Annotated in this window: 49 protein-coding genes and 1 pseudogene; 36 read left to right on the top strand and 14 right to left on the bottom strand. The window is 74.5% G+C overall.

Annotated features, from left to right (window positions below):
• The 8 genes from ACYVJ4_RS02490 to ACYVJ4_RS02455 form a co-directional block, all read left to right on the top strand.
• On the top strand, window positions 1-323 hold a 323-nt coding region (locus tag ACYVJ4_RS02490; RefSeq protein WP_460458523.1), incomplete at its 5' end, for a response regulator transcription factor.
• Window positions 324-342: 19 nt separating this feature from the next.
• Window positions 343-627, top strand: a complete 285-nt coding sequence (locus ACYVJ4_RS02485) for a glutaredoxin family protein (RefSeq protein ID WP_460458522.1) — start codon at window positions 343-345, stop codon at window positions 625-627.
• 184 nt (window positions 628-811) lie between these two features.
• Window positions 812-1,516: a redox-sensing transcriptional repressor Rex gene (locus tag ACYVJ4_RS02480; RefSeq protein ID WP_460458521.1), complete on the top strand. Its 705-nt coding sequence runs from the start codon at window positions 812-814 to the stop codon at window positions 1,514-1,516.
• Window positions 1,513-2,847, top strand: coding sequence for a glutamyl-tRNA reductase (locus ACYVJ4_RS02475; RefSeq protein WP_460458520.1), 1,335 nt, complete (start codon window positions 1,513-1,515; stop codon window positions 2,845-2,847). The genes ACYVJ4_RS02480 and ACYVJ4_RS02475 overlap by 4 nt, the downstream gene beginning before the upstream one ends.
• The gene (gene hemC / locus ACYVJ4_RS02470) at window positions 2,844-3,866 is read left to right on the top strand and encodes a hydroxymethylbilane synthase (protein ID WP_460458519.1); all 1,023 of its coding nucleotides are present in this window, start codon (window positions 2,844-2,846) and stop codon (window positions 3,864-3,866) included. The genes ACYVJ4_RS02475 and hemC overlap by 4 nt, the downstream gene beginning before the upstream one ends.
• A complete protein-coding gene (locus ACYVJ4_RS02465; RefSeq protein ID WP_460458518.1) occupies window positions 3,863-5,479 on the top strand; it encodes a bifunctional uroporphyrinogen-III C-methyltransferase/uroporphyrinogen-III synthase in 1,617 nt (538 codons plus the stop codon). Before hemC ends, ACYVJ4_RS02465 begins: the two co-directional genes overlap by 4 nt.
• Window positions 5,480-5,487: 8 nt before the next feature.
• Window positions 5,488-6,468, top strand: a complete 981-nt coding sequence (gene hemB, locus ACYVJ4_RS02460) for a porphobilinogen synthase (protein ID WP_460458517.1) — start codon at window positions 5,488-5,490, stop codon at window positions 6,466-6,468.
• 102 nt (window positions 6,469-6,570) lie between these two features.
• Window positions 6,571-8,325 (top strand): hypothetical protein, encoded by a 1,755-nt coding sequence (locus ACYVJ4_RS02455; RefSeq protein ID WP_460458516.1) that lies wholly within the window; start codon window positions 6,571-6,573, stop codon window positions 8,323-8,325.
• Between the two features lie 86 nt (window positions 8,326-8,411).
• On the opposite strand, the gene ACYVJ4_RS02450 is transcribed toward ACYVJ4_RS02455, so the two are convergent.
• Window positions 8,412-8,978 carry a YceI family protein gene (locus ACYVJ4_RS02450; protein ID WP_460458515.1) on the bottom strand — a complete coding sequence of 189 codons (567 nt, stop codon included), beginning with the start codon at window positions 8,976-8,978 and terminating at the stop codon, window positions 8,412-8,414.
• 120 nt (window positions 8,979-9,098) lie between these two features.
• On the opposite strand from ACYVJ4_RS02450, the gene ACYVJ4_RS02445 reads away from it, so the two are divergent.
• From ACYVJ4_RS02445 to ACYVJ4_RS02405, 9 genes are read left to right on the top strand one after another with little or no spacing between them, the layout of a single operon-like run.
• On the top strand, window positions 9,099-9,569 hold the full coding sequence (locus ACYVJ4_RS02445; protein WP_460458514.1) for a MarR family winged helix-turn-helix transcriptional regulator: 471 nt from the start codon (window positions 9,099-9,101) through the stop codon (window positions 9,567-9,569).
• A 35-nt stretch (window positions 9,570-9,604) separates the two neighbouring features.
• A complete protein-coding gene (gene hemL, locus ACYVJ4_RS02440) occupies window positions 9,605-10,969 on the top strand; it encodes a glutamate-1-semialdehyde 2,1-aminomutase (RefSeq protein WP_460458513.1) in 1,365 nt (454 codons plus the stop codon).
• Entirely contained in the window at window positions 10,966-11,607 is a 642-nt protein-coding gene (locus ACYVJ4_RS02435; protein ID WP_460458512.1) for a histidine phosphatase family protein, read from the top strand. Before hemL ends, ACYVJ4_RS02435 begins: the two co-directional genes overlap by 4 nt.
• Window positions 11,607-12,206 carry a TlpA family protein disulfide reductase gene (locus ACYVJ4_RS02430; protein WP_460458511.1) on the top strand — a complete coding sequence of 200 codons (600 nt, stop codon included), beginning with the start codon at window positions 11,607-11,609 and terminating at the stop codon, window positions 12,204-12,206. Before ACYVJ4_RS02435 ends, ACYVJ4_RS02430 begins: the two co-directional genes overlap by 1 nt.
• A complete protein-coding gene (locus tag ACYVJ4_RS02425) occupies window positions 12,203-12,964 on the top strand; it encodes a cytochrome c biogenesis CcdA family protein (RefSeq protein WP_460458510.1) in 762 nt (253 codons plus the stop codon). The genes ACYVJ4_RS02430 and ACYVJ4_RS02425 overlap by 4 nt, the downstream gene beginning before the upstream one ends.
• Window positions 12,961-14,571 (top strand): cytochrome c biogenesis protein ResB, encoded by a 1,611-nt coding sequence (gene resB, locus ACYVJ4_RS02420; protein WP_460458509.1) that lies wholly within the window; start codon window positions 12,961-12,963, stop codon window positions 14,569-14,571. Before ACYVJ4_RS02425 ends, resB begins: the two co-directional genes overlap by 4 nt.
• Window positions 14,568-15,581 (top strand): c-type cytochrome biogenesis protein CcsB, encoded by a 1,014-nt coding sequence (ccsB, locus tag ACYVJ4_RS02415; RefSeq protein WP_460458508.1) that lies wholly within the window; start codon window positions 14,568-14,570, stop codon window positions 15,579-15,581. Before resB ends, ccsB begins: the two co-directional genes overlap by 4 nt.
• Complete coding sequence (locus tag ACYVJ4_RS02410; protein WP_460458507.1) at window positions 15,571-15,981, top strand: TraR/DksA family transcriptional regulator; 411 nt, start codon at window positions 15,571-15,573, stop codon at window positions 15,979-15,981. Before ccsB ends, ACYVJ4_RS02410 begins: the two co-directional genes overlap by 11 nt.
• Window positions 15,978-16,472: a GNAT family N-acetyltransferase gene (locus ACYVJ4_RS02405; RefSeq protein ID WP_460458506.1), complete on the top strand. Its 495-nt coding sequence runs from the start codon at window positions 15,978-15,980 to the stop codon at window positions 16,470-16,472. The genes ACYVJ4_RS02410 and ACYVJ4_RS02405 overlap by 4 nt, the downstream gene beginning before the upstream one ends.
• A gap of 150 nt (window positions 16,473-16,622) precedes the next feature.
• On the opposite strand, the gene ACYVJ4_RS02400 is transcribed toward ACYVJ4_RS02405, so the two are convergent.
• The gene (locus ACYVJ4_RS02400; RefSeq protein WP_460458505.1) at window positions 16,623-18,125 is read right to left on the bottom strand and encodes a DHA2 family efflux MFS transporter permease subunit; all 1,503 of its coding nucleotides are present in this window, start codon (window positions 18,123-18,125) and stop codon (window positions 16,623-16,625) included.
• A gap of 148 nt (window positions 18,126-18,273) precedes the next feature.
• Between ACYVJ4_RS02400 and ACYVJ4_RS02395 the strand changes: the two genes are divergently transcribed.
• The gene (locus ACYVJ4_RS02395; protein WP_460458504.1) at window positions 18,274-18,630 is read left to right on the top strand and encodes a hypothetical protein; all 357 of its coding nucleotides are present in this window, start codon (window positions 18,274-18,276) and stop codon (window positions 18,628-18,630) included.
• A 21-nt stretch (window positions 18,631-18,651) separates the two neighbouring features.
• Here the strand turns inward: ACYVJ4_RS02395 and ACYVJ4_RS02390 are convergent, their stop codons facing one another.
• The gene (locus tag ACYVJ4_RS02390) at window positions 18,652-20,532 is read right to left on the bottom strand and encodes a putative bifunctional diguanylate cyclase/phosphodiesterase (RefSeq protein WP_460458503.1); all 1,881 of its coding nucleotides are present in this window, start codon (window positions 20,530-20,532) and stop codon (window positions 18,652-18,654) included.
• A gap of 374 nt (window positions 20,533-20,906) precedes the next feature.
• Here ACYVJ4_RS02390 and ACYVJ4_RS02385 point away from each other — a divergent pair, with 374 nt between their 5' ends.
• Both ACYVJ4_RS02385 and ACYVJ4_RS02380 read left to right on the top strand, forming a co-directional pair.
• The gene (locus tag ACYVJ4_RS02385) at window positions 20,907-21,386 is read left to right on the top strand and encodes an Lrp/AsnC family transcriptional regulator (RefSeq protein ID WP_460458502.1); all 480 of its coding nucleotides are present in this window, start codon (window positions 20,907-20,909) and stop codon (window positions 21,384-21,386) included.
• A gap of 5 nt (window positions 21,387-21,391) precedes the next feature.
• Window positions 21,392-21,592, top strand: a pseudogene (locus ACYVJ4_RS02380) (DUF4229 domain-containing protein); the annotation flags it as partial.
• Between the two features lie 87 nt (window positions 21,593-21,679).
• Here the strand turns inward: ACYVJ4_RS02380 and ACYVJ4_RS02375 are convergent.
• The gene (locus tag ACYVJ4_RS02375; RefSeq protein ID WP_460458501.1) at window positions 21,680-22,552 is read right to left on the bottom strand and encodes a 1,4-dihydroxy-2-naphthoate polyprenyltransferase; all 873 of its coding nucleotides are present in this window, start codon (window positions 22,550-22,552) and stop codon (window positions 21,680-21,682) included.
• Between the two features lie 51 nt (window positions 22,553-22,603).
• On the opposite strand from ACYVJ4_RS02375, the gene ACYVJ4_RS02370 reads away from it, so the two are divergent.
• Window positions 22,604-23,500 (top strand): arylamine N-acetyltransferase family protein, encoded by an 897-nt coding sequence (locus tag ACYVJ4_RS02370; protein WP_460458500.1) that lies wholly within the window; start codon window positions 22,604-22,606, stop codon window positions 23,498-23,500.
• Here ACYVJ4_RS02370 and ACYVJ4_RS02365 read toward each other — a convergent pair.
• From ACYVJ4_RS02365 to ACYVJ4_RS02345, 5 genes are all read right to left on the bottom strand, one after another.
• On the bottom strand, window positions 23,478-23,807 hold the full coding sequence (locus tag ACYVJ4_RS02365) for a hypothetical protein (RefSeq protein WP_460458499.1): 330 nt from the start codon (window positions 23,805-23,807) through the stop codon (window positions 23,478-23,480). The genes ACYVJ4_RS02370 and ACYVJ4_RS02365 overlap by 23 nt on opposite strands.
• Before the next feature lie 85 nt (window positions 23,808-23,892).
• The gene (locus tag ACYVJ4_RS02360; RefSeq protein ID WP_460458498.1) at window positions 23,893-24,303 is read right to left on the bottom strand and encodes a DUF3052 domain-containing protein; all 411 of its coding nucleotides are present in this window, start codon (window positions 24,301-24,303) and stop codon (window positions 23,893-23,895) included.
• Window positions 24,300-25,484 carry an o-succinylbenzoate--CoA ligase gene (gene menE / locus ACYVJ4_RS02355; RefSeq protein ID WP_460458497.1) on the bottom strand — a complete coding sequence of 395 codons (1,185 nt, stop codon included), beginning with the start codon at window positions 25,482-25,484 and terminating at the stop codon, window positions 24,300-24,302. The genes ACYVJ4_RS02360 and menE overlap by 4 nt, the downstream gene beginning before the upstream one ends.
• Before the next feature lie 14 nt (window positions 25,485-25,498).
• Window positions 25,499-25,888 carry a cupin domain-containing protein gene (locus tag ACYVJ4_RS02350; protein WP_460458496.1) on the bottom strand — a complete coding sequence of 130 codons (390 nt, stop codon included), beginning with the start codon at window positions 25,886-25,888 and terminating at the stop codon, window positions 25,499-25,501.
• A 23-nt stretch (window positions 25,889-25,911) separates the two neighbouring features.
• Window positions 25,912-26,847 (bottom strand): 1,4-dihydroxy-2-naphthoyl-CoA synthase, encoded by a 936-nt coding sequence (locus ACYVJ4_RS02345; RefSeq protein WP_460458495.1) that lies wholly within the window; start codon window positions 26,845-26,847, stop codon window positions 25,912-25,914.
• Window positions 26,848-26,865: 18 nt separating this feature from the next.
• On the opposite strand from ACYVJ4_RS02345, the gene ACYVJ4_RS02340 reads away from it, so the two are divergent.
• The 4 genes from ACYVJ4_RS02340 (at window position 26,866) to menD (ending at window position 32,032) form a co-directional block, all read left to right on the top strand.
• Complete coding sequence (locus ACYVJ4_RS02340) at window positions 26,866-27,873, top strand: o-succinylbenzoate synthase (RefSeq protein ID WP_460458494.1); 1,008 nt, start codon at window positions 26,866-26,868, stop codon at window positions 27,871-27,873.
• Window positions 27,874-27,957: 84 nt separating this feature from the next.
• Window positions 27,958-29,103 (top strand): type III PLP-dependent enzyme, encoded by a 1,146-nt coding sequence (locus tag ACYVJ4_RS02335; protein WP_460458493.1) that lies wholly within the window; start codon window positions 27,958-27,960, stop codon window positions 29,101-29,103.
• Window positions 29,100-30,332, top strand: coding sequence for an MFS transporter (locus ACYVJ4_RS02330; RefSeq protein ID WP_460458492.1), 1,233 nt, complete (start codon window positions 29,100-29,102; stop codon window positions 30,330-30,332). The genes ACYVJ4_RS02335 and ACYVJ4_RS02330 overlap by 4 nt, the downstream gene beginning before the upstream one ends.
• Window positions 30,329-32,032: a 2-succinyl-5-enolpyruvyl-6-hydroxy-3-cyclohexene-1-carboxylic-acid synthase gene (menD, locus tag ACYVJ4_RS02325; protein WP_460458491.1), complete on the top strand. Its 1,704-nt coding sequence runs from the start codon at window positions 30,329-30,331 to the stop codon at window positions 32,030-32,032. Before ACYVJ4_RS02330 ends, menD begins: the two co-directional genes overlap by 4 nt.
• Here the strand turns inward: menD and ACYVJ4_RS02320 are convergent.
• Both ACYVJ4_RS02320 and ACYVJ4_RS02315 read right to left on the bottom strand, forming a co-directional pair.
• The gene (locus ACYVJ4_RS02320) at window positions 32,022-33,035 is read right to left on the bottom strand and encodes a zinc-dependent alcohol dehydrogenase family protein (protein WP_460458526.1); all 1,014 of its coding nucleotides are present in this window, start codon (window positions 33,033-33,035) and stop codon (window positions 32,022-32,024) included. The genes menD and ACYVJ4_RS02320 overlap by 11 nt on opposite strands.
• A 10-nt stretch (window positions 33,036-33,045) precedes the next feature.
• Window positions 33,046-34,596 (bottom strand): MFS transporter, encoded by a 1,551-nt coding sequence (locus tag ACYVJ4_RS02315; RefSeq protein ID WP_460458490.1) that lies wholly within the window; start codon window positions 34,594-34,596, stop codon window positions 33,046-33,048.
• Window positions 34,597-34,715: 119 nt separating this feature from the next.
• Here ACYVJ4_RS02315 and ACYVJ4_RS02310 point away from each other — a divergent pair, with 119 nt between their 5' ends.
• Both ACYVJ4_RS02310 and ACYVJ4_RS02305 read left to right on the top strand, forming a co-directional pair.
• A complete protein-coding gene (locus tag ACYVJ4_RS02310; RefSeq protein WP_460458489.1) occupies window positions 34,716-35,654 on the top strand; it encodes a LysR family transcriptional regulator in 939 nt (312 codons plus the stop codon).
• A gap of 56 nt (window positions 35,655-35,710) precedes the next feature.
• On the top strand, window positions 35,711-36,748 hold the full coding sequence (locus tag ACYVJ4_RS02305) for an SLAC1 family transporter (protein WP_460458488.1): 1,038 nt from the start codon (window positions 35,711-35,713) through the stop codon (window positions 36,746-36,748).
• On the opposite strand, the gene ACYVJ4_RS02300 is transcribed toward ACYVJ4_RS02305, so the two are convergent.
• From ACYVJ4_RS02300 to ACYVJ4_RS02290, 3 genes are read right to left on the bottom strand one after another with little or no spacing between them, the layout of a single operon-like run.
• Window positions 36,722-37,831: an oxidoreductase gene (locus tag ACYVJ4_RS02300; RefSeq protein ID WP_460458487.1), complete on the bottom strand. Its 1,110-nt coding sequence runs from the start codon at window positions 37,829-37,831 to the stop codon at window positions 36,722-36,724. The genes ACYVJ4_RS02305 and ACYVJ4_RS02300 overlap by 27 nt on opposite strands.
• A gap of 29 nt (window positions 37,832-37,860) precedes the next feature.
• Window positions 37,861-38,706 carry an acyl-CoA thioester hydrolase/BAAT C-terminal domain-containing protein gene (locus ACYVJ4_RS02295; RefSeq protein WP_460458486.1) on the bottom strand — a complete coding sequence of 282 codons (846 nt, stop codon included), beginning with the start codon at window positions 38,704-38,706 and terminating at the stop codon, window positions 37,861-37,863.
• Window positions 38,703-39,974 (bottom strand): isochorismate synthase, encoded by a 1,272-nt coding sequence (locus ACYVJ4_RS02290; RefSeq protein ID WP_460458525.1) that lies wholly within the window; start codon window positions 39,972-39,974, stop codon window positions 38,703-38,705. The genes ACYVJ4_RS02295 and ACYVJ4_RS02290 overlap by 4 nt, the downstream gene beginning before the upstream one ends.
• A gap of 51 nt (window positions 39,975-40,025) precedes the next feature.
• Between ACYVJ4_RS02290 and ACYVJ4_RS02285 the strand changes: the two genes are divergently transcribed.
• The 9 genes from ACYVJ4_RS02285 to ACYVJ4_RS02245 all read left to right on the top strand — a co-directional run.
• Window positions 40,026-40,721, top strand: a complete 696-nt coding sequence (locus ACYVJ4_RS02285) for a demethylmenaquinone methyltransferase (protein WP_460458485.1) — start codon at window positions 40,026-40,028, stop codon at window positions 40,719-40,721.
• Between the two features lie 79 nt (window positions 40,722-40,800).
• Entirely contained in the window at window positions 40,801-40,974 is a 174-nt protein-coding gene (locus ACYVJ4_RS02280) for a CsbD family protein (protein ID WP_460458524.1), read from the top strand.
• 244 nt (window positions 40,975-41,218) lie between these two features.
• Complete coding sequence (locus ACYVJ4_RS02275) at window positions 41,219-41,578, top strand: NADH-quinone oxidoreductase subunit A (RefSeq protein WP_460458484.1); 360 nt, start codon at window positions 41,219-41,221, stop codon at window positions 41,576-41,578.
• Window positions 41,579-41,585: 7 nt separating this feature from the next.
• Window positions 41,586-42,140 carry a NuoB/complex I 20 kDa subunit family protein gene (locus tag ACYVJ4_RS02270; protein WP_460458483.1) on the top strand — a complete coding sequence of 185 codons (555 nt, stop codon included), beginning with the start codon at window positions 41,586-41,588 and terminating at the stop codon, window positions 42,138-42,140.
• Window positions 42,137-42,898: an NADH-quinone oxidoreductase subunit C gene (locus ACYVJ4_RS02265; protein WP_460458482.1), complete on the top strand. Its 762-nt coding sequence runs from the start codon at window positions 42,137-42,139 to the stop codon at window positions 42,896-42,898. Before ACYVJ4_RS02270 ends, ACYVJ4_RS02265 begins: the two co-directional genes overlap by 4 nt.
• The gene (locus tag ACYVJ4_RS02260) at window positions 42,898-44,265 is read left to right on the top strand and encodes an NADH-quinone oxidoreductase subunit D (RefSeq protein ID WP_460458481.1); all 1,368 of its coding nucleotides are present in this window, start codon (window positions 42,898-42,900) and stop codon (window positions 44,263-44,265) included. Before ACYVJ4_RS02265 ends, ACYVJ4_RS02260 begins: the two co-directional genes overlap by 1 nt.
• Window positions 44,265-45,173 carry an NADH-quinone oxidoreductase subunit NuoE gene (gene nuoE, locus ACYVJ4_RS02255; protein WP_460458480.1) on the top strand — a complete coding sequence of 303 codons (909 nt, stop codon included), beginning with the start codon at window positions 44,265-44,267 and terminating at the stop codon, window positions 45,171-45,173. The genes ACYVJ4_RS02260 and nuoE overlap by 1 nt, the downstream gene beginning before the upstream one ends.
• Before the next feature lie 2 nt (window positions 45,174-45,175).
• Window positions 45,176-46,510 carry an NADH-quinone oxidoreductase subunit NuoF gene (gene nuoF, locus ACYVJ4_RS02250; RefSeq protein ID WP_460458479.1) on the top strand — a complete coding sequence of 445 codons (1,335 nt, stop codon included), beginning with the start codon at window positions 45,176-45,178 and terminating at the stop codon, window positions 46,508-46,510.
• Window positions 46,507-48,102, top strand: a 1,596-nt coding sequence (locus ACYVJ4_RS02245; RefSeq protein ID WP_460458478.1) for an NADH-quinone oxidoreductase subunit G, incomplete at its 3' end; no start/stop codon positions are given. The genes nuoF and ACYVJ4_RS02245, both read left to right, overlap by 4 nt.

The raw sequence follows: 48,102 nt of genomic DNA, 5'->3' as shown, positions 1-48,102 counted from the left end.
CGCGCACCACGGCCCAGCGGCTGGGGGCCGAGCCGCTGCTGCGCGAGCTGCGCCTGCTCGGGCCGGCCGGCGGCGGGCGGTCGCGGGCGACGTCCGGCGCGGGGACGTCGGACGGGCCGGGGGAGCAGCCGCTGACCGCGCGCGAGCGGGAGGTGCTGGCCCTGGTGTCGCTCGGCCGCAGCAACCGCGAGATCGGCCAGCAGCTGTTCATCAGCACCAAGACCGTGAGCGTGCACGTGTCGAACATCCTGGCCAAGCTCGGCGCGGGTGGGCGCACCGAGGCCGCGGCGCTGGCCCGGCGGCACGGGCTGATCGACGGCTGAGCCGCCTACGCTGGGGCTCGTGACGACGTCCGGCGCCCCGCGCATCACGCTGGTCGGCCGACCCGGCTGCCACCTGTGCGACGACGCCCGCGAGGTGGTGCGCCGGGTGGCCGACGACACCGGTGCCGGCTGGGTCGAGCGCTCGGTGGACGACGACCCGGACCTGCTGCGCCGCTACTCCGAGCTGGTGCCGGTGGTGCTGGTCGACGGCACCCAGCACGACTTCTACCGCGTGGACGAGCAGCGCCTGCGCGCCGCCCTCGACGGCCGTCGCGCGGGCCGCTGGAGCCGCCGCCGGGCGTGAGGTGGCTCACCCCGGGAGGCCTGGCCGTGCTCGCGACTTTGTGCGCACGTTCACAAGTGCCTATCGTGGGGGTCGACAGCCGGACGGGGCCCACCCCGGGTCCACGTCGGCGCAGGCCGTCTGCTAGCCGCCCCGTGGGACGTGCAGCGAGCGGGCCTGCCGCGAGCAAGGAGCAGGGCAGCACGTGAGCGACGAGCAGGTCACGCGCCGGGGCATCCCGGACGCCACGGTGGCACGGCTACCCGTGTACCTGCGTGCCCTGACGGCGCTCGCCGAGCACGACACCACGACCGTGTCGTCCGAGGAGCTCGCCACGGCGGCCGGCGTGAACTCCGCCAAGCTGCGCAAGGACCTCTCGCACCTCGGCTCGTACGGGGTGCGCGGTGTCGGCTACGACGTCGACTACCTGATCTACCAGATCTCGCGCGAGCTCGGCCTGACCCAGGACTGGCCCGTGGCCATCGTCGGCATCGGCAACCTGGGCCACGCGCTCGCGGGCTACGCGGGCTTCGCCACCCGGGGCTTCGAGGTCGTCGCGCTGTTCGACACCGACCCCCGGGTCGTGGGCGAGACGGTGTCCGGCCTGCCGGTGCACTCGCTGGACGACCTCGAGCAGATCAGCGCGCGCACGCCGATCTCGATCGGCGTCGTCGCCACCCCCGCGGGCCCCGCGCAGGAGGTCTGCGACCGCCTGGTGGCCGCGGGCGTGCGCAGCGTCCTGAACTTCGCGCCCTGCGTGCTGCAGGTGCCGGACGACGTCGACGTCCGCAAGGTCGACCTGTCGACCGAGCTGCAGATCCTGGCGTTCCACGAGCAGCGCAAGGCGCTCGCGCGCGCCGGCGACCCGCTCGCCGACGTCCTCGGGTCGGTCGCGGGAGGCGAGGCATGAGCCTGCTCGCCATCGGCCTGTCGCACCGCACCGCCCCGCTCGGCCTGCTCGAGCGCGTCGCGCTGTCGGCCGACGCCGCGCGCGACCTGGCCGCCCTGGCGCTCAAGGGTCAGCACGTCAGCGAGTCGCTCGTGCTCGCCACCTGCAACCGCGTCGAGGTCTACGCGGAGGTCGACGCGTTCCACGGCGGCCTCGCCGACCTGGGCGAATCCCTCTGCAGCGCAACGGGTGTGGGGCTCGACGAGCTCAAGGACCACCTGTACGTGCACTACGCCGACCGCGCCGTCACCCACCTGTTCTCGGTGGCCTGCGGGCTCGACTCGATGGCCGTCGGCGAGAGCCAGGTGCTCGGCCAGCTGCGCCAGGCCGTGCGCGGCGCGCAGGACGCCGGCGACACCGGCCGGGTGCTCGAACCCCTGATGCAGCAGGCGTTGCGGGTCGGCAAGCGGGCCCACGCCGAGACCGCCATCGACCGCGCGGGCGCCTCGCTCGTGAGTGCGGGGCTGCAGCGCGCCGAGCGGCTGCTCGGGCCGCTGCCGGGCCTGCGGGTGCTGGTCGTCGGCGCCGGCTCGATGAGCGCGCTGACCGCCACGACCCTGCAGCGCCAGGGTGCCGGGTCGATCACCGTGGCCAACCGGACGCCCGAGCACGCCGAGCGGCTCGCCGTGGCCGTCGATGCGCGCGCCGTGCCGCTGACCGCGCTGGGCGACGAGCTCGCGCAGGCCGACCTCGTGGTGTCGTGCACCGGTGCGGTCGGACACGTCGTCGACGTCGAGACCGCCTCTGCCGCAGCGGACCTGCGGACCGGTCGCCCCCAGCTGTACGTCGACCTCGCCCTGCCGCGCGACGTCGACCCCGCCGTCGCCGCCGTCCCGGGCGTCACCGTCGCCGACCTCGAGGTGCTCGGCCAGGACCTCTCCGCCGCCGCGCTGGACGAGGGCGTCGACCAGGTGCGCCAGCTGGTGGAGGCCGAGGTCGAGGAGTACCTCGCCGCCGTCCGGGTGCAGGCCGTCGCCCCGACGGTCGTGGCCCTGCGCGCCCGTGCCGCCGAGGTCGTCGAAGCCGAGCTGGCCCGCCTGGGCCACCGCCTGCCGGACGTCGACCCCGCCGTCCGCGACGAGCTGCAGCACACCGTGCACCGCGTCGTCGAGAAGCTGCTCCACGCCCCCACCGTGCGCGTCAAGGAGCTCGCCAGCCGCAGCGACGGCGGCTCGTACGCGGCCGCGCTGCGCGAGCTGTTCGACCTCGCACCGGACGACGTCACCGCCGTCTCGGAGGTGCCGCTCGAGAGCGACGTCTCGGCCCTGCTCACCGGGGAGGCGGGCCGATGAGCGCCGCCCCGCTGCGGCTCGGCACCCGGCGCAGCCGCCTCGCGCTGGCCCAGAGCGGCCAGGTCGCCGAGGCCGTGCGCGCCGCCACCGGCCGCGACGTCGAGCTGGTCGAGGTCACCACCGAGGGCGACGTGTCGCGCGAGCACCTGACCCAGATCGGCGGCACCGGCGTGTTCGCCGCGGCGCTGCGCCGGGCCGTGCTCGACGGCCACGTCGACCTCGCCGTCCACTCGCTCAAGGACCTGCCGACCGCGCCCGAGCCCGGCCTGGTCGTCGCGGCCGTGCCCGCCCGGTCCGACGCCCGCGACGTCCTGGTGGCGCGCGACGGCCTCACCCTCGGCGAGCTGCCGGCGGGCGCGGTGCTCGGCACCGGGTCGCCCCGCCGTGCCGCCCAGGTGCTCGCGCTCGGCCTCGGGCTCGAGGTCGTGCCGGTCCGCGGCAACGTCGACACCCGCATCGGCCTGGTCGCCGAGGGCACCGTCGACGGCGTGCTGCTGGCCCGCGCCGGCCTGCTGCGGCTCGGCCGCGCCGACGACGCCACCGAGGTGCTCGACCCGCTGCAGGTGCTGCCCGCGCCGGGCCAGGGCGCCCTGGCCGTCGAGTGCCGGGCCGACGACGCCGAGCTGGTCGCGGCGCTCGCCGCGCTGGACGACCCCGACACCCGCGCCGCCGTCACCGCCGAGCGCGCGCTGCTGGCGGCGCTCGAGGCCGGCTGCACCGCACCCGTCGGGGCGCTGGCCGAGGTGGTCGAGTCGCTCGACGTCTCCGGCTCGGTCGTGGTCGAGCTCTCGCTGCGCGCCGTCGTGGCCGCCCCCGACGGCTCCGACGCCCTGCGCCGCAGCGCTTCCGGACCGCTGGCCGACCCCGACGGGCTGGGCCGCGCGCTCGCCGCCGAGCTGCTCGAGGACGGCGCCGCCGACCTGGTCGCCGAGGCCGAGCGACCACCAGGACCAGCCGCACCACCCGCAGAGCCCGTAGACCTGTCCACCCACCGTCACCACCCGGAGCGTGCCTCGTGACCTCCACGACCACCCGCCGCACCGCCAAGCCCGTCGGCAGCGTCGCCTTCGTCGGCACCGGCCCCGGCGACCCCGGCCTGCTCACCCTGCGCGCGGTCGACCTCATCGCCGCGGCCGACGTCGTCGTCCTCGACCAGCTCCTGCGCGAGGAGGACGTCGCCCGTTGGGCCCGTCCGGACGTCGAGGTGCTCGACGCCGGCTTCGGCGAGGACGGCGCCCCGCTGACCCAGGCCGGCCGCGCCAAGATCGTCACCCGCGCCGCCCGCGGCGGTCGTCGCGTCGTGCGCCTGATGGACGGCGACCCCGCGACCTTCAACGGCCTGGCCGAGGAGGCCCTGGCCTGCCGCAAGGCGCAGGTGCCGTTCGAGGTCGTGCCGGGCGTCTCGGCCGTGTCGGCCGTGCCCGCGTACGCCGGCATCCCGTTGACCGCCAAGGGTTCTCGCGCCGTCCACGTCGTCACCCCGCACGACACCAAGGTCGACTGGGCGCGCTCGACCGGCGCCGACGTCACCGTCGTCGTGCTCGGCGGTCCCGACCACGTCGAGGCGTCGCTCGCCGAGCTGCTGGCCGCCGGTCGCGACGGGTCGACGCCGGTCGCCCTGACGACCCACGGCACCTCGACCGAGCAGCGCACGCTCACCGCGACGCTGGCCACGGCCGCCGCCACGCTGGCCGGGGCCGACCTCGGCAAGCCGCTGCTCGCCGTCGTGGGCGACGTCGTGGCCCTGCGCGACGAGCTGTCGTGGTTCGAGACCAAGCCGCTGTTCGGCTGGCGCGTCCTGGTGCCCCGCACCAAGGACCAGGCCGGCTCGACCACCGAGCGGCTGGCCGACTTCGGAGCCGTCAGCGAGGTCGTGCCGACCATCTCGGTCGAGCCGCCCCGCACGCCGCAGCAGATGGAGCGGGCGATCAAGGGCCTGGTGACCGGCCGCTACGAGTGGGTCGGGTTCACCAGCGTCAACGCCGTGCGCGCCGTCCGCGAGAAGTTCGAGGAGTTCGGGCTCGACGCCCGCGCCTTCTCGGGCCTGAAGGTCGCTGCCGTCGGCGGCGTCACCGCCAAGGCGTTGCAGGAGTGGGGGATCGAGCCCGACCTGGTGCCGAACGGCGAGCAGTCCGCCCACGGCCTGCTCGAGGACTGGCCGCCGTTCGACGAGGTGCTCGACCCGATCAACCGGGTCTTCCTGCCGCGCGCCGACATCGCCACCGACACCCTGGTGGCCGGGCTGCACGAGATCGGCTGGGAGGTCGACGACGTCACGGCGTACCGCACCGTGCGCGCCGCGCCGCCGGCCGCTCCCGTCCGCGAGGCCATCAAGTCGGGCCGCTTCGACGCCGTGGTCTTCACCTCGAGCTCGACCGTGCGCAACCTGGTCGGCATCGCCGGCAAGCCGCACGCGGCCACCGTCGTGGCCTGCATCGGGCCGGCGACCGCCAAGACCGCCGAGGAGCACGGCCTGCGGGTCGACGTCCTCGCGCCCGAGGCCTCCGCGGCCTCGCTGGTCGAGGCGCTCGCCGAGTACGGCACCGGGCTGCGGCTGGCCGCGCTCGAGGCCGGCGAGCCGGTCGTGCGCCCGAGCGAGCGCAAGGGCGCGGCGCGCCGCAAGGCGCGCTGAGACCGCCCGTGGGGTTCCCGGTCCAGCGGCCGCGCCGGCTGCGCCAGTCCCCGGCCGTGCGCCGGCTGGTCAGCGAGACGCGCCTGCACCCGGCCGACCTGGTGCTGCCGCTGTTCGTCCTCGAGGGCGCCGAGCAGCCCGTGCCGCTGCAGAGCATGCCGGGCGTCGTCCAGCACTCGCTGGCGACGCTGCGCGCGGCCGCCCGCGAGGCGGTCGAGCTGGGGCTGGGCGGCGTCATGCTGTTCGGCGTCCCCCAGCACCGCGACGCGATCGGCAGCGGCGCCGACGACCCGGACGGGATCCTGAACGTCGCGCTGCGCGCGGTGCGAGAGGAGGTCGGCGACGACCTGGTCGTCATGGCCGACCTGTGCCTCGACGAGTTCACCGACCACGGCCACTGCGGCGTGCTCGCCGCCGACGGCACGGTCGACAACGACGCCACGCTCGAGCGCTACGCCGACATGGCCCTGGCACAGGCCGGGGCCGGCGCCCACGTCGTCGGGCTCAGCGGGATGATGGACGGCCAGGTCGGGCACGTCCGCGCCGCCCTGGACGCCGCCGGGCGCACCGACGTCCTGCTGCTGGCGTACGCCGCCAAGTACGCGTCCGCGTTCTTCGGCCCGTTCCGCGAGGCCGTGGGCTCGACGCTCGTCGGCGACCGGACGACGTACCAGCAGGACGCCGCGAACGCCGTCGAGGCGCTGCGCGAGGTGCGGCTGGACCTCGACGAGGGCGCCGACCTGGTGATGGTCAAGCCCGCGCTGCCCTACCTGGACGTCGTGCGGGCCGTCGCCGAGATCAGCGACGTGCCGGTGGCGGCCTACCAGGTGAGCGGCGAGTACGCGATGGTCGAGGCCGCCGCGGCCGCCGGCATGGTCGACCGCGAGCGCGCGATCATGGAGTCGCTCGTCGCGATCCGCCGGGCCGGCGCGCAGGTCGTCCTGACCTACTGGGCGGCCGAGGTCGCCCCGCTGCTGCGCCGTTCCTGACGGTTTCGGCGGTTCCGCCCCGGGCGGCCCTCGGGGCCGTCTACGCTGCGCGTGAGCCGGTCATCGGCGACCGGCCACCACCATCTTCACGGGGGAACCACCATGTCTCGTCACACCTGGGTCGCGGCTGCGCTGGGGGCGGCTGTCGTCGCGACCCTGACGGCCGCGCCGGCGCAGGCCGCGCCGCCGCCGGCGCCCGTCGACTGCCCCACCGCGCTGCCGACGGCCGACGCGGTCGACGGCCTCACCGGCACCGGCTGGACCGTCGAGCGCGGCTCGACGCCTGACACCTTCACCGCGACGGTGCTCGGCCGGATCACCGACGGCATCGCGCCCGGCGTCGACATGATCATGGCCGACCTCGACTCGCCGGCGCTGCAGCGCGCCGGCGGCGTCTGGGCCGGCATGTCCGGCTCGCCGGTGTACACCGACGGCGGCCAGCTCATCGGCTCGGTCTCCTACGGCCTCAGCGCGTCCTCGCCCATAGCGGGCATCACGCCTGCCGAGTCGCTGCAGACCCTGCTCAGCGCCGACCCGGACGACGTCACGGCCCGCTCGCCGCGCCGCGTCGCCGTCGCGCCGAAGGTCGCCCAGCGCCTGGCCCGCACCGGAGAGGTCACGGCAACCGCTGCGGCGCAGGGCTTCTCGCGGCTGCGCACGCCGATCGTCGTCAACGGCGCCACCGGCCAGAGCGCCCAGAAGCTGGCCGACCGGCTGTCCAAGCGCGCCGGCGTGCCCGTCGTCCTGGCCGGCACGTCGGGCCCGTCGGCCCAGGCCGCACCCGCGCTGGCCGGCGGCGACAACTTCGCCGTCGCGGCCGCGTACGGCGACGCCACCCTCGGGGGCGTCGGCACCACGACGTTCACCTGCTCGGGCGAGGCCGTCGCGTTCGGGCACCCGTTCATGGACGCCGGGGTCACCACCTACAGCGCGCACTCGGCCGACGCCGTCTACGTGCAGCCCGACCCGGTCAACGGGCCGTTCAAGGTCGCGAACTTCGGCCCGGTCATCGGCACCGTCGACCGCGACCGCACCCTCGGCCTGAGGGCCGAGCTCGGCGCCGGCCCGGCGACCGTGCCGGTGGTCTCGCGGCTGACCCGGGTCGAGTCCGGGGTCACCCGCACCGGCACCACCCAGATCGCCGAGGCCGACCTGTCGGGCGACGCCGCCGCGTTCCACACGGTGTACAACGTCGACCGGGTCATGGGCTCGGCGGCCAGCAAGGGCACCGCCAAGGTGACGCTCACGGTCTCCGGCCGCGTGGCCTCGGGCAAGGTCTTCAGCGTCGCCGTCCGCAACACCTTCACGGCCCTGAGCTCGGTCGACGCCCTGGACTTCCAGGTCGCCGACTGGGTCTACTCGACCGTCGCCAGCATCACCGACCAGCCGTTCGAGCAGGTCTCGCTGACCGGCGTCCGGCTCGACGGAACGGTCAGCTCGGCTGCCACGACCTGGCGCTCGCCGGTCGTCGAGGTCAAGAAGGCCGGGAAGTGGGTGCGGCTCACCTCGGGCGGCCTGCGCAGCCAGGTCGGCGCGTGGGTCAGCACCCGCACGACGCTGTCGAAGTACCGCGACGCCGCGACCAAGACGTCGGTCGTCACCTCGCTGAAGGTGCCGGCGAGCGCCCGGTACAAGGACGTCGTGCTGGTGATGAGCGCCGGCGGGTTCATGGAGGACCAGAGCGAGCCCGGCTCGTTCGTCGGCCTGCTGCGGGCGCTGAGCGCCCAGCCGCGCAACGACACCGTCGAGGCGTCGCTGGTCGACGCCGAGTCCGGCGACGTGCTGGTGACCCGCAGCGTCACGACGTCGGCCGTGGTCGAGCCGTTCGTCAAGGCGTACGACGTCTACCTGCTCTGACCGCTCCACCCCGCACGGCCCAGCACGACGACGAGGCCGGCTCCCCCCGCGCGGGGGGAGCTGGCCTCGTGGCGTCAGCGGGAGCGTCAGGCGCTCTTGCCGGCCTCGATCTCGAGGGCGATCTTGACCTTGTCGCCGACCAGCACGCCGCCGGTCTCGAGGGCGACGTTCCACTCCAGGCCGAAGTCCTTGCGGCTGATCTCGGTCTCGGCGCTGAAGCCGGCGGTCGGGTTGCCGTCGGCCAGCGGGTTGCCCGCGGCGCCGCCGAACTCGAGCTCGAAGGTCACGGGGCGGGTGGTGCCGTGCAGCGTCAGGTCGCCGTCCAGCAGGAAGTCGTCGCCGTCGGCGCGGATGCCGGTCGAGGTGAACGACCAGGTCGGGTGGGTCTCGACGTCGAAGAAGTCGGCCGAGCGCAGGTGGTTGTCGCGGTTCTCGTCGCGGGTGTCGATGCTCGCGGCGTCGACCTCGGCGACGACCGAGGACTCCAGGACGTTCTCGGCGACCGTGATGGTGCCGGTGACCTTGGCGAAACGGCCCTTGACCTTGCTGACCATCATGTGGCGGACGACGAAGCCGACCTCGGAGTGCGAGGGGTCGATCGTCCAGGTGCCGGCGGTCAGGCCCGGAAGAGTGGTGACGGTGCTGGTGCTCATGACGCTCCCTGTGGTGGTGGGGTGAGGTCCGTGGGAACCTTGGTCCCGGTGGTTGGCTTCTCAACTACCGTAGACCAGGTTGGTTTATCTTTCAACTTTCGGTCCGATAGGATCATTCCCATGAGCGAGACCCGCTGGCTGGACGCCGACGAGCAGGTCGCCTGGCGCTCCTACCTGCGGGCCGTGCGCCTGCTGGACGAGGAGCTGCGGCGCGGCCTGGAGCAGCACGGCCTGAGCCACCCCGAGTACGAGATCCTGGTGCGCCTGAGCGAGCGCCCCGACCGCACGATGCGGATGTCGGAGCTGGCCGCCGGCGTCGTCAGCTCGCGCAGCCGGCTGACCCACACCGTCGCCCGGCTCGAGCGCGACGGCCTGGTGCAGCGCCGGTCCTGCACGCGAGACGGCCGCGGCGTCGAGTGCCTGCTCACCGACGAGGGCTTCCGCACGCTGGAGGCCGCGGCGCACACCCACGTCGAGCAGGTGCGCAGCCACCTGCTCGACGTCATGAGCCGCGAGGAGTTCCTGGCCCTGGGCGCGGCACTGGCCCGGGTGGCCGACGGGCTCGACCCGCGCGGCCTGGTCGCGGTCTAGAGCCGCCCGGCGGCCGCTCAGCCGCGCTTGCGACAATGCTGCGCGTGACCGCCGCCCCGCCCTACCCCGACGACGTCCCGGCCAGCGCCGCCCTGCTCGAGCGGGCCCGGCGGGTCACGCCCGGCGGCGTCAACTCGCCGGTGCGGGCGTTCCGCGCCGTGGGTGGGACGCCACGCTTCACCGCCCGCGCGCAGGGGCCGTACCTGTACGACGCGGACGGCCGCGAGTACGTGGACCTGCTCTGCTCGTGGGGCCCGATGATCCTCGGGCACGCCCACCCGGCGGTGCTCGACGCGGTCCGCGAGGCCGCGGCGCACGGCTTCAGCTTCGGCACGCCCAGCGAGAACGAGGTGCTGCTCGCCGAGGAGATCGTGGCGCGGGTCGAGCCGGTCGAGCAGGTGCGGCTGGTGAGCAGCGGCACCGAGGCCACGATGAGCGCGATCCGGCTGGCCCGCGGCGCCACCGGCCGGGCCAAGGTCGTGAAGTTCGCCGGCTGCTACCACGGCCACGTCGACGCGCTGCTGGCCTCGGCCGGCAGCGGGCTGGCGACGTTCGCGCTGCCCGACAGCCCCGGGGTGACCGGGGCGTCCGCGGCCGACACGGTCGTCGTCCCGTACAACGACGTCCCCGCGCTCGAGGCGGTGTTCGCCGAGCACGGCGACGAGATCGCCTGCGTCATCACCGAGGCCTCGCCCGGCAACATGGGGGTCGTCCCCCCGCTGCCCGGCTTCACCGCCGCGCTGCGCCGGCTGACGAGCGCCCACGGCGCGCTGCTGGTGAGCGACGAGGTGATGACCGGCTTCCGCTGCTCGCGCGCGGGGTGGCTCGGGCTCGAGGGCGTCCCGGACGGCGGCGCGCCCGACCTGCTGACCTTCGGCAAGGTCATGGGCGGCGGCTTCCCGGCGGCGGCGTTCGGCGGGCGGGCCGACCTGATGGCGCTGCTCGCGCCGGAGGGGCCGGTCTACCAGGCCGGCACGCTCTCGGGGAACCCGGTCGCGACCGCCGCCGGGCTGACGACCCTGCAGCACTGCACGGACGACGTCTACGACCGGCTCGACGTCGTGGCCTCGGCGCTGTCGGCCGGTGCCTCGGCCGCGCTCGACGCCGAGGGCGTGCCCCACGTCGTGCAGCACGCGGGCAGCATGTTCAGCGTGTTCTTCACCGACGAGGCGGTGCGCGACTACGACGGCGCCCGCAGCCAGGACCTCGGCGCCTTCACGGCCTTCTTCCACGCCATGCTGCGCCAGGGCGTGCACCTGCCGCCCAGCGCGTTCGAGGCGTGGTTCGTCTCGGCCGCGCACGACGACGCGGCGGTCGAGCGGGTGCTCGCCGCGCTGCCCGAGGCCGCGCGGGCCGCCGCGCAGGCCGCGACGCCCACCACCGAGGGAGCGACCCCGTGAGCCAGCGCACCGTCGTCCACCTGCTGCGCCACGGCGAGGTGCACAACCCCGAGGGCGTGCTCTACGGCCGGCTGCCCGGCTACCACCTGTCGGACCGCGGGCGCCGCATGGCCGACCTCGTGGCCGCGCACCTCGCCGACCACGACGTCACCACCGTCATCTCCTCGCCGCTGGAGCGGGCGCAGGAGACCGCGGCGCCGATCGCAGCTGCGCACGGGCTCGTCGTGCCGCTCGACGTCCGGCTGATCGAGGCGGGCAACCACTTCGAGGGCATGACCTTCGGCGTCGGCGACGGCTCGCTCAAGCACCCGGGCCACTGGCCCAAGCTGGTCAACCCGTTCCGCCCGTCGTGGGGCGAGCCGTACGAGCAGATCGCGGCCCGGATGATCGCGGTCGTCGACCGCGCGCGCGGCGAGGCCCGCGGCCACGAGGCCGTGTTGGTGTCGCACCAGTCGCCGGTGTGGATCGCGCGGCTCGCGCTCGAAGGACGGCGGCTGTGGCACGACCCGCGCAAGCGGCAGTGCAGCCTGGCCTCGCTCACGTCCCTGACCTACGACGACGACCGGCTGGTCTCGATCGACTTCAGCGAGCCCGCGGCGAGCCTGCTGCCCGGCGCGAGCCAGGTCGCGGGGGCCTGATGCGTCGCGGTCGGCTCGCGCGCGGGGTGGCGGCGGTGGCGCTCGCGCTCGCCGTCCCCGCGCTGGCCGGCTGCTCGGGCGACGGCAACTCGGTGGCGTCGCAGGCCCAGGCGGGCGACGGCAAGGGCTACGTCGCGGGCGACGGCACGGTCGAGCAGATCGCGGCTGCCGACCGCCGCACGACCATCTCGGTGAAGGGCACCACCCTCGAGGGCGAGCCGCTCGACACCTCGTCCGCCCGGGGCAAGGTCGTGGTGCTCAACACCTGGGGCTCGTGGTGCCCGCCCTGCAACGCCGAAGCCCCTGGGCTGCAACGCACCTGGGCCGGCTTCGAGGGCCAGGACGTGCAGTTCGTGGGCATCGACGTCCGCGAGGGCAAGGACGCCGGGCTCGCGTTCCAGCGCAAGCTGGACATCACCTACCCGTCGCTGGAGTGGGACGGCGGCGGCGTGCTGCTGCAGCTGCAGGGCAAGGCGTCGGCCACGCCGACGACGCTGGTGCTCGACCGCCAGGGCCGGCTCGCCGGGCGGATCTCGGGCGAGGCGAAGGGCTCGACGCTGCGCGACATGGTGCAGGACGTGCTGGACGAGTCGTCGTGAGCGGGCTGGCCTCGGGCTCCTTCGCGGACGTCGTCGGGTCTGGCTCGATGCCGGCCGCGCTGCTGGTCGCGGCGGTCGCCGGGTTCGTGTCGTTCGCCTCGCCCTGCGTGCTGCCGCTGGTGCCGGGGTACCTCGGCTACGTCACCGGGCTCGGCGGGGTCGAGCTGGAGCGCCGGCGCCGCAGCCGGATGGCGGCCGGTGCCGCGCTCTTCGTCCTCGGCTTCACCGTGGTGTTCGTCGTCATGACGGCCACCTTCAGCGCCGTCACCCGCGCCGTGCTGGGCCACCAGGACGTGCTGCTGCGCGTGCTCGGCGTGGCGGTGGTCGCGCTGGGCCTGCTCTTCGTCGGGGCGCTGCCGGGCGGCGGCCGCATGGTGAAGCCGTCCTGGCGGCCGGCCGCGGGCCTGGCGGGTGCACCACTGCTCGGCGCGATCTTCGCGGTGGGCTGGAGCCCGTGCATGGGACCGACGCTGGCGGCCGTGCTGGCGCTCGCCACCGGTGAGGGTGGCGGGGCCTCGCGCGGCGTCGTGCTCGCCGTCGCGTACAGCCTCGGGCTGGGCGTGCCCTTCGTCGTGGCGGCGCTCGCCTACGCGCGGGCCGCACGCGGGCTGGCCGCGCTGCGCCGGCACCAGCGCGGGCTGCAGCTGGCCGGCGGCGTGCTGCTCGTGGTGATCGGCGTGCTGATGGTGTCGGGCGTGTGGGTCGACCTGCTGACCCGCGTGGGCACCCTCGTCGCCGGGTTCCAGGTGGCGGTGTGACGACCACCCGCGACCCCGGCCGCGTCGCGCCGCCGGTCAACCAGCCGCGGCTCGGGCTCGTCGGCACCCTGCGGTTCGTGTGGCGCCAGCTCACCAGCATGCGCACCGCGCTGTTCCTGCTGCTGCTGCTCGCCGTGGCGGCGGTGCCCGGCTCGGTGCTGCCGCAGCGGGGGGTCGACGCCAGCAAGGTCACCGGCTACCTGCAGGCCCACCCGACGTCCGGTCCGTGGATCGACCGGCTGGGCGGCTTCGACGTGTACTCGTCGGTCTGGTTCTCGTCGATCTACCTGCTGCTCTTCGTCTCGCTGGTGGGGTGCGTGCTGCCGCGCAGCCGCCAGCACGTGCGGGCGCTGCGGGCGCGGCCGCCGCGGGCGCCGTCGCGGCTCGACCGGCTGCCGGCCCACCGCACGGCGACGGTCGACCGCTCGCCGTCCGAGGCTCTGGACGAGCTGGCGAAGGCGTTGCGGCGCAAGCGATTCCGGGTCGACGTCGCCGACGACGTCATCAGCGCCGAGCGCGGCTACGTCCGCGAGACCGGCAACCTGGTGTTCCACCTCGCGCTGGTGGTCCTGCTGGTGGCCGTGGCGCTGGGGCACCTGCTGGGCTGGCGCGGCGACGTCGTCGTGCCGGTGGGTCAGACGTTCAGCAACACCGTGTCGACCTACGACACCATCGACCCCGGCCCGTGGGTCGACACCGAGAACCTCCCGCCGTTCTCGGTGCGGGTCGACCAGCTCGACGTCAGCTTCGAGCGCGGCGAGGAGCAGCGAGGCGCGCCGCGCGACTTCAGCGCGAAGGTCACCTCGCGCGACGAGCCGGCCGACGCCGCCGTGGCCGGCCGGATCCGCGTCAACCACCCGCTCGGCGTCGACGGCGCCAAGGTCTACCTGCTCGGCAACGGCTACGCCCCGGTGATCACGGTGCGCGACAGCACCGGCGCCGTCGTCTACTCCGACCCGACCCCGTTCCTGCCGCAGAACGGCAACTACACCTCGACCGGCGTGGTGAAGGTGCCCGGCGCGCAGCCGCAGCAGCTCGGCCTGATCGGGCAGTTCCTTCCGACCGCGTCGGAGGTCGGCGGCATGCCGACGTCGGTGTTCCCCGACGCTCTCAACCCGGTGCTGGTCATGACGGCCCTCGAGGGCGACCTCGGGCTCGGGACCGGTGCGCCGCAGTCGGTCTACACGCTCAACACCGACGGGCTGAAGAGCCTGCGAACCTCGGACGGCGACATCTTCCGCACCGTGCTGCGGCCGGGCGACACCGTGAAGCTGCCCGGCGGACGCGGGTCGGTGACGTTCGACCGGGTCGAGCGGTTCGCCGGGCTCTCGATCCGGCACGACCCGGGCAAGGGCTGGGCGCTCGGCGCCGCGGTGGCCGCGATGATCGGGCTGGCGCTGTCGTTGTTCGTGCCGCGGCGCCGGCTGTTCGTGCGGGTGCGACCGGCCGAGGACGACGAGCGCGACGCGGCCGGCTCCGGCGACGGCCCGCCCCGTACATTGGTCGAGGTCGGCGCGATCGCCCGCGGCGAGGACACCGGCCTGGACGACGAGATCGACCGCGCCCTGGCGGCGCTCGGCGTCCCGCAGACGAGGAGGGACGCGTGAGCGTCGACGAGACCCTGGCCACGCAGGCCAACCTGCTGCTGTACGGCTCGATGGCGGCCTACGCCGCGGCGTTCCTGGCCTACACGAGCGACCTCGCGGGCGGTGCCGCGCGGGCCGAGCGGCAGCGCGAGCTGACCGCCGCTGACCAGCGCGAGCTCGCCGCCGTGGGGGGCGGGTCGACGTCCGGCGTCGCGACCGCCGCCGGCCGACCCGCCGAGCCGGCCATCCCCTCCCCGCTCGCCGCCGAGCCGCGCAAGGCCGCCGCGATCGGGACCTCGCTGACGGTCCTGGCGCTGCTGCTGCACGCCGGGTCGGTCGCGATGCGCGGGGCCGCGGTGCAGCGGCCGCCGTGGAGCAACATGTTCGAGTTCTCGGTCGCCGGCGCGGCCGTCGTCACGGCGGTCTACCTGGTGACGCTGCGCTGGCGCGACCTGCGCTACCTCGGCGCGTTCGTCGTGGGTCCGGTGCTGCTCACGCTCGGTCTGGCCGTCACGGTGCTGTACACGCGCGCCGCGCAGGTGGTGCCGTCGCTCAAGAGCTACTGGCTGGCGATCCACGTGAGCGTGGCGTTCATCGCCAGCGCCCTGCTGACGCTGGCGTTCTCGCTCACCGTGCTCTACCTCGCCCAGGACCGCCGCGCCCAGCGCCGGGCCGCCGGGCTGCCGGTGGGCCGCTCGTTCATGGACGCCCTGCCCGGCGCGCGCGAGCTCGACCTCGCGTCCTACCGGCTGCACGCGGTGGCCTTCCCGCTGTGGACGTTCACGCTGGTGGCCGGGTCGATCTGGGCCGAGAGCGCCTGGGGCCGCTACTGGGGCTGGGACCCCAAGGAGGTCTGGACCTTCGTGATCTGGGTGGTCTACGCGGGCTACCTGCACGCGCGGGCGACCCGCGGCTGGCAGGGGCGCAAGTCCGCCACGATCGCGATCGTCGGGTTCGGCTGCCTGCTGTTCAACTTCCTCGTCGTCAACATCTTCTTCGTCGGCTGGCACAGCTACGCCGGTGTCGGCTGAGCCGCCGTCCGGGCCGCCGCACGAGCCGCCGTCCGGGCTCGTCGCCGTCCTGACCGCCGAGCGCGACCGGGCGCGCGAGCAGGTGGCCACGCTCGAGCGCGACGTGGACCGGGTGGTCGAGGCGTCCGAGGACTCCAACGCGGACGACGAGCACGACCCCGAGGGCGCGACCATCGCCTTCGAGCGGGCCCAGCTGATGACCGTGCTGGACGCCGCCCGCGAGCGGCTGCGGGACGTCGAGGCCGCGCTGGTGCGGCTCGCCGACGGGGACTACGGGCGGTGCGAGGTCTGCGGCGAGCCGATCGACCCCGAGCGGCTGGTGGCGCGTCCGACGGCGCGGCGCTGCATCCGGTGCGCCGGGGGCGGCATCGGCTCGGGCTCCGGCAGACTGGGCCGATGAGCGTGCAGGTGCGGGTCGCCCGGCCCGAGGAGCTCGACGCCGTCGGCGAGCTGACCGCCCGCGCCTACCTCGACGACGGGCTGGTGCCCGAGGGCACCGACTACCAGCTGACGCTGCGCCGCGCGTCCGACCGCGCGCTGCACAGCGAGCTGCTCGTGGCCGTGGACGACGCGACGTCCGCGCTGCTCGGCACGGTGTCGTTCGTGCGGGCCGGCTCGGCGTACGCGGAGGTCTCGCGCGAGGGCGAGACCGAGTTCCGGATGCTCGCCGTCGACCGCTCGGCCCGCGGGCGCGGCGTCGGGCGGCTGCTGGTGCGGGCGTGCGTCGAGCGGTCGCGGGCGGCGGGTGCGTCGCGCGTGGTCATCTGCACCAGCACCGAGATGGCGCCGGCGCACGCGCTGTACGAGTCGGAGGGCTTCGTGCGTGCACCCGACCGCGACTGGCGCCCCGCACCGCACGTCCTGCTGCTCGGCTACGCCCTCACCCTCTGACCCACCCGCCCGCCCGCCAGGGCACCTTCGTGAGAAATGGCCCTCCGGGAGCGCGATCCAGGGCGAAGTCCCAAGAAGGTGCCTTGACGGGCCGGGACGCAGAGCGGGGCCGCACCGGACGGTGCGACCCCGCTCTGGAGCTGCTGCGGATCAGTGCATCATCACCGGCGGCGCGGCGTCGGTCTCGTCGTCGAGCAGGTGCGAGATCTCGCGCTTGCGCGGCAGGAACGCGGCGGGGATCAGCGTGAGCGTCACCAGGAACGCCGCCACCCAGAAGGTGTGCCCGAACGCGCTCGCCGCGGCCACCGGCGCCTGGGCCGGGCTGGTCGGGATGTTGTCCTTCAGCGCGTTGGTCAGCACCACCGAGAAGATCGCGACGCCGACCGAGCTGGCGATCTGCTGGCTGATGTTGAGCAGCGTCGAGCCTCGCGCCACCTCGTGGTGCGTCAGTGTCTTCAGCGCCGAGGTCATGATCGGCATCATCGTGCCGCCCATGCCGAGACCCATCACGAACAGCACCGGGATGATGAAGCCCCAGTGCGAGGAGTCGGCCTGGACCTGGGTCAGCGCGAACATGCCGCCGATGATGAGCGCCAGGCCGAACGGCACGATCCGGCCGACCGGCAGCCGGTCGGTGAGCGCACCGGCGATCGGCATGGTCAGCATCGCCCCGACGCCCTGGGGCGCCACGAGCCACCCGGCGTTCAGCGGTGTCTCGCCCTGCACCTGCTGCAGGAACTGGGGCACCAGCAGCAGGCCGCCGAAGAAGGCCGCCGCGAAGATGAACATCGTGATGATCGAGACCGTCAGGTTGCGGTTGTGGAAGAGCCGCAGGTCGAGCAGCGGGTGCTTCGGCTTGAAGCTGTAGAGCACGAACGCCACCATCAGCGCCAGGCCCAGCAGGCCCGGCAGCAGCACCTTGGCGTGACCGATGCCGCCCTCGCCGGGGATCGACGAGACGCCGTACAGGAAGAGGGCGAGGCCGGGGCTCATCATCAGCATGCCGACGAAGTCGAAGGACTCGGACGGCTGCGGCTTGTCGGCCGCGAGCGCGAACTGGGCGTAGACCAGGGCGATCACGCCGATGGGCGCGTTGATCAGGAAGATCCAGTGCCAGCTGAAGTGGTCGATCAGCCAGCCGCCGAGGATGGGGCCGAAGATCGGGCCGAGCAGCATCGGCACGCCGAGGATCGCCATGAGGCGGCCCATGCGGGCCGGCCCGGCGGCACGGGTCATGATCGTCATGCCGAGCGGCATGAGCATGCCGCCGCCGAGGCCCTGCAGCACGCGGAACCCGATCAGCATCTCGATCGAGCTGGCCGTGGCGCAGAGCACCGAGCCGATGGTGAACAGCAGGATCGCCAGCATGTACAGGCGCTTGGTGCCGAACCGGTCGGCGGCCCAGCCGGACAGCGGGATCACCGTGGCGAGCGCCAGGGTGTAGCCGGTGACGGTCCACGCGACGTCCGAGTACGCGAGCGGCTGGCCGCCGTCGGCGAACACGGTCTGGAACGTGCGGAGCGCGACGTTGACGACGGTGATGTCGAGGATCGACATGATCGCGCCGAGGACGACGACGCCGGCCACCTTCAGGACGGCGGCGTCGATCTTCTCGGGGTACTCGGTGGGCGGGGCGGTGGCGGGCGACGTCACAGGTACCTCTTGGCGGTAGGTCGTGTCAGGAGTGCGACGACATCTCTGCCGAGGCGTTCCTACGCTAACGCAGCCCGGTGACAGGGGGCGCGGGTGTTTTCCGTCGGAAGCACCCGACGCTCAGCCGGGTGCTGGCACACTCCCGCGCGTGATCAGGGACGAGCTCGGACGATGGTTCACGTACGGCGAGCGGCACCGGCGGCTGGCGGCCCGCCTCGTGCTCGCGGGCGGCCTGACGGCGGTGGTGCTCGTGGTCGGCACCGCGCTGGTCTGGCTGACCGAGCACGGCCAGCCGGGCAGCGACGTCCACGGCGCCGGCGACGCGGCCTTCTTCACGGCCACGCAGCTGCTGACCGTGTCGTCGTCCTTCTCGAACCCGGTGACCGGGGGCGGCAAGGTCGTCGACGTGGGGCTGGAGATCTGGGCGCTGTTCGTCATCACCGCCGTGGCCGGCAGCTTCGCGACGTTCTTCGGCGCGGGCGACCCGCCGCCGGCCTCCGAGTAGCCGAGCAGCCGAGCGCAGGTCTCAGACGGCGCTGGGCTGGCGGCGCACGGCGGACACGAAGTCCGCCGCGCCGGCGGGCCGGCCGAGGTGCCAGCCCTGCCCGGCCTGGACGCCGAGCTCGGAGAGCGCGCCGAGCTGGGCCGGGGTCTCGATGCCCTCGGCGATGCACTCCATGCCGAACGAGCGGGCGAGCTGCACGACGGTGCGGGCGATGGTGTCGTCGAGGTCGAGCTGGGCCACGAACTCGCGGTCGATCTTCAGCACCTGCAGCGGCAGCCGGGCCAGGTAGGCGAGCGAGGAGAAGCCGGTGCCGAAGTCGTCGACGGCCACGGTGATGCCGCGCTCGCGCAGGCGCTGCAGGGCCTCGCGGGTGCGCTCGACGTCGTCGACGACGTCCCGCTCGGTGATCTCGAGGGTGAGGGCGCCCGGCTGCAGGCCGGCGTCGGCGACGAGGGTCGCGAGCCGGTCGGGCAGACCGGGGGTGAGCAGGTCGGCCGCGCTGATGTTGACGGCGACGCTGCCGACCTCGGTCAGGCCGTCGCGGTGCCAGGACGCGAGCGCGCGCAGCGACTGGCGGGCGACGACCGTGGCCAGCTCGGGCCCGAGGCCGAGCTCCTCGGCCAGCGGCACGAAGCGCAGCGGCGAGACGGGCAGGCCGTCGAGCTCCCAGCGGGCGAGGGCCTCGGCGGCGACGACGCGGCCGGTGCGCAGGTCGACGACGGGCTGGAAGACGGCGATGACGGCGTCCGGGTGCAGCTCCTTCTCGAGCATGCCGCCGCGGCGGATGGCCTCGCGCAGCTGCTGCTCGACGGCGAGGTTGGCGGCGACGTCCTCGCTCATGGTGGTGTCGTACGAGACCGAGCGGCCGCGGCCACCGCGCTTGGCGGCGTACATCGCGGCGTCGGCCGAGCGCAGCAGGTCGCCGCGCGTCTCGATGCCGTTGCCCGAGATGGCCACGCCGACCGACAGGCCGATCCGGTAGGGCGAGCCGTTGAGCTCGACCGGCTGCTCGAAGAGCTGGACGAGGCGGCGACCGGCGGCCTCGGCCTCCGGCAGGCTGGACGGCGAGCAGATGACCGCGAACTCGTCACCGCCGAGGCGGACGGCGCGCTGGCCCGGGCCGAGGGCGCCGACCAGCCGCTCGGCGACCTCGCGCAGCAGCCGGTCGCCGGCCAGGTGACCCAGCGTCTCGTTGACGTTCTTGAAGCGGTCGAGGTCGAGCAGCAGCAGGCCGACCTCGTCGTCCGCGTCACCGGTGCGCGAGTGCAGCGCCACGTCGATGAACAGGTCGAGCGAGGTGCGGTTGGGCATGCCGGTGAGCGGGTCGTGCGTCGTGGCGTGGTGCAGCTCGCGCTCGGCGGTCTCGGCGGCGCGCTGGCGGCGCTGGGCGGTGTCGTGCGCGACGCGGTAGGCCTCACCCGCGCGCGCCACGATCAGCCCGATGCTGAACAGCAGCGCGGCCCGCAGCCCCCAGCTCTGCAGCGTGACGTTCGGCGTGGCCGTGCCGACGAAGTACTGGGAGAACATGCCCCCGGCCAGCAGCGTCGACACCGCGACGGAGTGGCGCGTCAGCAGCAGGGGGTAGACGGCCGCGATCGCGTACCACCACTGCAGCGTGTGCGGCACGAGGTGGACGTCGACCAGGGGCAGCGCGAAGGCGACCGCGGTGAGGAAGGTGGCGCGGACCGCCAGGGCGCGCGTGCCGCGCCAGCCCAGCAGGCCGGCGACGCCGAGCCCCGCGGTGACGAGCACCAGGGCGACGACCACCAGGCCCCCGCCGACGAAGAAGGCCGAGACCAGGCCGACGGCGGCGAGCAGCAGCGGCACCGCCGGCTCGAGCGCCTCTGCCGAGCCGCGTCGTGCCGAGAGGTCCACGGCACGGTCGCGCGGGTCAGGGCTCACGACCTCACCATCGGCTGGTGGCAGCGTGATCTTGAACGGTCGCGGCCGGTGGTCCCGGCGCGGTGCCCGCGCCGGGACGGCAGCATCAGCGCGACAGCTTGCGCAGCAGGCGGGCGAGGCTGGCGCGGCTGTCGGAGCCCTGGGGGCGCGGCGCGAGCCGGGTGATCTCGTCGATGTAGGCGCGGGCGTACTCGGGGGTGACCATGATTCCTTCTTGTTCTGAGGCCGTAGCCTTGGTTGTGATGGTGTCAGTAGCGCCTGACCCGTTAATCATAACAGTTCGGCACCAGTTTCTATTTCGATTCCATGGTCAGCAGACTTGAGATCTGGCAGTGTGGTGCTCGTCACGTCGGAGGGACCTGAAGGAGGACGTCGTGGACGCCGTCGACCGCCAGCTCGTCGAGGCCCTGCGCGAGAACGGGCGGGCCAGCTGGGCCGAGCTCGGCCGGCTGGTCGGGATGTCCGGCCCGAGCGTGCAGGACCGTGTGCGCCGCCTCGAGGAGCGCGGCGTCATCCGCGGGTACCGCGCCGACGTCTCGGCGCCCGCGGTCGGCCTGGGGGTCAGCGCGCTCGTCGACCTCTACCAGGGCGACGAGGTCGACTCGGAGGACGTCGCCGAGCAGCTGCGCGCCGTCCCCGAGGTCGAGGACTGCTGGTACGTGGCCGGCGACGAGAACTTCGTGGTCAAGGTGCGGGCGGGCGACGTGACGGGCCTGGAGGCCGTCGTCTCCAAGCTGCGGCGGGTGCGCGGCATCGCGCGCACGCGCACGACCGTCGTCCTGTCGACGTACTGGGAGGCGCGCGGGCTGCCGCTGCCCGCGGACGAGGGCGACGCGGCACCGCCCGTAGGCTGAGCCGCGTGACCGTCCTGCGCTACACCCTGCTGCGCCTGCTGCTGCTGGTCGGCGTGCTGCTCGCCCTCTACCTGCTGGGCGGCGTGGTCAGCCCGCTGCGTGACCCGGTCGTGCTGGTGATGGTGACCGTCGTGGTGTCGGTGATGCTGTCGTACTTCGTGCTGCGAGGACCGCGCGAGGCGATGACGGCGCGGCTGGCCGAGCGCGTGCAGGGCCGGTTGCCGAACGAGGGCCCGACCGGCGACCAGGACGCCGACGCCGAGGACGCCGAGATCGCGGCGTCCGGCTCGCCGTCAGCCCAGCGCGAGGCCCAGGCCGAGCAGGACGCCGAAGACGAGCTCCGCGCGCCCGGTGTCGCGCAGCACGGGGATCAGGGCCAGGCCGGTGGCGCCGGACCCGACGGCCCGCCACGCGGCGCGTAGCAGCGCCGCCGCGACAAGGGCCAGCAGCGCCCAGGGGTGCGCGGGCGCCACCGCGACCACCAGCAGGAACGGCAGCAAGACCAGCGCGCGGTAGAGCGTGCGGGTGCGACGGTCGCCGAGACGCACCGCGAGCGTGCGCTTGCCCGCCACGGTGTCGGTCGGCACGTCGCGCAGGTTGTTCGCGACGAGGATCGCGCAAGCGAGGCAGCCGATCGCGACCGCCGCGGCCAGCGCCGACCACGACGCGCGACCGGCCTGGGTCCAGGTGGTGCCCAGCACCGCGACCAGCCCGAAGAAGACGAAGACGAACACCTCGCCGAGCCCGAGGTAGCCGTAGGGGTTCGAGCCGCCGGTGTAGTACCAGGCGGCCAGAACGGCGAGCGCGCCCACCGCGAGGAACCACCACTGCTGCGAGAGCAGCACCAGCACCAGGCCGGCCACCGCGGCGACGCCGAAGGCCGCGAAGGCGGCGCGCTTGACCGCGGCGGGGGCGGCGGCGCGCGAGCCGGTGAGCCGGAACGGTCCGACCCGGTCGTCGTCCGTGCCCCGCACGCCGTCGGAGTAGTCGTTGGCGTAGTTGACGGCCACCTGGAGCGCGAGCGAGACCACGAGCGCGAGCAGCGCGCGGCCGAGGTGGAAGGCGTCGAGCGCCGCAGCGGCGCCGGTGCCAGCCGCCACCGGGGCGACGGCGGCGGGCAGCGTGCGCGGGCGCGCGCCCTCGACCCATTGCGCGGTGGTGGCCATGGGGAGGATCTTCTCGTGCCGCGGACGGCAGCCGGTGGCTAGGGTGCCGCCGTGGCCCTGGGAGAGCTCGCGACGGCGTACCTGCGGCGCCTGGCGATGCCCGGGACGTCGACCGAGCCCGACCTGCACCTGCTGCGCCGGCTGCACGTCGCCCACGTCGAGCGCGTCGCCTACGAGTCGCTCGACCTGTACCGCGGGCGGCCACCCTCGATCGAGCTCGCCGGTTCGGCCGCTCGCGTGGCAGGTGGCCGCGGCGGCTACTGCTTCACGCTGGGCGGCGCCATGGCCTGGCTGCTGCGCGAGCTCGGGTACGACGTCCGGCTGCACCCGGCGCGCGTGCAGGCCACGGAGGCCGCGGACGTGCCGCGTCCCGGCGTCCCCGAGGTGCCGGGCGACACCCCCGACCAGCCCAACCACCTGTGGCTCACCGTGCACGGGCTCGACGCCGTGCCGTGGCTGGTCGACGTGGGGCTCGGCGACGCTCTGCACGAGCCGGTCCCGTTGCGGGAGAGCACGTTCTGGCAGGGGCCGTTCCGCTACGCGCTGCGCCGGTCGTCGTCCGAGCTCGGACCGGGGTGGTGGCTCCAGCACGCCCCGGATATGTCGTTCGGCGGCGCGCACCTGGCCGACCCCGAGGTCGACGTCGAGCACTTCGCGGGCGCGCACGAACGGCTCGGGTCGTCGCCGGCGTCCGGGTTCGTGCGGCTCGTCTCGGCGCACCGGAGGCTGCCCGACCGGGTCGAGTCGCTGCGCGGGCGCACGCTCCGGGTGGTCGACGGCGCGGGCTCGCACCAGCGCGTGGTCGACTCGCCGCTCGAGTGGTGGGGCCTGCTCGGCGACGTCTTCGGGCTGCGCCTGGCGGACGTCGACGCGGCCGAGCGCGAGCAGCTGTGGGCGCGGGTCAGCGCCGACCACGAGGAGTGGGTCAGGCAGGGACCTCCGTCATGAGGACGTCGAGGTTGTGGAAGGTGGGCGGCCCGTCGCAGAGCTCGGCCATCTTCGCCGCGAACTCGCCGGTCTGCGGGTCCTCGGAGTTCTGCATCGCCAGCTCGTAGGAGCCGAACTCGACGATCGTCATGTAGTGGTTCGGACGGTCGCGGTCGGCGACGACCGTGATCCGTTGCGGCGCCTCGGGTCCGGGCGGCCCGGTGTGCTCCTCGCGGAACCGCTCGCTCATCTCGCGGATCTCGTCGGGACGGCTGCTGTCGTACTCGATGATCTGGACGAACCCGGCCACGGTGACCTCCTCGCTCACCCCTGCGCCTCGACGATGCTCCGACCGGCGGGCGGGTTCAAGAGACGAACCGGACGGTTCGGCGGGCGGTCGCCGTGGCCGTCGGTCAGCGGTCGGCGAGCCGGACGACGAAGCAGAGCCCTGACCACGCCGCGTCCACCGCGCACACCTTCACGTCGACGCGGCCGTGCGCCAGGCCGAACTCGCGCACCGAGTTGTCGTCGAGGTCCGTCGGCACGCCGCTGGACCGCTTGGGCCAGGCGACCCAGAGGCGGCCGGCGGTCGTCGTCCGGGCGTGCAGCGCCGGCCAGCGGGTGTCGAGCCGCCGGCGGTCGGGGGCGAAGGCCAGCACCACGTCGTAGGGGTCGCGGCCGGCACGGAAGTGCAGCGTGACGTCGTCCGGCAGGAGGCCGAGGTCGAACCTCGGCGGAGCGCCGTCGAGCAGGACGCGCGAGCCGGCCTTGATGCCGAGCTTGGTGGCGAGCGGGGTGCCGCTGTACCCGGTCGGGCTGCTCATGGTCGTCTCGCGCCCAGCCGCTCGGCGGCGAGGCGGGTGGCGGCCGCGCGGTCGGGCTTGCCGAGCGCCTTCTGCGGCAGGACGTCGACCGGCAGCACGTCGCGTGGGGCGGCGGCCGCGCCCAGACGGCTGGAAACGCTGTGCCGCAACGACTCCAGCGGCGGCGGCTCACCCACCACGAGCGCCACGACACGGTGGCCCCACTCGTCGTCCGGCACGCCCACCACGAGGCTCTCGGCCACGCCGGGCAGCTCGGCGAGCACCTGCTCCACCGCCTGCGGCGACACCTTGACGCCGCCCGTGACCAGCACGTCGTCGGCCCGGCCGTGGACGACGAGCCGTCCGTGCCGCACCTCGCCGACGTCGTCCGTGGTGAACCATCTCGTGGGGCCGTCGGTCTCGAAGGCGGTGCTGGTGGCGGAGCGGTAGCCCCGAGCCACGACCGGACCACCGAGCCGGACCCGGTCGCCGACCTCGACCTGCACTCCGTCGAGCGGGATCCCGTCGTAGACGCAGCCGCCGCAGGTCTCGCTCATGCCGTAGGTGGTGACGACACGGACGCCGGCGGCGTCGGCGCGGTCGAGCAGGCTGGGCGTGGCCGCTGCCCCGCCGAGAAGCACGGCGTCGAGCCGGGTGAGCGCCTCGAGCGCAGGGCCGCCGTCCTGCAGGACGCGCACGAGCTGGGTCGGGACGAGCGCGGTGTACGCGCGGTCGGACGACTCGGCAAGCTCCGTTGCGGCAGCGGCGAAGGCGCTCAGGTCGAAGCCGTCGCGCAGGTCGAGCCGCAGCGGTTCGGTGCCGGCCACCACGGACCGCACCAGCACCTGAACGCCGGCGACGTGGTGCGGTGCCAACGCGAGGAGCCAGCGACCCGCGCCGCCCAGCCGCTCGTGGGTTGCGGTGGCCGACGCGACGAGCGCCGAGGCCTGCAGCAGAGCGCCTTTGGGCCTCCCGGTCGACCCGGACGTGGCGACCACGACCGCGGTCGGGTCGACGTCGTCGTCCTCGTGAGGGAGGAGCGGCGTGCCGGCGCCGAGCGCCTCGAGCGTGGCCGTCGCCGTGCCGTCGTGGGCGACCGGCAGCACCGCGTCGCCGGTGCCGTCGAGCGCGGACCGCAGCAGCGCGAGCGCCTCGGCCGTGGGCGTCGCCGCCAGGTCGACGGCGGTCAGCAGGCGGGGCACGCCGTCAGCCTAGGTCAGCCGGCCGGCCCGTCGACGTTCACCGTGGGGACGCCGCTGCCGCAGCGGACGACGACCGCCTGGCTGGTCTCGTCGCCCGGGTTGAGCTCGCGGTGAACCGCGAACGCCGGCACGTGCAGGAAGTCACCCGGACCGGCCTCGACCGCTTCGCCGCCGCCCGGCCCGGACTCCAGCCGCATCCGCCCGCGCACCACGTAGAGCGTCGTCTCGTGGTCGCCGTGGCGGTGCCAACCCGACGTGGTGCCGGGCTCGGTGTCGACCGTGCCGCTCCACATCCCGGCGACGTCCAGCCCGACCCGGCGGGTCATGCCCGGCGTGGGGTCGGCGTCCGCCAGCTCGTCGGAGCGCACGAGGGACACAGGCAAGGCGCTGCGGTCGTCGGTCACGCCGCCAGCCTGCCGCCAGGACCTCAGAAGTACCAGGGGAAGGGCGACCAGTCGGGGTCGCGCTTCTCGAGGAACGCGTCGCGCCCCTCCACCGCCTCGTCCGTCATGTAGGCGAGCCGAGTCGCCTCGCCGGCGAAGACCTGCTGGCCGACCATGCCGTCGTCCGTGAGGTTGAAGGCGAACTTCAGCATGCGCTGCGCGGTCGGGCTCTTGGCGTTGATCTCCCGTCCCCACTGCAGCGCAACGGTTTCGAGCTCGGCGTGGTCGACGACCTCGTTCACGGCACCCATGCGCTGCATCGTCTCGGCGTCGTAGGTGCGACCGAGGAAGAAGATCTCTCGCGCGGCCTTCTGCCCGACCATCTTGGCCAGGTAGGCCGAGCCGTAGCCGCCGTCGAACGACCCGACGTCGGCGTCGGTCTGCTTGAAGCGGGCGTGCTCGCGGCTCGCGATCGTCAGGTCGCACACCACGTGCAGGCTGTGCCCGCCGCCGGCCGCCCACCCCGGGACGACGGCAACGACGACCTTGGGCATGGTGCGGATCAGCCGCTGCACCTCCAGGACGTGCAGCCGCCCGCCGGCCGCCTTCACCCGGGCCGCGTCGACGGTGTCGGCGGTCTCGCCGTCCGCGTACTGGTAGCCGCTGCGGCCGCGGATCCGCTGGTCCCCCCCGCTGCAGAACGCCCACCCGCCGTCGCGCGGGCTCGGGCCGTTGCCGGTGAGCAGCACGCACCCGACGTCCGGCGTCATGCGGGCGTGGTCGAGCGCGCGGTACAGCTCGTCGACCGTGTGCGGGCGGAAGGCGTTGCGCACCTCGGGCCGGTCGAAGGCGATGCGCACCGTGCCGACGTCGCGACCGTCCTCGACCGCGCGGTGGTAGGTGATGTCGGTGAAGTCGAAGCCGTCGACCTCGCGCCAGGACGACGGGTCGAAGATCTCGCTGACGGGCTGGCTGCTCACCTGCGCGAGGATACGGGGGTGCCCCCGACCGACCTGCCCAGCCTCGACGAGCTGCGCGCCGCCGCCCGCGTCGTGTCCCTGCCGATGCGGGTGCCGTTCCGCGGGGTCACGACCCGCGAAGCCCTGCTGCTGCAGGGACCGCACGGCTGGGGCGAGTTCTCACCGTTCCTCGAGTACGCGGACGACGAAGCCGCGCGCTGGCTGCGGTCGGCCGTCGCGTGCGGCTGGCAGGCCCTGCCCGACCCCGTGCGCGACGCCGTGCCCGTCAACGCGACCGTCCCGGCCGTCGCGGCCGGCGAGGTGGCCGCGGTGCTCCAGCGGTTCGACGGCTGCACCACGGCCAAGGTCAAGGTCGCCGAGGCCGGCCAGTCGCTCGACGACGACCTGGCCCGGGTGGCCGAGGTCCGCGCGGTCATGGGACCAGGCGCCGCGATCCGCGTCGACGCCAACGGCGCCTGGTCCGTCGACGACGCCGTGCGCGCCCTCACCGCGCTGAGCCGCCACGGCCTCGAGTACGCCGAGCAGCCGTGCGCCACCCTGCTCGAGCTCGCGTCGGTGCGGCAGGCCCTCGCGCAGTCCGGCGTCGACGTCGCGATCGCGGCCGACGAGAGCATCCGCAAGGCCGACGACCCGCTGCGGGTGGCCGCCACCGGCAGCGCCGACGTCGTTGTGCTGAAGGTCGCCCCGCTCGGCGGCGTGCGGGCCGCCCTCGACGTCGCCGAGGTCTGCGGGTTGCCGGTCGTCGTGTCGTCGGCGCTCGACACCTCGGTCGGCATCGCCGCCGGCGTCGCCCTCGCCGCCGCGCTGCCGCAGCTGCCGTACGCCTGCGGCCTCGGGACCGTCGGCCTCCTCGCCCAGGACGTCGCCACCGACCCCCTGCGCCCGACCGGCGGCCGCATCACCACCGGGCGGGCCAGCTCCGTCGTCCCCGACCGGCTGGACGACGTCGCCGCGCCGCCCGACCGCGAGCGCTGGTGGCTCGACCGCCTCGCCCGCTGCCACGAGGTGCTGGCGACCGGACGCTGAGCGGCGGGTATCACGCGCCGTCCGCGGCGCTCTTCTCCGGCGAGGACGCCGCGCCGCGGCGCGCCCGCCCGCCGGAGGTCCCCCATGAGCACCGCGACCGTCGCCACCCGCCGTCCCGCCGCCTGGTCGGACGTCGCCGACCGCACGCCGGTGCTGCGCCTCGACACCAAGGTCGTCGCGGCCTCGTACGCCCGGCTCGCGGCGGTGCTGCCCGGCGTCCGGCTGCACTACGCCGTCAAGGCCAACCCGGCGCGCGAGGTGCTCAGCACGCTGGCCGGGCTCGGCTGCCGCTGGGACGTCGCCAGCCCCGGGGAGATCGACGCCGTCCTGCGCGCCGGTGGCAGCACCGAGCAGATGTCGTACGGCAACACGGTCAAGCTCGCGGGCGACATCGCGTACGCGCACGCCGTGGGGGTCACGCGCTTCACGTTCGACGCCCCGGGCGAGCTGGCCAAGCTGACCGAGCACGCACCGGGCAGCACGGTGATGGTGCGGCTGACGACGTCCGGCGCGGGCGCGGACTGGGCGCTGCGCGGCAAGTTCGGCTGCCCTGCCCACGAGGCCGAGGCGCTGCTCGAGCAGGCGGTGCGGGCCGGGCACCGGGTCGGGGTCGCCTTTCACGTCGGCAGCCAGCAGCGCGACCCGCACGCGTGGGACGAGCCGCTGGCCACCACCGCCCGGCTGCGCGCCGGGGTGCGAGCGCTCGGCACCGACCTGGCGGTCGTGGACCTCGGCGGCGGCCTCCCGGCCGACCTGCTGGAGCCGACCCCGAGCGCCACCCGGTACGGGCGCGCCATCACCGCCGCGCTCGCCCGTCACCTCGGCCCGGGGCGGCCGGAGGTGATGGCCGAGCCGGGGCGCTCGCTGGTCGCGGACGCCGGCACCCTCGACACCGAGGTCGTCCTGGTGAGCGACCGCGCGGGCACCCGCTGGGTGTACCTGGACGCCGGGGTGTTCACCGGGCTGGTCGAGACCGTCGGCGAGGCGATCCGGTACCGCGTCGAGGTGCTGCGCGACGGGCGGCCGCTCGGTGGCCCGACCCTGCCCGTCGTCCTGGCCGGTCCGACCTGCGACAGCCTCGACGTCCTGTACGCCGAGCACCGGTACGCCCTGCCCGCCGACCTGCGTCCCGGCGACCGGCTGCGGCTGCACGCCACCGGCGCCTACACGGCGTCGTACTCGACGGTGGGGTTCAACGGGTTCGCGCCGCTGCGCCAGGAGTTCCGATGACGTCCCCGACCTTCCGGGCCGCCCTCGGGTCGTCGAGCCTGCGCGGCCTGCTCGTCGCGCACAGCGCGGGCACCGCCGCCCAGCTCGCGCTGACCCTCGCCGTCGGCGTCGAGGTGCTGCACCGGACGACGTCCGGGATCTGGGTCTCGGCCGCGCTGGCCCTGGGGTTCGCGCCCTACGCGGTGCTCTCCGGGCTGGCGGGCGCGCTCGCCGACCGCTGGTCGGCGCCGGCCGTGATCGGCGGCTCGGTGCTGCTGCGCTGCGTGTCCTGCACCGCGGTCACCGTCGCGCTGGTCGCCGGCTGGTCGACACCGGTGCTGGTGGTGCTGGCGGGCGTCACCGCGGTGTGCGCGACGCCCTCGTACCCGGCGCTCGCCGCCGCGACGCCCCAGTGCGTCACCCCGCCGCAGCTGCCCGCCGCCAACGCGCTGGTCACGGCGGCCGAGAACGTCGTGTGGGTCGCCGGTCCGGGCCTGCTCGGGCTGCTGCTGCTCGTCGGCCGGTCGACCGCGCTCGTCACCGCGGTGTCGAGCGCCGCCTTCGGCATGGCGGCCGTGGCGGCGCTGCGGGTGCGGCTGCAGCGGCGGCACCGCGCGCCGTCGTCCTGGTGGGGAGCACTGGGGCAAGGGCTGCGCGCCGTGTACGCCGACCGCGCCGTGCGCGTGCCCATGTCGGTCGCGGTCGTCGACAACTTCCTCTACGGGTTCCTGCTGGTGTCGGTGCTGCTCACCGCGGCGGCCTCGCCGGGCCTGGTGAACGGGGCGCTCACGGTCGGCGCGCTCGCCGCTCTCACCGTCGTGAACCGGTGCGCCGGCGCGCAGCGGTCGCGGGTCGTGCTGGTGCTGGTGATGACGGGGCTGTGCGCGAGCGTCGCGGCCTTCGCGCTGGTGGGGTCGGCCGCACCGGCCGTCGCGCTGCTGGCGGTCGCCGGCGCGGGGACGATGGTGGCCGAGGTCGTCGCGGTGACGATGCTGCAGCGGGCCGCGTCGCCCGACGTCCTGGCGCGCGTGTTCGGCGTCTTCGACCAGGTCAACGTCGGCGCCATCGCCCTGGGGTCGTTGGTGGCCGGGCAGCTGTCGGCCGCGGTCGGGTCGGGACCGGCGGCGCTCGCGGTCGGGGGTGCGTGCCTGCTGACGACCTGGCTGGCGCTCGGCGCGGGACCGGTGGGCACCCAGCTCGCCCGTCGCGTGCGTGGCCTGGGTGGAGGTGCGGCAGGATCGGCGGTGTGAACCCGTCCACCGCCTGCGCCACCGTGCTCGTCGACGAGCTGGTGCGTCACGGCGTGCGCGAGGCGGTGCTGTGCCCGGGCTCGCGGTCGGCGCCGCTGGCCTTCGCGCTGCACGCGGCGGACGGCGCCGGCCGGCTGCGGCTGCACGTGCGCACCGACGAGCGGGCCGCAGCGTTCCTGGCACTGGGGCTGGCGAAGGCCGCGGGTGTGCCGGTCCCCGTCGTGACGACGTCCGGGACGGCGGTCGCGAACCTGCACCCCGCGGTGCTGGAGGCCTCCCACGCGGGCGTCCCGCTGCTGCTGCTCACCGCCGACCGCCCGCCCGAGCTGCGCGGCACGGGCGCCAACCAGACCACGCGGCAGGTGGGGATCTTCGGCACCGCGACCCGCTGGGACCACGACCTCGGCACGCCCGACCACCGCCCCGGGCAGGTGGCGTCGTGGCGCTCCACCGCCTCGCGCGCGGTGCTCGCGGCCGTCGGCCGGGGTGGCCCCGCAGGGCCGGTGCACCTCGACCTGCCCTTCCGCGAACCACTCGTTCCCACCGACGACGGCGACCTCGACGAGCCGCTCGACGGCCGCCCGGGGGGCGCGCCGTGGACGTCCGCACCCGTCACCGGCGTTGCGGCAGAAGCGATCCAGGACGACGGGCGGCGTACGCTGGTGGTGGTCGGCGACCTGCCGACCGGCCCGGTCGACCACGGTGACGCCGCCGCCGATCTCGCGGCACGCCACGGGTGGCCGCTCGTGGCCGAGCCGTCGTCCGGTGGTGCGCGGTCCCGGTCGCTGCCGCACGCGTCTTTGCTGCTCGGCTGCGAGAGCTGGCTCGACGCGCACCGGCCCGAGCGCGTCGTCCTCGTCGGCCGGGTGACGCTGCAGCGCGGCGTCGCGCGCCTGCTGGCCCACCCCGGCACGGACGTCGACCTCGTGGCACCCGCCGGTCCGTGGCCCGACCCCGGCGCCCGGGTGCGGTCGGTGCTCCCCCTCGAGGCGCTGGACGCCGGCCGGGCGGGTGCCGTGCGCGCGGCGGCGCCGACGTCGTGGGCGAGCGCGTGGCACGACGCGGCGCAGTCGCTGGTCGAACCGGTGGGCGCGGCGGTCGGCGCGAGCTGGCCCTCAGGACCGGCTGCAGCGCAACGGATCTGGGGCTCGCTGCCCGCAGGCGCTCAGGTGTTCGTGGGCTCGTCGAACCCGGTGCGCGACCTCGACGTCGCGACGGCCGGGCGCGGCCCTCGCGTCCTGGCGAACCGCGGCCTGGCCGGCATCGACGGCTGCCTGTCGACGGCGAGCGGGCTGGCCCTGGCGACGTCCGCGCCGACGTACGCGCTGGTCGGCGACCTGACGTTCCTGCACGACCTCGGCGGGCTCGTCGTCGGGCCGCACGAGCCGCGCCCCGACCTCACGGTCGTGGTGGTCAACGACGACGGCGGGGGCATCTTCTCGACCCTCGAGCCGGGCGGGGACGAGCACGCCGGCGCCTTCGAGCGCGTCTTCGGCACGCCGCACGGCGCGGACCTGGGGTCGCTGGTGCGCGGGGTCGCCGCGCGCCACGTGCTCGCCGAGACCCCGGAGGCCCTCGACGCGGCCGTGTGCGTTGCGCCGCAAGGGATCACGGTCGTCGAGGTGCCGGTCGACCGCACCGGCACCCGGGCCCTCCACACCTCCCTGCGAGATCTGGCGACCGCCACCCTCACGTCCTGACCCCCGGGGCGGCGGGCGCGGGCTCGGCCGTGACGACGACCTTGCCGGCAGCGTTGCGGGATGCCACGGCGTCGTGTGCCGACGCGACGTCCGCCAGGCCGTACTCGGCGTCGTCGACGAGCGGCGTGACCTGCCCGCGGTCGACCAGCTCGGCCACCCGACGCAGGATCTCGCCGTGGTGCGCCTTGCCCTCGCCGGTCAGCAGCGGCAGCAGGGTGAAGACGCCGGAGTACGACGCCCCGCGGAAGCTCAACGGTGCCAGGCTGTGGGTGCCCCAGCCGAGCACGCTCACCACGCGGCCCGTGTGACGGCGCACCGCCAGGAAGGAGTCGTCGAGCGTCTTCCCGCCGACGGTGTCGAGCACGACGTCGAAACCGACGCCGCCCGTGGCGCTCGCGACGTACTCCTCGACCGAGGACGTCGTGCGGTCGACCGGCTCGGCACCCAGCGCCCGGATCGTGTCCAGGCTGCGCGGCGATCCGGTGGCGTGGACTGTCGCACCAGCGGCGAGAGCCAGCTGGACGGCGACGTGGCCCACCCCGCCCGCGCCGCCGTGCACCAGGACCGCGTCGCCCGGGCCGACCTGGCCCCGGTCGACGAGCGCCTCCCACGCGGTGACGGCCACCAAAGGCAGCGCAGCGGCTTGCCGCAGAGCCAACCGCCGGGGTGCCCTCGCCAGCAGGTCGGCGTCCGCGACCGCGTACTCGGCGAGCGACCCCGGGATGCCGCCGACGCCGCCGGCCATGCCGTACACCGCGTCGCCGACCGAGAGCTCGCGGACTCCGGGACCGGTCTCGACGACGGTGCCGGCCAGGTCGATCCCGAGCACGGCGGGGACGGACACCTGCGCGTGCGCAGCGGCGCCGGCTGCGATCTTGAGGTCGAGCGGGTTGACACCGCTGGCGACCACGCGCACCAGCACCTCGCCCGGCCCGGGCGTCGGCCGGGGCAGGTCGCGAGACACCAGGTCGGCACCCAGCTGCTCGAGGACCATCGCGCGCATGGTGGCCATGTCAGCGCACCCCTGCCGTCAGCCGCGGCGCAGCCTCGACCGCAGTCTCGACCGGTGAGCCCTGGCGGTGGCGACGGCGCGGCAGGCCGACCGCGGCCACGACGGCGGTGGCCACCATGACCCACGCCAGGACGCCGAGGACGCTGCTGGTCGCCGCTGCGAAGTCGGCGCGGACGAAGCCCGGGACGGCGCCGGCGGCACGGTGCCCGTCCAGCTGGGCGATGCTGTCCGCCAGGCGGTGCGCGGCACCGGACGGGACGCCCTGCTCCTCCAGGGAGCTCGCCAGGCCGCTGCGCAGGCGGTCCAGCAGGATCGCGGCCGTGATCGCCAGGCCCACGCCGGAGCCGAAGTTGCGCACGGTCTGCGTCATGCCCGTCGCCTGCCCGTAGGCCGCCGGGTCGGAGTGCACGAGCGCGTCGGTGTTCGCCTGCCCGATCACCAGCCCCAGGCCCGCTCCGACGAGCACGATGAACGCGACCTGCGGGCCGACGGCCAGGGTGGTCACGTGGGCCGCCCAGCCGTGCAGGCCGACCGCCGCGAGCACCGAGCCCAGCACCACGGGCCGACGGACCCCGCCACGGTCGAGCATCCGTCCACCGACCTGGGCCGCCACCACGAACCCGGCGAAGAAGTACAGCAGCAGCAGGCTGGCCTGGGCGGGGGTGCGTCCCAGGGCGATCTGGCCGTACTCGCTCGTCACGAGGAAGAGGGGGATGAAGACGACCATGGCGCCGAACAGGACGACGTTGTCGACGGCGAAGGCCCGGTCGCGGTAGGCGCGCAGGTCGACTAGGGGCTCGGCTGCCCGCAGCTCGACCGCGGCGAACGCGGCGAGCAGCGCAGCGCCGACGGCGAGCGCGGTGGCCGTCAGCGGGCTGCCCCAGCCCCACGTGCCGCTCTGCTGCAGGCCGACCACGACGGTCGCCACGCCGGGGACGAGCAGGAGCAGGCCGCGGACGTCGAGCGGGGCCGGCCGCCGTTCGTCCCGGATCTCGGCCCGGGCCACCAGGACCAGGGCGACGACCGCCACGGGGACGTTGATCCAGAAGATCGACCGCCAGGTCCAGGCGGTGAGGAAGCCGCCGACCGACGGCCCGACCGCCGTGAGAGCGCCGGCGATGCCGAAGAACATGGCCAGGGTGCGGCCACGGTGGGTGGCGTCCGAGGCGCCGACGACGACCGCGAGCGCGGCCGGGTACATCAGTGCGCCGCCCGCGCCCTGGAGGGCGCGGAAGGTGACGAGCCACGCCTCGGCCCCGGCGCCTGTGGGGGCGAGCCCGCAGAGCGCGGACGCCACGGCGAAGGTGACGACGCCGAGCGTGACGGTCCGGCGGGCGCCGAGGGTGTCGGCCAGCTTGCCGCCGAAGGCGAACAGCGCGGCCATCGCGACCAGGTAGGCGTTGACGGCCCAGTGGAGCCCGGCGCTCGTCAGGCCGAGGTCGGCCTGGATGCGCGGGGCGGCGACCGACACGATGGTCTGGTCGATGAATGTCATGGCGACGGCGAAGACCATCGCGGTGAGGGCGACGGTGCGGCGTCCGGTGGTGGTCATGGGGTGCTCCTCCTGTGGTGGAACGGTCACCACGACGGTCGCGCCGCACGAGCGGCAGCAGTAGGCGGGTCGCGCCTGGGCACCTACAACCGGGGCTTGTGGAGGGCTAGCATCCGGGCATGCCGCTGAGCGGGCACGTGCCCGACCTGTCCGCGATCGAGGTGCTGCTCGCGGTGGCGCGCACGGGCAGCCTCAACGCCGCCGCGGCCGAGGTCGGGGTGAGCCAGCAGGCCGTCTCGGCGCGCGTGCGGTCGATCGAGGCGCAGACCGGGGTGGTGCTGGTCCGCCGGGGACCCCGCGGGTCGCAGCTCACGGACGACGGCGTGGTCGTGGTCGAGTGGGCCACCCGCCTGCTCAACGTGGCCACGCAGTTCGACGCCGGTCTCGCCGCGCTGCGCGAGGACCACCGCAGCCGGCTGCGCGTCAGCGCCAGCCTCACCGTCGCCGAGCAGCTGCTCCCGGGCTGGCTGGTCTCCTTCCACCGCTCCGGTCCGCCGGGTCGTCGGCCCGAGCTGGAGCTCACCGCGGTCAACAGCGAGACGGTGGTCGCCCACGTGGAGGACGGCCGGGCAGACCTCGGCTTCGTCGAGGGACCGCGGGTCCCGGCGGGGCTGAGCAGCCGCGTCGTCGCGCACGACGAGCTGGTCCTGGTCGTGGCACCCACGCACCCGTGGGCCCGCCGGCGCCAGCCGCTGCCCGCCGCCGAGCTGGCCACCTGCTCGCTGGTCACGCGCGAGCACGGGTCGGGCACGCGCGACGCCCTGGACGCCGCCCTGCGGCGGGCCGTCGGCCCCGACCACGAGCCGGCCGAGCCGGCGCTGTCCCTGTCGACGGCCACGGCCATCCGGTCGGCGGTGGCCGCGGGCGCCGCTCCCGCCGTCCTGAGCTCGCTGGCCGTCCGCGACGACACGAGCCGGGGCCTGCTGGTGCGGGTGCCGGTCGAGGACCTCGACATGCGCCGCGACCTCAGGGCGGTCTGGCTCGGCGGGCGCCAGCCACCGGCTGGCGCGGCGCGCGACCTGATCGGGCACATCGCCGGGTACCAGTCGGCCTTGTAGCCCACCAAGCGCGAGGTCGGTACCGCCGTCGCTCCCGCCCCAGCACGGTGGTCCTCATGACCACCCTCCTCGAGCGCCCCCACCGCCACCCCCGCGCTGCGCACCCCGTCGTCCGGCGCGCCACCCCCAACCTGTTCGCGATCAGCTTCGGGCTGGCCGGCCTGGCCCAGGCGTGGGCCGACGGCACGGAGGTCGCGGGCGCCCCTGCCGTCGTCGCCGACGTGCTCTGGCTGGTCACCGGCGCGGTCTGGCTGACCACCCTCGTCGTGTACGGGCGCTCGCTGCTGCGCACCGGCCGCTGGCGGACCGAGCTCTCCGACCACGTCTTCGGGCCGTTCGTCAGCGTCCCCGCGATCGTCGGGATGCTCCTCGCCGGCGGCCTCAGGCCGCACCTTCCGGTCCCGGCCCTGGCCCTGTACGTCGGGTCCGTCGTCGCGGCACTGGTGCTCGGGGGACACCTGCTCGCCGTGTGGGCGCTGGACGACTCGCCCTCCACCCACTGGCACCCCGGCTACTACCTGCCCTCGGTCGGTGCGCCCCTGGTGGCGGCGACCGAGGCGGCCGGCTTCGGGCACCCGGACCTCGCCCGGCTCCTGCTCGGCACCGGGGTGGTGAGCTGGCTGCTGGTCGGGGGCGTCCTGCTGCACCACCTCGTCGGTCAGGAGCGGCTCCCGGCGGCGCTGCTGCCGACCATGGCGATCCTGCTGGCCCCACCAGTCGTCTGCGGCAACGCCTGGTTCGCCGTCAACGGCGGCCGTGCGGACACGGTGGCGTTGGCCCTCGCGGGGTACGCGCTCCTCATGGTCGTGACGCAGCTGGGCCTCGTGCCCGCCTACCGGACCGTGCCGTTCGGACCGGGCTGGTGGTCGTTCTCGTTCCCGTGGGCGGCGGCTGTCGGCAACGCGCTGACGTGGTTGGTCGCCGAGCACGTGGACCACCGACGGGTGTGGGCGTACGTGCTGCTCGCGGCGCTGTCCGCCTTCGTCGGTCTGCTGGCGGTCAGGACCGTCGACGCCCTCGTCCACCACCGCTTCCTGCCGGCACCCGTGGCCGACGGGCAGCTCGCGTCAGCGGTGGTGCGACAAACCTCGTAGCACCGCCACGCGGCCCCGCTCGCCGGACGCCCAGCACGCGCCGTCTCGCGTGCACTCGACGCTGTCGAGGCTCGTGGTGTCGAACGCCGTCCAGTGCCGCCCGCCGTCGCGCGAGACGTCCGAGCCGGTCGGGCCGACCGCGACGACCGACGCGCGGGACCGCGGCAGCCAGGCCGAGCCCGAGCGGTAGCCGCCCAGGTCGCCGCCCTGCGCCCAACGCCGTCCGCCGTCCTTCGAGTAGGCCGACGCCTTCGTGCCGACGGTGGGCGCGGTGAAGTCACCGCCCACGGCGACGAGCTCGCGGGTGTGCCGGACGGCGAGCGAGAAGATCCCGCCGGCCTCGCTGCTGGGCACCGGGGTGGTGGCGGCCGTCCAGGTGCGCCCGCGGTCGCGGCTGTGCAGCACGCGCGACTGCGCGCCGCCGCCGGTGGCGATCCAGGCGTCCGAGCGCCCGGCGGTCACGAGGCAGGTGCCGCTGGCGGCGAAGCCGAACTCGCCGGGGAGGGCGTCCGGCATGCCGGCCGGGTCGACGACGCTCCACGAGCGCCCGCCGTTGCTGGTGGCGATCACCCGGAACTTCCCGTCGACCGGGTCGCTCATCGCCAGGCCGTGCTGGTCGTCCCAGAAGCTCATGCAGTCGTAGAAGGCGTTCTCGTCCGGGTTGGCGAAGCCCTGGTGCCAGGAGTGCCCGCCGTCCGACGTCCGGTAGATGCGCGAGTCACCGCCGGGGCCGATCGACAGGATGACCGCGCGGTGCGCGTCGAAGGCCTCGATGTCGCGGAACTCCAGGGTCGCGGTGTCGCCACCGGGGGAGACGTCGTCCCACGTGCGGCCGCCGTCGTCGGTGCGCAGCACCGTGCCGAGGCTGCCCGACACCCACGCGACGTCGCGGTTGACCGGCGCCAGGCCGCGGAACCGCGCGGTCGTGCCGGTCGGAGCCGTGTCCTGCCACCGCAGCTGCTGGTCGCCGTGGCCGCGGCCGTGCGCGGACGCGACCTCGGCGCCGAGCAGCGGGGCCGGGACGGCGAGCGCCGAGGCGGTCGCGACGAGGGTGAGCGGGCGGAGGACGGATCGGCCGGTCATGGCAGGGCAACCTACCCAGCCCGTCGGCGTCAGACCAGACCCAGCGTCGCGAGCACCCGGGGCCACGCGAGCGCACCCAGCGCGGCGTCGGCCTCCGGCGTGCCGCCGTGGTCGTAGAGCTCGGACGGCGGCACCGCGGGCTCGCCGGGGAAGCGCACGCGGTGACCGGCGGCCGGGTGGGTGACGACCTCGACCGGACGGCTGGCCGCGACCCGCACCGACTCGAGCTCGCGGGCGTGCGCGACGCCGTCCCACATGTGGTCGTCGCCGCCGCCGACCAGCAGCAGGTCGGCCGCCGCCGCACCGACGTCGATCCGTGCCGCGTCGGTGCGGGCCGGGTCGAGCAGGAGCGAGCGGCGGTAGATCTCGATGTTGGCGACCGGGGCCGGGCCCGGCTCCCACGTCTCGTCGTAGGTGACGAACGGGAGCGGCCGGCCCTGCCAGGTCCACGACGAGCGGTACGGGTAGGTCTCGCCGTCGGCGCCGGGTCCGACGTTGGCCCACACCACGTGGGTCGGGGCGAGGGCCACGACGGCGTCGAGCCGGTCGCAGACGACGGACGTCGCGAGGGCGAGCTCGGCTCCCTTGGACAGCCCGATCGCGCCGACCCGTACCCCAGGTGCCCTCTGCCGCAACAGGTCCACCGCGCTGACGAGCGTCTCGAGCGGCACCTCGCAGATGCCGGGCGGCTGGTCGGGGCCGCCGAACCACTGCAGCGCCAGGGCGAGCGCGCCCTGGTCGGCGAGCAGCTGCGCCCGGCCGACCTCGAGCCGGCCGCTCGACCCGGACAGCACCACGACCGCGGCGCGGGGCGGGCCGTCCGGTTCGAGGAGCAGCCCGTGCACACCGGGCCCGACCGGCTGGGCCTCGGTCATGACCGGTTCAGCGCGTCCCGCATCGGCACCAGCTTGGCGTCGGACTCGGCGAGCTCGGCCTCGGGGTCGGAGCCGGCGACGATGCCGCAGCCGGCGAGCAGCCGCACCCGGTGCCGGTCGGACGGGTCGAGCTCGGCGCAGCGCAACGCGATGCCCCACTCGCCGTCGCCCCTGCCGTCGGTCCAGCCGACCGGCCCGGCGTAGCGACCGCGGTCCATGCCCTCGAGCTCGCGGATCAGCTCGATCGCGGCGGCGGTGGGGGTGCCGCCGACCGCGGCCGTGGGGTGCAGCGCGGCCGCGAGCGCGAGCGAGGTGGCGCCGTCGGCGAGCACACCGGCCACGTCGGTGGCCAGGTGCATGACGTTGGGCAGGTGCAGGACGAAGGGTGCCTCCGGCACGTTCATGGACGTGCAGTGCGGCGACAGCGCCTCGGCCAGCGACCGGACGGCGTACTCATGCTCCTCGAGGTCCTTGCTCGAGCGCGCCAGCGAGCCGGCCAGCGCGAGGTCGTGCTCGTCGTCGCCGGTGCGCCGGATCGTCCCGGCCAGCACGCGGGAGTGCACCAGCCCGCGCTCGAGCCGCACCAGCAGCTCGGGCGTCGCGCCGACGAGGCCGTCGACCGAGAAGGTCCAGCAGCCGGGGTAGCGGTCGGCCAGGCCGCGCAGCAGCCAGCGCGGGTCGACGGGCGCGCTCGTGCGGGCCTCGAGGTCGCGCGCGAGCACCACCTTGTCGAGGTCGCCGGCGCCGATCCGCTCGACGGCCCGCGCCACGACGAGCTCCCAGTCGGCGCCCGACATCGTGCCGTCGGCGTAGGTCACCTCGCCGGGCGCGGACGCCTCGTGCTGCGCGAGCTCAGCCGCCGCCGGCAGGACTCCTTGTGCCGCAACGGTCGTGACCCACCAGCGGTGGCCGCGCCGTCCGACCACGACGGCGGGCACGACGAGGACGCTCTGCCGTCCCGAGCGCGCGTCGAACGCGAACGACCCGAACGCCACCGCGCCCGAGCCGGGGACGTCGACCTCGTCGCGGACGACGGCGTGCGCGAGCATCTCGCCCCACCAGGCCTGCGCGTCGTCGAAGCGGTCGTCGCCCGACGCCTCGAACCGCGCGGCCTCGCCCCACCCGACGAGGCCCTCGCCGCGACGCACCCACGAGAACGCGGGCTCGTCGGGCAGCAGGTCCAGCAACGGGCCCGGGTCGGCGACCGGGACCGTCCGGACGACGAGCGGGGCCGCGGCGGCGGACGGGGCGACGGTCACGTCGTCCAGCGTAGGTCGGCCCCTGGCCACCCCGCCCATCGGGTGCGGGAGGATGAGCGGGTGAGCCGAGCCCACCTGGACAAGCGCCCCGACGAGGTCGCGGCGATGTTCGACACCGTCGCCGACCGGTACGACCTGACCAACGACGTGCTGTCGCTCGGCCAGGACCGGCTGTGGCGCCGCGCGGTGCTGCGGGCCCTCGACGCGCGTCCCGGCGAGCGGGTGCTCGACCTGGCGGCGGGCACCGGCACCAGCAGCGAGCCGTTCGCCGACGGGCGCGTCGAGGTCGTGCCGGCCGACTTCTCGCTCGGCATGCTGCGCGTCGGCAAGCGCCGTCGTCCGGACCTGCCGTTCACCGCCGGCGACGCCACCCGGCTGCCGTTCGCCGACGCCGCCTTCGACGCCGTCACGATCTCGTTCGGCCTGCGCAACGTCGTCGACCCGGACGCCGGCCTGCGCGAGCTGCTGCGCGTGACGCGTCCGGGTGGCCGGCTGCTCGTGTGCGAGTTCAGCCACCCGGTGTGGGCGCCGTTCCGCACCGTCTACGTCAACTACCTGATGCGCGCGCTGCCGCCGGTGGCCCGCAAGGTCAGCTCGAACCCCGAGTCCTACGTCTACCTCGCCGAGTCGATCCGCGCCTGGCCCGACCAGCAGGCGCTCGCCGAGCGGCTGCAGGGCGCCGGCTGGGGCGACGTCGCCTGGCGCGACCTCAGCGGCGGGATCGTCGCGCTGCACCGCGCCACCCGCCCCGCCTGACCCACCGCTCGGGATGCGGGCGGGCCGCACCCGGACTTCACTGGACGACGACCGACGACGTCTGGTGAAGGAGAGCGCGATGGGCAACGACGACAAGCTCCAGAACACCGGTGAGGACCTGCGCGGCAAGGCCAAGGAGGCCGCGGGCAAGCTCACCGACGACGAGGAGCTCGAGGCGCAGGGCAAGGGCGACCAGGCCAAGGCCGACCTGAAGCAGGCCGGCGAGAAGGTCAAGGACGCCTTCAAGCACTGAGGCGCCCGGCCCCGAGGGGCTGCTCCGCACCGTGACCGGCACGCTCCGCCCGGAGGGTGCCGGTCACCGTGCGCCGGGCGAGGAGCGTAGAGTGCCGACCGCGCTCGTGAAGGTTTTCACGAGCGCACCCGCGGGGTCTCGCCACCCGCTCCGACAGGTAAGGCCCGCCTTATCTCGGAGCCGCGTGGCGCCGCCCTAGGATGCTCGACGAACGACCACGGACCACAGAGGGGAGCGAGGCGGCGTGAACCCCTACATCCCGATCCTCGTCCTGTTCGCGATCGGCGCCGGATTCGCGGTGTTCTCGATCGGGGCGGGCTCGGCTGCCGGGCCCAAGCGCTACAACCGCGCCAAGCTCGACGCGTACGAGTGCGGCATCGAGCCGTCGCCGCACGCGGCCGGCGGCGGGCGCTTCCCGGTCAAGTACTACCTGACCGCCATGCTCTTCATCATCTTCGACATCGAGTCGGTGTTCCTGTTCCCGTTCGCGGTGGGGTTCAACCGCCTCGGGGTGTTCGCCCTCGTCGAGATGGTGCTGTTCATCCTCACCGTGTTCATCGCGTACGCCTACGTGTGGCGCCGCGGCGGACTGGACTGGGACTGAGGTCTTCATGGGTATCGAGGAGAAGCTGCCCGCCGGCTTCCTGCTGACGACGGTCGAGGGCCTCGCCGGCTACATGCGCAAGAGCTCGGTCTGGCCGGCGACGTTCGGCCTGGCCTGCTGCGCCATCGAGATGATGGCCGTCGGCACGCCCGACTACGACATCGCGCGCTTCGGCATGGAGCGCTTCAGCGCCACGCCGCGCCAGGCCGACCTGATGATCGTCGCGGGTCGCGTGAGCCAGAAGATGGCGCCCGTCGTCCGCCAGGTCTACGACCAGATGCCCGAGCCCAAGTGGGTCATCTCGATGGGCGTCTGCGCGAGCAGCGGCGGCATGTTCAACAACTACGCGATCGTGCAGGGCGTCGACCACATCATCCCGGTCGACATCTACCTGCCGGGCTGCCCGCCGCGCCCGCAGATGCTGCTGAACGCGATCATCGAGCTGCACCACCAGATCCAGAACACGCCGCTGGGCGTCAACCGGGCCGAAGCCGCGCGCGCCGCCGAGGCCGCCGCGCTGCGGTCGACCCCCACCGAGCACATGCACGGGCTGCTGCGATGAGCGGCGACAAGGGCGCCGAGCAGACCAAGCCCGACGCCGTCGTGGCGCAGGAGGCCGCGCCGACGACGTCCGAGGTCGCGACCACCGGCGGCGAGGCCGAGCTGGTCGACGTCCGCACCGGGATGTTCGGCATCCACGGCAGCGGTGACACGTCCGGCTACGGCGGGCTGGTGCGCGCCGTGTCGTTCGGCGCGCCCGCCACCCGCCCGTTGGAGGGCTGGTTCGAGGGCGCGGCCACCGACCTGGCCGCCGCGCTCGAGGACGACGGCACCTCCTTCGACGAGGCGGTCGAGAAGGTCGTCGTCGAGCACGGCGAGCTGACCCTGCACGTGCGGCGCGACGCGCTGCCCGCCGTGGCCCGCGCGCTGCGCGACGAGCCCGGCCTGCGGTTCGAGATCTGCTCCGGCGTCAGCGGTGTGCACTACCCGCAGGACGCCGGTCGCGAGCTGCGCGCGGTCTACCACCTGCTCTCGCTGACCCACGGCGGCCGCCGCGTTCGCGTCGAGGTCAGCTGCCCGGACGACGACCGGCGCATCCCGTCGGTGGTCGAGGTGTGGCCCGGCAACGACTGGCACGAGCGCGAGACCTGGGACATGTTCGGCATCGTCTTCGAGGGCCACCCGGCGCTGACCCGGATCCTCATGCCCGACGACTGGCCCGGCCACCCGCAGCGCAAGGACTACCCCCTCGGCGGCATCCCCGTCGAGTACAAGGGCGCGCAGATCCCGCCGCCCGACGAGCGGAGGTCGTACAGCTGATGAGCGACCAGACCATCGACCAGACCGTCGAGCAGGACCCCTACGGCCTCACCGACTCCGAGGGACCGTCCAAGGGCGGCGCCGTGTTCAACGCGGCCGGCGGCGACTGGGACGACGTCGCCGAGGAGGCCGCGCAGCTCGGCGAGGAGCGGATCGTCGTCAACATGGGGCCGCAGCACCCCTCGACGCACGGCGTGCTCCGGCTGATCCTCGAGATCGACGGCGAGAGCGTGACCGAGGCCCGGGCCGGCATCGGCTACCTGCACACGGGCATCGAGAAGAACATGGAGTTCCGCACCTGGACCCAGGGCGTGACCTTCTGCACCCGCATGGACTACCTGACGCCGATGTTCCAGGAGACGGCGTATTGCCTCGGCGTCGAGCGGCTGCTCGGCATCACCGACCAGGTGCCCGAGCGGGCCTCGATCATCCGCGTGCTGATGATGGAGCTCACCCGGATCTCCTCGCACCTGGTCGCCACCGCCACCGGCGGCATGGAGATGGGCGCGACGACGGTCATGACCGTCGGCTTCCGCGAGCGCGAGCGCGTCCTGAAGGTGATCGAGAACATCACCGGCCTGCGCATGAACAACGCGTACGTCCGCCCCGGCGGCGTGGCGCAGGACCTCCCGCCCGGCGCGATCGACCTGATCCGCGACATGGTGCCGGCGGTGCGCCGTGGCCTCGGCGAGCTCGAGGCCCTGCTGCTCGAGAACCCGGTGCTCAAGGGCCGCACGGTCGACGTCGGCTACCTCGACCTCACCGGCTGCGTGGCGCTCGGCATCACCGGCCCGATCCTGCGCTCGACCGGTCTGCCGCACGACCTGCGCAAGTCCGACCCGTACTGCGGGTACGAGACCTACGACTTCGAGGTCATGACGCGCGACACCTGCGACGCCTACGGCCGCCTGTGCATCCGGCTCGACGAGTGCTACGAGTCGCTGTCGATCATCGAGCAGACCGCCGACCGGCTGCAGGCCACGCCGGGCCCGGTCATGGTCGACGACAAGAAGATCGCCTGGCCCGCGCAGCTGGCCATCGGCTCGGACGGCATGGGCAACAGCCTCGACCACATCAAGCAGATCATGGGCACCTCGATGGAGGCCCTGATCCACCACTTCAAGCTGGTCACCGAGGGCTTCCGGGTGCCGGCCGGCCAGGTCTACCAGGCGGTCGAGTCGCCCAAGGGCGAGCTCGGCGTCCACCTGGTCAGCGACGGCGGCACGCGCCCGTACCGCGCGCACTTCCGCGACCCGAGCTTCAACAACCTGCAGGCCACGGCCGCGATGTGCGAGGGCGGCCAGCTGGCCGACGTCATCGTCGCCGTCGCGTCGATCGACCCGGTGATGGGAGGGGTGGACCGCTGATGCCGGCCGAGTACCAGGCGACGTTCGTCGCCGCCGAGGGTGCCGACACCTACCCGGACGACGTCCGCGAGCGGCTCGAGGCCGACGCGGCGCTCGTGGTCGCGCGCTACCCGCAGAAGCGCTCGGCCCTGCTGCCGCTGCTGCACCTGGTGCAGTCCGAGGAAGGCTACGTCAGCCAGCGCGGCGTCGAGCTGTGCGCGCGGCTGCTCGACCTCACCACCGCCGAGGTGGCGGGCGTCGCGACGTTCTACACGCAGTACAAGCGCCACCCCAACGGCACCTACACCGTCGGCGTCTGCACCAACACGCTCTGCGCGATCATGGGCGGCGACCAGATCTTCGACGCCCTGAGCGACCACCTCGACGTCGGCCACGACGAGACGACGGACGACGGCGCGATCACCCTCGAGCGGGTCGAGTGCAACGCGGCGTGCGACTTCGCCCCGGTGGTGATGGTCAACTGGGAGTTCTTCGACCAGCAGACGCCGAGCTCGGCGCGCGACCTCGTCGACAAGCTGCGCGCCGGCGAGGCCGTGGCCCCCACCCGCGGCCCGTCGCGCGTGTGCACCTTCAAGCAGGTCTCCCGCGTGCTCGCCGGCTTCCCCGACGGCCTGGCCGACGAGGGCGTCGGCGCGGCGGGTCCCTCGCTCGAGGGCCTGAAGCTGGCGCGCGAGAAGGGCTGGACGGCTCCGTCGTCCGACAGCTCGGGCTCCAGCGCGCCGGCCGAGCAGGTCGCGGCCGAGCACGTGGCGGCGCCCGGCGCCCCCAGCTCGAGCGACGCCGCGGCGGCCGAGGGCGCGCAGGGCGCGGCCTCGACGTCCCCGGCCAAGAACGCCCGCAAGTCCACGACGAAGAAGACCGCGGCGCGCAAGAAGCCCGCCGAGCCGGCCGCGGACAAGGAGGACTGAGCATGGCCCCCACCACGCTCACCCCGATCCTCACCGAGTTCTGGGACGCCGAGCAGTCCTGGAGCCTGCAGACCTACGAGGCGCACGACGGCTACTCGGCGCTGCGCACCGCGCTGGGCATGTCGCAGGGCGACCTGATCCAGCGGGTCAAGGACTCCGGCCTGCGCGGCCGCGGCGGCGCCGGCTTCCCCACCGGCATGAAGTGGGGCTTCCTGCCCCCGCCGGACGGCGGACCCCGCTACCTCGTCGTCAACGCCGACGAGTCCGAGCCGGGCACCTGCAAGGACATCCCGCTGATGATGGCGGCGCCCCACTTCCTGGTCGAGGGCGTCGCGATCACGTCGTTCGCCATCGGCTGCGACCACGCGTTCATCTACCTGCGCGGCGAGGTCGTGCACGTCTACCGCCGCCTGATGCGCGCGGTGGAGGAGGCCTACGCCAAGGGCTTCCTCGGAAAGAACATCCTCGGCTCGGGCTTCGACCTCGACGTCACCGTGCACGCCGGCGCCGGCGCGTACATCTGCGGCGAGGAGACCGCGCTGCTCGACTCGCTCGAGGGCCGGCGCGGCCAGCCGCGGCTCAAGCCGCCGTTCCCCGCGGTCGCGGGCCTGTACGCGCGCCCGACCGTCGTCAACAACGTCGAGTCGATCGCCAGCGTCCCGGCCATCATCAGCAAGGGCGCCGACTGGTTCAGCTCGATGGGCACCGAGAAGTCCACGGGCTTCGGGCTGTTCAGCCTGTCCGGCCACGTCAAGCGTCCCGGCCAGTACGAGGCGCCGCTCGGCATCACGCTGCGCGAGCTGCTCGACATGGCCGGCGGCATGCGCAGCGCCGAGCACCCGCTGAAGTTCTGGACGCCGGGCGGCTCGTCGACGCCGATCTTCACCGCCGAGCACCTCGACGTCCCCCTGGACTTCGAGTCCGTGGCGAAGGCCGGCTCGATGCTCGGCACGCGCGCGCTGCAGATCTTCGACGACACCACGTGCGTCGTGCGCGCCGTCGACCGCTGGATCGACTTCTACGCCCACGAGTCCTGCGGCAAGTGCACGCCGTGCCGCGAGGGCAACTACTGGATGAAGCAGGTGCTGCACCGGCTCGAGCACGGCCAGGGCACCGAGGCCGACCTCGACAAGCTGCTCGACATCTGCGACAACATCCTCGGTCGCTCGTTCTGCGCCCTGGGCGACGGCGCCACCAGCCCGGTGACGTCGAGCATCCAGTACTTCCGCGACGAGTACCTGCGCCACCTGCCGTCGGCCGACAACCCGCACGGCGGCTGCCCGTTCGACCCCGCGGCGTCCGCCCTGTTCGCACCCGAGGTGATCGCAGCACCATGACCGTCACCACTCCCACCGGTGGCCAGCCGGCGACCCGCGACGACCACGTGCGCGTGGTCATCGACGGCGCGGACGTCGAGGTGCCCAAGGGCACGCTCGTCATCCGCGCGGCCGAGCAGATCGGCGTGCAGATCCCGCGGTTCTGCGACCACCCGCTGCTCGAGCCCGTCGGCGCCTGCCGCCAGTGCCTCGTCGAGGTGCAGACCCCCGGCCCGGACGGCGAGCTGCGGGCGATGCCGAAGCCGCAGGCCTCGTGCACGCTGGCCGTCAGCGAGGGCATGGTCGTCAAGACCCAGCGCACCTCGCCGGTGGCCGACAAGGCCCAGCACGGCGTGATGGAGCTGCTGCTCATCAACCACCCGCTCGACTGCCCGGTGTGCGACAAGGGCGGCGAGTGCCCCCTGCAGAACCAGGCGCTGTCGAACGGCCGCGGCGAGTCGCGCTTCACCGACGTCAAGCGCACCTTCCCCAAGCCGGTCAACATCAGCAGCCAGGTGCTGCTCGACCGCGACCGCTGCGTCCTGTGCGCGCGCTGCACCCGGTTCAGCAAGCAGGTCGCGGGCGACCCGTTCATCGAGCTGGTCGAGCGCGGGGCGCTGCAGCAGGTCGGCATCTACGCCAAGCAGCCGTTCGAGAGCTACTTCAGCGGCAACACCGTGCAGATCTGCCCGGTGGGCGCCCTGACCGGTGCGGCGTACCGGTTCCGCAGCCGTCCGTTCGACCTCGTCTCGACGCCGAGCGTCTGCGAGCACTGCGCCTCGGGCTGCGCGATCCGCGTCGACAGCCGGCGCGGCGTCGTCCTTCGCCGGATGGCCGGCGACGACCCGCAGGTCAACGAGGAGTGGAACTGCGACAAGGGCCGCTGGGCCTTCCAGTACGCCACCACCGACCGGCTCACCCACCCGCTGGTGCGCGACGCCGACACCGGTGAGCTGCGCGTCGCGTCCTGGCCCGAGGCGATCACCGTCGCGGCGCAGGGGCTGGCCGCGGCACGCGCCGCCCGCGGCGTCGGCGTCCTGACCGGCGGCCGCGTCACGCACGAGGACGCCTACGCCTACGCCAAGTTCGCGCGCGTCGCGCTCGGCACCAACGACGTCGACTTCCGCGCGCGCCCGCACTCGGCCGAGGAGGCCGACTTCCTGGCCCACGCCGTGGCCGGCGCCTGGGTCGGCGCCGAGGGCGTCGACTACGCCGAGCTCGAGGCCGCGCCGGCCGTGCTGCTCGTCGGGTTCGAGCCCGAGGAGGAGTCGCCGATCGTCTTCCTGCGGCTGCGCAAGGCCGTGCGCCGTCACGGCCAGCAGGTCGTGTCGGTCGCCAGCTGGGCCTCGCGCGGGCTCGAGAAGCTCGACGGCCGGCTCGTGCCGGCCGGCCCGGGCACCGAGGCCGAGGTCGTCGACGCGATCGCGCAGGGCGCCGACGAGGTCTCCGCCACCACGCAGCTGCTGCGCACCAACGGGTCCGTGATCCTGGTCGGCGAGCGCCTGGCCACCGTGCCCGGCGCGCTGTCGGCGGTGCTGCGGCTGGCCGACACCACCGGCGCCCGGCTGGCCTGGGCGCTCGGCTGCGCCGGCGAGCGCGGCGCCGTCTTCTTC

Source organism: Angustibacter peucedani (assembly GCF_054779595.1).
This window is presented reverse-complemented; position numbering and strand designations above follow the sequence as displayed.

Coding starts and splice junctions, on each gene's coding strand:
- nuoE (WP_460458480.1), top strand. CDS start 44,265: ATGCCGGCCGAGTACCAGGCGACGTTCGTCGCCGCCGAGGGTGCCGAC.
- ACYVJ4_RS02405 (WP_460458506.1), top strand. CDS start 15,978: ATGAGCGTGCAGGTGCGGGTCGCCCGGCCCGAGGAGCTCGACGCCGTC.
- ACYVJ4_RS02280 (WP_460458524.1), top strand. CDS start 40,801: ATGGGCAACGACGACAAGCTCCAGAACACCGGTGAGGACCTGCGCGGC.
- ACYVJ4_RS02450 (WP_460458515.1), bottom strand. CDS start 8,978: ATGAGCACCAGCACCGTCACCACTCTTCCGGGCCTGACCGCCGGCACC.
- ACYVJ4_RS02305 (WP_460458488.1), top strand. CDS start 35,711: ATGACCACCCTCCTCGAGCGCCCCCACCGCCACCCCCGCGCTGCGCAC.
- ACYVJ4_RS02455 (WP_460458516.1), top strand. CDS start 6,571: ATGTCTCGTCACACCTGGGTCGCGGCTGCGCTGGGGGCGGCTGTCGTC.
- ACYVJ4_RS02475 (WP_460458520.1), top strand. CDS start 1,513: ATGAGCCTGCTCGCCATCGGCCTGTCGCACCGCACCGCCCCGCTCGGC.
- ACYVJ4_RS02375 (WP_460458501.1), bottom strand. CDS start 22,552: ATGGCCACCACCGCGCAATGGGTCGAGGGCGCGCGCCCGCGCACGCTG.
- ACYVJ4_RS02310 (WP_460458489.1), top strand. CDS start 34,716: ATGCCGCTGAGCGGGCACGTGCCCGACCTGTCCGCGATCGAGGTGCTG.
- hemL (WP_460458513.1), top strand. CDS start 9,605: ATGCTGCGCGTGACCGCCGCCCCGCCCTACCCCGACGACGTCCCGGCC.
- ACYVJ4_RS02300 (WP_460458487.1), bottom strand. CDS start 37,831: ATGACCGGCCGATCCGTCCTCCGCCCGCTCACCCTCGTCGCGACCGCC.
- hemC (WP_460458519.1), top strand. CDS start 2,844: ATGAGCGCCGCCCCGCTGCGGCTCGGCACCCGGCGCAGCCGCCTCGCG.
- ACYVJ4_RS02315 (WP_460458490.1), bottom strand. CDS start 34,596: ATGACCACCACCGGACGCCGCACCGTCGCCCTCACCGCGATGGTCTTC.
- ACYVJ4_RS02430 (WP_460458511.1), top strand. CDS start 11,607: ATGCGTCGCGGTCGGCTCGCGCGCGGGGTGGCGGCGGTGGCGCTCGCG.
- ACYVJ4_RS02335 (WP_460458493.1), top strand. CDS start 27,958: ATGAGCACCGCGACCGTCGCCACCCGCCGTCCCGCCGCCTGGTCGGAC.
- ACYVJ4_RS02260 (WP_460458481.1), top strand. CDS start 42,898: ATGAGCGACCAGACCATCGACCAGACCGTCGAGCAGGACCCCTACGGC.
- ACYVJ4_RS02265 (WP_460458482.1), top strand. CDS start 42,137: ATGAGCGGCGACAAGGGCGCCGAGCAGACCAAGCCCGACGCCGTCGTG.
- ACYVJ4_RS02330 (WP_460458492.1), top strand. CDS start 29,100: ATGACGTCCCCGACCTTCCGGGCCGCCCTCGGGTCGTCGAGCCTGCGC.
- ACYVJ4_RS02445 (WP_460458514.1), top strand. CDS start 9,099: ATGAGCGAGACCCGCTGGCTGGACGCCGACGAGCAGGTCGCCTGGCGC.
- ACYVJ4_RS02270 (WP_460458483.1), top strand. CDS start 41,586: ATGGGTATCGAGGAGAAGCTGCCCGCCGGCTTCCTGCTGACGACGGTC.
- ACYVJ4_RS02295 (WP_460458486.1), bottom strand. CDS start 38,706: ATGACCGAGGCCCAGCCGGTCGGGCCCGGTGTGCACGGGCTGCTCCTC.
- nuoF (WP_460458479.1), top strand. CDS start 45,176: ATGGCCCCCACCACGCTCACCCCGATCCTCACCGAGTTCTGGGACGCC.
- ACYVJ4_RS02320 (WP_460458526.1), bottom strand. CDS start 33,035: ATGCGCGCGATGGTCCTCGAGCAGCTGGGTGCCGACCTGGTGTCTCGC.
- ACYVJ4_RS02360 (WP_460458498.1), bottom strand. CDS start 24,303: ATGAGCAGCCCGACCGGGTACAGCGGCACCCCGCTCGCCACCAAGCTC.